The sequence below is a fragment of the Sphingobium mellinum genome (assembly GCF_037860795.1).
In the GTDB taxonomy this organism is placed as follows: domain Bacteria; phylum Pseudomonadota; class Alphaproteobacteria; order Sphingomonadales; family Sphingomonadaceae; genus Sphingobium; species Sphingobium mellinum.
Map to the genome: position 1 here is coordinate 56,079 of NZ_JBANRK010000004.1, position 55,939 is coordinate 112,017.

General features: G+C 64.2%; 54 protein-coding genes (2 of these 54 only partly in view). 34 read left to right on the forward strand and 20 right to left on the reverse strand.

Features of this window, described 5'->3' with window-relative positions:
- On the forward strand, nucleotides 1-949 hold the 3' portion of the coding sequence (locus AAC640_RS08160; protein ID WP_340265726.1) for a DHA2 family efflux MFS transporter permease subunit. Its footprint begins 539 nt before the window's first position; the window shows 949 of its 1,488 coding nt (coding positions 540-1,488); the start codon falls outside the window, past its left edge; the stop codon is at nucleotides 947-949.
- Between the two features lie 440 nt (nucleotides 950-1,389).
- On the opposite strand, the gene AAC640_RS08165 is transcribed toward AAC640_RS08160, so the two are convergent.
- From AAC640_RS08165 to AAC640_RS08180, 4 genes are all read right to left on the reverse strand, one after another.
- Nucleotides 1,390-2,580, reverse strand: a complete 1,191-nt coding sequence (locus AAC640_RS08165; RefSeq protein WP_340265623.1) for a cytochrome P450 — start codon at nucleotides 2,578-2,580, stop codon at nucleotides 1,390-1,392.
- Nucleotides 2,581-2,656: 76 nt separating this feature from the next.
- Entirely contained in the window at nucleotides 2,657-3,670 is a 1,014-nt protein-coding gene (locus AAC640_RS08170) for an SMP-30/gluconolactonase/LRE family protein (RefSeq protein ID WP_340265624.1), read from the reverse strand.
- 111 nt (nucleotides 3,671-3,781) lie between these two features.
- Nucleotides 3,782-4,651 (reverse strand): LLM class F420-dependent oxidoreductase, encoded by an 870-nt coding sequence (locus AAC640_RS08175; protein WP_340265625.1) that lies wholly within the window; start codon nucleotides 4,649-4,651, stop codon nucleotides 3,782-3,784.
- Between the two features lie 98 nt (nucleotides 4,652-4,749).
- On the reverse strand, nucleotides 4,750-7,140 hold the full coding sequence (locus AAC640_RS08180; RefSeq protein WP_340265626.1) for a TonB-dependent receptor: 2,391 nt from the start codon (nucleotides 7,138-7,140) through the stop codon (nucleotides 4,750-4,752).
- Between the two features lie 379 nt (nucleotides 7,141-7,519).
- On the opposite strand from AAC640_RS08180, the gene AAC640_RS08185 reads away from it, so the two are divergent.
- Entirely contained in the window at nucleotides 7,520-8,227 is a 708-nt protein-coding gene (locus AAC640_RS08185; protein WP_340265627.1) for a hypothetical protein, read from the forward strand.
- Between the two features lie 228 nt (nucleotides 8,228-8,455).
- The gene (locus AAC640_RS08190; protein ID WP_340265628.1) at nucleotides 8,456-9,421 is read left to right on the forward strand and encodes an acyltransferase family protein; all 966 of its coding nucleotides are present in this window, start codon (nucleotides 8,456-8,458) and stop codon (nucleotides 9,419-9,421) included.
- A gap of 4 nt (nucleotides 9,422-9,425) precedes the next feature.
- Here the strand turns inward: AAC640_RS08190 and AAC640_RS08195 are convergent, their stop codons facing one another.
- Nucleotides 9,426-9,965 (reverse strand): hypothetical protein, encoded by a 540-nt coding sequence (locus AAC640_RS08195; RefSeq protein WP_340265629.1) that lies wholly within the window; start codon nucleotides 9,963-9,965, stop codon nucleotides 9,426-9,428.
- 72 nt (nucleotides 9,966-10,037) lie between these two features.
- The gene (purD, locus tag AAC640_RS08200; RefSeq protein ID WP_340265630.1) at nucleotides 10,038-11,315 is read right to left on the reverse strand and encodes a phosphoribosylamine--glycine ligase; all 1,278 of its coding nucleotides are present in this window, start codon (nucleotides 11,313-11,315) and stop codon (nucleotides 10,038-10,040) included.
- Between the two features lie 7 nt (nucleotides 11,316-11,322).
- Here purD and xseA point away from each other — a divergent pair, with 7 nt between their 5' ends.
- The 4 genes from xseA (at nucleotide 11,323) to AAC640_RS08220 (ending at nucleotide 17,318) form a co-directional block, all read left to right on the forward strand.
- On the forward strand, nucleotides 11,323-12,828 hold the full coding sequence (xseA, locus tag AAC640_RS08205) for an exodeoxyribonuclease VII large subunit (protein ID WP_340265631.1): 1,506 nt from the start codon (nucleotides 11,323-11,325) through the stop codon (nucleotides 12,826-12,828).
- 34 nt (nucleotides 12,829-12,862) lie between these two features.
- Nucleotides 12,863-13,075: a DUF2093 domain-containing protein gene (locus AAC640_RS08210; protein ID WP_340265632.1), complete on the forward strand. Its 213-nt coding sequence runs from the start codon at nucleotides 12,863-12,865 to the stop codon at nucleotides 13,073-13,075.
- Entirely contained in the window at nucleotides 13,072-13,917 is an 846-nt protein-coding gene (locus AAC640_RS08215; RefSeq protein ID WP_340265633.1) for a M23 family metallopeptidase, read from the forward strand. The genes AAC640_RS08210 and AAC640_RS08215 overlap by 4 nt, the downstream gene beginning before the upstream one ends.
- A gap of 323 nt (nucleotides 13,918-14,240) precedes the next feature.
- Nucleotides 14,241-17,318: a TonB-dependent receptor plug domain-containing protein gene (locus AAC640_RS08220; protein ID WP_340265634.1), complete on the forward strand. Its 3,078-nt coding sequence runs from the start codon at nucleotides 14,241-14,243 to the stop codon at nucleotides 17,316-17,318.
- Nucleotides 17,319-17,407: 89 nt separating this feature from the next.
- On the opposite strand, the gene clpB is transcribed toward AAC640_RS08220, so the two are convergent.
- Nucleotides 17,408-19,987 carry an ATP-dependent chaperone ClpB gene (gene clpB / locus AAC640_RS08225; RefSeq protein ID WP_340265635.1) on the reverse strand — a complete coding sequence of 860 codons (2,580 nt, stop codon included), beginning with the start codon at nucleotides 19,985-19,987 and terminating at the stop codon, nucleotides 17,408-17,410.
- A gap of 239 nt (nucleotides 19,988-20,226) precedes the next feature.
- On the opposite strand from clpB, the gene AAC640_RS08230 reads away from it, so the two are divergent.
- From AAC640_RS08230 to AAC640_RS08260, 7 genes are all read left to right on the forward strand, one after another.
- Nucleotides 20,227-23,100, forward strand: a complete 2,874-nt coding sequence (locus tag AAC640_RS08230; protein ID WP_340265636.1) for a M16 family metallopeptidase — start codon at nucleotides 20,227-20,229, stop codon at nucleotides 23,098-23,100.
- 23 nt (nucleotides 23,101-23,123) lie between these two features.
- Nucleotides 23,124-23,426 (forward strand): hypothetical protein, encoded by a 303-nt coding sequence (locus AAC640_RS08235; protein ID WP_340265637.1) that lies wholly within the window; start codon nucleotides 23,124-23,126, stop codon nucleotides 23,424-23,426.
- Between the two features lie 61 nt (nucleotides 23,427-23,487).
- Nucleotides 23,488-23,937, forward strand: coding sequence for a MarR family winged helix-turn-helix transcriptional regulator (locus AAC640_RS08240; RefSeq protein WP_340265638.1), 450 nt, complete (start codon nucleotides 23,488-23,490; stop codon nucleotides 23,935-23,937).
- Complete coding sequence (locus AAC640_RS08245; protein ID WP_340265639.1) at nucleotides 23,934-25,985, forward strand: FUSC family protein; 2,052 nt, start codon at nucleotides 23,934-23,936, stop codon at nucleotides 25,983-25,985. Before AAC640_RS08240 ends, AAC640_RS08245 begins: the two co-directional genes overlap by 4 nt.
- The gene (locus AAC640_RS08250) at nucleotides 25,982-26,197 is read left to right on the forward strand and encodes a DUF1656 domain-containing protein (protein WP_340265640.1); all 216 of its coding nucleotides are present in this window, start codon (nucleotides 25,982-25,984) and stop codon (nucleotides 26,195-26,197) included. The genes AAC640_RS08245 and AAC640_RS08250 overlap by 4 nt, the downstream gene beginning before the upstream one ends.
- Nucleotides 26,194-27,093: an efflux RND transporter periplasmic adaptor subunit gene (locus tag AAC640_RS08255; RefSeq protein ID WP_340265641.1), complete on the forward strand. Its 900-nt coding sequence runs from the start codon at nucleotides 26,194-26,196 to the stop codon at nucleotides 27,091-27,093. The genes AAC640_RS08250 and AAC640_RS08255 overlap by 4 nt, the downstream gene beginning before the upstream one ends.
- Nucleotides 27,086-28,513: an efflux transporter outer membrane subunit gene (locus AAC640_RS08260; protein ID WP_340265642.1), complete on the forward strand. Its 1,428-nt coding sequence runs from the start codon at nucleotides 27,086-27,088 to the stop codon at nucleotides 28,511-28,513. The genes AAC640_RS08255 and AAC640_RS08260 overlap by 8 nt, the downstream gene beginning before the upstream one ends.
- Nucleotides 28,514-28,582: 69 nt before the next feature.
- Here the strand turns inward: AAC640_RS08260 and pal are convergent, their stop codons facing one another.
- The 6 genes from pal to ybgC are packed head-to-tail and all read right to left on the reverse strand — an operon-like array spanning nucleotide 28,583 to nucleotide 33,108.
- Nucleotides 28,583-29,095 (reverse strand): peptidoglycan-associated lipoprotein Pal, encoded by a 513-nt coding sequence (gene pal, locus AAC640_RS08265; protein ID WP_340265643.1) that lies wholly within the window; start codon nucleotides 29,093-29,095, stop codon nucleotides 28,583-28,585.
- A 60-nt stretch (nucleotides 29,096-29,155) separates the two neighbouring features.
- Nucleotides 29,156-30,496, reverse strand: a complete 1,341-nt coding sequence (tolB, locus tag AAC640_RS08270) for a Tol-Pal system beta propeller repeat protein TolB (RefSeq protein ID WP_422794969.1) — start codon at nucleotides 30,494-30,496, stop codon at nucleotides 29,156-29,158.
- The gene (locus AAC640_RS08275) at nucleotides 30,493-31,401 is read right to left on the reverse strand and encodes a cell envelope biogenesis protein TolA (RefSeq protein WP_340265644.1); all 909 of its coding nucleotides are present in this window, start codon (nucleotides 31,399-31,401) and stop codon (nucleotides 30,493-30,495) included. Before AAC640_RS08275 ends, tolB begins: the two co-directional genes overlap by 4 nt.
- Nucleotides 31,402-31,419: 18 nt before the next feature.
- A complete protein-coding gene (gene tolR / locus AAC640_RS08280; protein WP_340265645.1) occupies nucleotides 31,420-31,881 on the reverse strand; it encodes a protein TolR in 462 nt (153 codons plus the stop codon).
- Nucleotides 31,882-31,921: 40 nt separating this feature from the next.
- Entirely contained in the window at nucleotides 31,922-32,641 is a 720-nt protein-coding gene (gene tolQ / locus AAC640_RS08285; protein ID WP_340265646.1) for a protein TolQ, read from the reverse strand.
- Complete coding sequence (ybgC, locus tag AAC640_RS08290) at nucleotides 32,638-33,108, reverse strand: tol-pal system-associated acyl-CoA thioesterase (protein ID WP_340265647.1); 471 nt, start codon at nucleotides 33,106-33,108, stop codon at nucleotides 32,638-32,640. Before ybgC ends, tolQ begins: the two co-directional genes overlap by 4 nt.
- 214 nt (nucleotides 33,109-33,322) lie before the next feature.
- On the opposite strand from ybgC, the gene AAC640_RS08295 reads away from it, so the two are divergent.
- A complete protein-coding gene (locus AAC640_RS08295) occupies nucleotides 33,323-34,201 on the forward strand; it encodes a 3-hydroxybutyryl-CoA dehydrogenase (protein WP_340265648.1) in 879 nt (292 codons plus the stop codon).
- Between the two features lie 20 nt (nucleotides 34,202-34,221).
- On the opposite strand, the gene pspF is transcribed toward AAC640_RS08295, so the two are convergent.
- A complete protein-coding gene (pspF, locus tag AAC640_RS08300) occupies nucleotides 34,222-35,223 on the reverse strand; it encodes a phage shock protein operon transcriptional activator (RefSeq protein WP_340265649.1) in 1,002 nt (333 codons plus the stop codon).
- 385 nt (nucleotides 35,224-35,608) lie between these two features.
- On the opposite strand from pspF, the gene pspA reads away from it, so the two are divergent.
- The 6 genes from pspA to AAC640_RS08330 are packed head-to-tail and all read left to right on the forward strand — an operon-like array spanning nucleotide 35,609 to nucleotide 37,970.
- Nucleotides 35,609-36,277 (forward strand): phage shock protein PspA, encoded by a 669-nt coding sequence (gene pspA / locus AAC640_RS08305; protein WP_340265650.1) that lies wholly within the window; start codon nucleotides 35,609-35,611, stop codon nucleotides 36,275-36,277.
- A gap of 5 nt (nucleotides 36,278-36,282) precedes the next feature.
- The gene (gene pspB, locus AAC640_RS08310) at nucleotides 36,283-36,564 is read left to right on the forward strand and encodes an envelope stress response membrane protein PspB (RefSeq protein WP_340265651.1); all 282 of its coding nucleotides are present in this window, start codon (nucleotides 36,283-36,285) and stop codon (nucleotides 36,562-36,564) included.
- Nucleotide 36,565: 1 nt separating this feature from the next.
- On the forward strand, nucleotides 36,566-36,946 hold the full coding sequence (pspC, locus tag AAC640_RS08315) for an envelope stress response membrane protein PspC (protein ID WP_340265652.1): 381 nt from the start codon (nucleotides 36,566-36,568) through the stop codon (nucleotides 36,944-36,946).
- A 42-nt stretch (nucleotides 36,947-36,988) separates the two neighbouring features.
- Nucleotides 36,989-37,240: a hypothetical protein gene (locus tag AAC640_RS08320; protein WP_340265653.1), complete on the forward strand. Its 252-nt coding sequence runs from the start codon at nucleotides 36,989-36,991 to the stop codon at nucleotides 37,238-37,240.
- A gap of 32 nt (nucleotides 37,241-37,272) precedes the next feature.
- Nucleotides 37,273-37,506, forward strand: a complete 234-nt coding sequence (locus tag AAC640_RS08325) for a hypothetical protein (RefSeq protein WP_340265654.1) — start codon at nucleotides 37,273-37,275, stop codon at nucleotides 37,504-37,506.
- A gap of 41 nt (nucleotides 37,507-37,547) precedes the next feature.
- Complete coding sequence (locus AAC640_RS08330) at nucleotides 37,548-37,970, forward strand: SufE family protein (RefSeq protein ID WP_422794970.1); 423 nt, start codon at nucleotides 37,548-37,550, stop codon at nucleotides 37,968-37,970.
- 146 nt (nucleotides 37,971-38,116) lie between these two features.
- Here AAC640_RS08330 and ggt read toward each other — a convergent pair whose 3' ends face one another.
- On the reverse strand, nucleotides 38,117-39,817 hold the full coding sequence (gene ggt / locus AAC640_RS08335; protein ID WP_340265656.1) for a gamma-glutamyltransferase: 1,701 nt from the start codon (nucleotides 39,815-39,817) through the stop codon (nucleotides 38,117-38,119).
- Nucleotides 39,818-39,858: 41 nt separating this feature from the next.
- A complete protein-coding gene (locus AAC640_RS08340) occupies nucleotides 39,859-40,911 on the reverse strand; it encodes a quinone-dependent dihydroorotate dehydrogenase (protein ID WP_340265657.1) in 1,053 nt (350 codons plus the stop codon).
- 338 nt (nucleotides 40,912-41,249) lie between these two features.
- On the opposite strand from AAC640_RS08340, the gene AAC640_RS08345 reads away from it, so the two are divergent.
- The 11 genes from AAC640_RS08345 (at nucleotide 41,250) to AAC640_RS08395 (ending at nucleotide 49,450) form a co-directional block, all read left to right on the forward strand.
- Nucleotides 41,250-42,194 carry a helix-turn-helix domain-containing protein gene (locus AAC640_RS08345; RefSeq protein ID WP_340265658.1) on the forward strand — a complete coding sequence of 315 codons (945 nt, stop codon included), beginning with the start codon at nucleotides 41,250-41,252 and terminating at the stop codon, nucleotides 42,192-42,194.
- A 107-nt stretch (nucleotides 42,195-42,301) separates the two neighbouring features.
- A complete protein-coding gene (locus AAC640_RS08350) occupies nucleotides 42,302-42,787 on the forward strand; it encodes an RrF2 family transcriptional regulator (protein WP_340265659.1) in 486 nt (161 codons plus the stop codon).
- Nucleotides 42,784-44,268, forward strand: coding sequence for a Fe-S cluster assembly protein SufB (sufB, locus tag AAC640_RS08355; protein ID WP_340265660.1), 1,485 nt, complete (start codon nucleotides 42,784-42,786; stop codon nucleotides 44,266-44,268). Before AAC640_RS08350 ends, sufB begins: the two co-directional genes overlap by 4 nt.
- A 131-nt stretch (nucleotides 44,269-44,399) precedes the next feature.
- Entirely contained in the window at nucleotides 44,400-44,855 is a 456-nt protein-coding gene (locus tag AAC640_RS08360) for a hypothetical protein (RefSeq protein WP_340265661.1), read from the forward strand.
- 16 nt (nucleotides 44,856-44,871) lie between these two features.
- The gene (gene sufC / locus AAC640_RS08365; RefSeq protein ID WP_340265728.1) at nucleotides 44,872-45,618 is read left to right on the forward strand and encodes a Fe-S cluster assembly ATPase SufC; all 747 of its coding nucleotides are present in this window, start codon (nucleotides 44,872-44,874) and stop codon (nucleotides 45,616-45,618) included.
- On the forward strand, nucleotides 45,615-46,367 hold the full coding sequence (locus AAC640_RS08370; protein ID WP_340265662.1) for a SufD family Fe-S cluster assembly protein: 753 nt from the start codon (nucleotides 45,615-45,617) through the stop codon (nucleotides 46,365-46,367). Before sufC ends, AAC640_RS08370 begins: the two co-directional genes overlap by 4 nt.
- Complete coding sequence (locus AAC640_RS08375) at nucleotides 46,364-47,581, forward strand: aminotransferase class V-fold PLP-dependent enzyme (RefSeq protein WP_340265663.1); 1,218 nt, start codon at nucleotides 46,364-46,366, stop codon at nucleotides 47,579-47,581. The genes AAC640_RS08370 and AAC640_RS08375 overlap by 4 nt, the downstream gene beginning before the upstream one ends.
- Nucleotides 47,578-48,030 (forward strand): SUF system Fe-S cluster assembly protein, encoded by a 453-nt coding sequence (locus AAC640_RS08380; protein ID WP_340265664.1) that lies wholly within the window; start codon nucleotides 47,578-47,580, stop codon nucleotides 48,028-48,030. The genes AAC640_RS08375 and AAC640_RS08380 overlap by 4 nt, the downstream gene beginning before the upstream one ends.
- Entirely contained in the window at nucleotides 48,030-48,389 is a 360-nt protein-coding gene (locus tag AAC640_RS08385) for a HesB/IscA family protein (RefSeq protein WP_340265665.1), read from the forward strand. Before AAC640_RS08380 ends, AAC640_RS08385 begins: the two co-directional genes overlap by 1 nt.
- 13 nt (nucleotides 48,390-48,402) lie before the next feature.
- Entirely contained in the window at nucleotides 48,403-49,212 is an 810-nt protein-coding gene (locus AAC640_RS08390) for a Rossmann-fold NAD(P)-binding domain-containing protein (protein WP_340265666.1), read from the forward strand.
- 79 nt (nucleotides 49,213-49,291) lie between these two features.
- Complete coding sequence (locus AAC640_RS08395) at nucleotides 49,292-49,450, forward strand: hypothetical protein (RefSeq protein ID WP_340265667.1); 159 nt, start codon at nucleotides 49,292-49,294, stop codon at nucleotides 49,448-49,450.
- On the opposite strand, the gene AAC640_RS08400 is transcribed toward AAC640_RS08395, so the two are convergent.
- Nucleotides 49,447-50,352, reverse strand: a complete 906-nt coding sequence (locus AAC640_RS08400) for a DMT family transporter (protein ID WP_340265668.1) — start codon at nucleotides 50,350-50,352, stop codon at nucleotides 49,447-49,449. The two genes, AAC640_RS08395 and AAC640_RS08400, sit on opposite strands and share 4 nt — an antisense overlap.
- The gene (locus AAC640_RS08405) at nucleotides 50,349-51,362 is read right to left on the reverse strand and encodes a threonine aldolase family protein (RefSeq protein ID WP_340265669.1); all 1,014 of its coding nucleotides are present in this window, start codon (nucleotides 51,360-51,362) and stop codon (nucleotides 50,349-50,351) included. The genes AAC640_RS08400 and AAC640_RS08405 overlap by 4 nt, the downstream gene beginning before the upstream one ends.
- A gap of 154 nt (nucleotides 51,363-51,516) precedes the next feature.
- Between AAC640_RS08405 and AAC640_RS08410 the strand changes: the two genes are divergently transcribed.
- Both AAC640_RS08410 and AAC640_RS08415 read left to right on the forward strand, forming a co-directional pair.
- Nucleotides 51,517-52,608, forward strand: a complete 1,092-nt coding sequence (locus AAC640_RS08410) for a branched-chain amino acid aminotransferase (RefSeq protein ID WP_340265670.1) — start codon at nucleotides 51,517-51,519, stop codon at nucleotides 52,606-52,608.
- Between the two features lie 87 nt (nucleotides 52,609-52,695).
- Nucleotides 52,696-53,904, forward strand: coding sequence for an FAD-dependent monooxygenase (locus tag AAC640_RS08415; RefSeq protein ID WP_340265671.1), 1,209 nt, complete (start codon nucleotides 52,696-52,698; stop codon nucleotides 53,902-53,904).
- A 43-nt stretch (nucleotides 53,905-53,947) separates the two neighbouring features.
- Here AAC640_RS08415 and AAC640_RS08420 read toward each other — a convergent pair whose 3' ends face one another.
- Nucleotides 53,948-54,460, reverse strand: a complete 513-nt coding sequence (locus AAC640_RS08420) for a cytochrome b (RefSeq protein WP_340265672.1) — start codon at nucleotides 54,458-54,460, stop codon at nucleotides 53,948-53,950.
- Nucleotides 54,461-54,485: 25 nt separating this feature from the next.
- A protein-coding gene (gene acs, locus AAC640_RS08425) for an acetate--CoA ligase (protein ID WP_340265673.1) crosses the window boundary here: on the reverse strand, nucleotides 54,486-55,939 show its 3' portion. 490 nt of this gene lie beyond the right edge of the window; only the last 1,454 of its 1,944 coding nucleotides appear in the window; its start codon lies beyond the right edge, outside the window — the gene reads right to left on this strand; it ends in the stop codon at nucleotides 54,486-54,488.

Genomic DNA, 55,939 nt, shown 5'->3' on the forward strand with positions numbered 1-55,939 from the left:
CGATACGCCGACGCAGAAGAATCCCATCGACCTGGCGGGGCTGGGACTGCTGATATTCTGGATCGGCTGCCTTCAGGTAATGCTCGACATCGGTCGCGACCGCGACTGGTTCGGCGACCCGTTGATCGTCGTTCTGGCGATCCTGGCGGCGATCGGTTTTTGTATCTTCTTGATCTGGGAGCTTACGCACAAACACCCGATCGTCGATTTGCGGGTGTTCCGTCATCCCGGCTTCACCTTCGGCGTTTTTGCCTTTGCACTCACCTTCGGTGCCTATTTCGCGACCATCGTAGCGATTCCGCAGTGGCTGCAACTTTCTATGGGTTATCCGGCCACAAAGGCGGGTGTCGTAACGGCTTTCACGGCGATGACATCCATTCTCATGGCGCCGTTGGCCGCGCGGATCATGGGCAAGGTCGACGTGCGGATCCTGGTTTCCGGCGGCGTCGCGCTCTTGTGCGCGATGGCGGTCCTGCGGTCGCAATGGTCCACTTCGTCCGACTTCGTGACGCTGGCTATGCCGCAATTCATCCAGGGCTTCGGCATGTCCTTCATCATGATTCCGCTGACCGGCCTGACCCTGAGCGCGGTAGAACCGCACGAAGTGGCTTCTGCGGCGGGGCTTCAAAATTTCCTGCGAACGTTCGCGGTCGCCGTCTCCACGTCGCTGGTGCTGACCTCGTGGGGAGATTCCCAGCGCATATCGCACAATGAACTGGCGGGTGCGTTACAGCCCGGCGATGTCCAAGCGCAGCTGGATGCGCTGGGAATGTCGGCGGAGCAAAGTCGCCAGATGATCGGGAACCTCGTCGATCAGCAAGCCATGAGCGTAGCGCTCGACCATACGTTCCAGCTTTGCGCGGTCGTTCTGGCGATCGTGTTCGTCATCATCTGGCTGTCGCCCAAACCCAGGGCTAGCGGTGGAGTCAGTGGCGTGGGCGGCCACTAGAGCTTTTTCGCCGCATTATGTATCAAACGCACCAACCCAAAGCCGGGGCCGCTCCCCGGCGGGCGGTGAGCGGTGCTAGTTTGGCTGGCCGCCTTCGCGCTCTTTTCCGGTCAGTTGCCGGAAATTCCCCTCTTGGAAGTCCCCTCCTTCCGAGAGGCAAAAGCCGGTCCAATACGGGAGTTTGCCCAAAATTTTTGAGAACAATGCACAGATCGCGCCGCCTATCAGGCTTGGGATCGGTCAGGTAAATTCGTTCTATAAAGACATATGGCTGCAAACCGAGATTCGCAGCCAGCTTGTCATGTTCGAGGGCGTTATCGGCGGCATTCGCCCCTCGCTGCCCTTTATGGCCGCCTGTCGCGCATATCCGTCTCGCGCGGCTCCGGTGCACTGGTGGAGCGAACACGTCAGGGTCCTCCAGAGTCGTGCCATGATGCCATTCAGACGAGCGCGACCCGAAGATGCGTGACTTCGGTGACCGCGTTGGCGTCAAAGGTGCGGGGCTCGTCCAGCATCCGGATGTTGGGGAAGCGGTTGATTACCGCCTTGAGCGCCTCGATCATTTCGAGCCGAACCAGCGTCATGCCAAGGCAATCATAGGGACCGTTGCCGAACATCAAAGCGCGGACAGGGGGGCGTCCGAGACGATAGGAGTTGGGATCATCAAATTTGTCCTCGTCTCGTCCGGCTGACCGGACGGAGACATAAATCCAGGAATCGGCGGGGATAACGACATCTTCATACGGCACCGCTTCGGGCGCATAGCGTATGATCGTGCCAAAGCGGGGCCGCAAACGATAGGTTTCCTCGGCAGCAGGACCGGCGAGCGAAGGCTGGGCGACCAGTTGTTCCCAGCGGCTGCGATCTTCCAGCAAGGTTTGAAAGGTAAGACCAATTTGGTGGACGGTGTTGTCGATGCTCGCCTGCAAGATGGTCATGCCGTGCAGCACGAGTTCCTCTGTTGGAACCAGGCCTTCCATTTCCAACCGGATCAGCGCGGAAGTGAAGTCGTCGCCCAGATTGGCTCGCCGCGCCTCGATATGCTTCTCGTTGAAATCGTAAGCCTTCCACAGCGCATCGATCGAGTCCTGAATGCGGCTTTTGTCGCACGTCAGAATCGGCTGGACGATCGTATCGGAAAGATGAGCGATCTCTGCCGCCGACTCCATTGGCGCGGAAATTAGATGACAAAAGACCCGTGGTGGTATCTGCCAGGCAAATTGCCGCATGAAATCGACATCGGTCGGATCCTCGATACGATCGAGCGCATCATCGATAATGTCGCGCACGGCCTTTTGCAGTTTGGCCATTTGCGCCGGGCGAAACAATTTGGCCATCGGCGCGCGCAGGCGCTCGCGGTTGGCGCCCTCGCTAGTGAGCAATTGGCGTTCCCAATAATCCCGCGCGGGTCCTGAAGTAAGGCCGATCTGGTCCAGCCTTTGAAGCCAGGCAGGACCCTTCTGCAAAGCGCGATGATCGAGCAGCTCCAACCCTTGCCTGTAGCGCAGCACTTCCAGCCCGCGCGAACTTTGCGCAACCCAATCTCGGCGCCGCGCCGCGACATAATGCTCGGCCAGGGTCGTGTCCGCCGGCAATTCCTGCAAGGGGCGCTGAGATAGTGTCTGGGTCATCATTCATCCCACTTTTCGATCGCTATTGCGGGCGCTCTTCGTCGCCCAAGGCTTTCACATGGTCGCCTGCAAGCCCCTAGCGATGAGAATATAGAGGCAGCGCGTTCGCAAAGGCGCCACAACGGAAAATCATGCCGTTACTTCCGTCGACATCGCTCGCCACAATATAGAGTTCGCTGGTCCCCGGCCTGATGGCGATGCTGGTGGTATAAAGATGGCGTCCCTGGTCTCGGCCCGGCACCAGAACCTGGCCAATGGGAACGCCATCGGAATTGAATACAAGAACGCGGCCGCCTCCGAACAAAGCGGCATAAACATTGCCGTCGACATCGACGCGCATGGAATCAACGTTAGCGCCGACAAAGTGATAGGGGATTCTGGTGCCATGCACGGCTATCGCGGTGGGTGACGCCAACACAAATCTGTGTAAAAGATTTCGGCCGGTCTCGCTGATCCACAGTGTCTTGCCGTCGGGGCTGAGTGCTATCCCATTGGGCATCGACATGTTCGAAATAATGGGCGTGATTGTCTTCATATCTGGTGACACATACAACACACCGCCCACTGGATCGGCGCTGTTGCCCCTGTAATCGGTAAAATAGAATCCGCCCTCGCCGTCGAATACCAGGTCGTCGGGGACATACCCTTTGTCCGGCGCGACGATGAATTCTTCGCCCGATCCATCCGGCTGCACGGCATAGACGCAGCCGCCGCTCTGGATATCGCCAACGCCCGCTACAAATATCCGGCCATCTTTGTGGATTCCGATGCCGGCGGAACCATGGAGGTTCTTCGGTACGACGACGCTCGCATCGCGATCGGGGGAAACGCGCATCACGCGCCCTCCATACACCTCGACAAACAGAAGATTTCCATCACGGTCGAACGAGGGACCCTCCAATATTATGTTGTTGTCCAGCTGTGAAAGGCCAGGTGTCCGTCTTGATATTTGCAGCCATGGCTCTGCCACAATGGTTTGCAGGCCCTGTTCTGAAGGCGGTATCGGTACGACTGATTGAATGTCCGGGCTGTAAACCAGGCTTTCGTAGGATTGCGATCCCGCTTGGACAGCGGATCTCTCACCAATCATGACTTTTCTCCGTGCGGGACAGCTTAAAACTCTTCGAAATCCGCGTATTAAATCCTTGCACCGTGGGGGCGCGCGTGTCGTCTCCGCAAGACGAACGTACGCGCTCCCTGCCTAGTCGAGAAAATCGCGCGCAAGCCGCTCTAGCTGCTCCAGTCCTTCGCTTGGCGAAGCGCATTTCGGGCTGAGGACGATTTCCTGCAGGCCCAGGGCCTCATATTCTGAAAACTCAGACCGGTGCTCGCGCACGAGATCGACTTCGGTGCTCGCGAGCTGCATGGTCAAGGTCGAGAGATCGCGCCCCGCAGCCTTCATCATCGGGCCGAGTTGGTCAAGCATCTCCTTGAATTCGGGAAGTGTCTTGAAGTTGAATTGAAATCCGTCGCCCAATTCCACGATCCGCTTGTAGGCCGGCATCCCGTCGCCACCGACGATGATTGGTGGATAGGGCTTTTGGACGGGTTTGGGATGGATTCGACCCCCGGGAAATTTGAAATACCTGCCTTGGTAGGGAGACGGGTCCCCCGACCAGAGCTGCTTCATGATCTCGATCGTCTCGCGGGTACGGCCTGCCCGCTCGCTCATAGGAACCTCAAGCGCTTCGAATTCCTCCCCCATCCAACCGAGGCCGATCCCGTACCAGAAGCGGCCCCCGCTCATGAAGTCGAGGGTCGCAATGGCCTGGGCCTGGGGAACCGGGGGACGATAGGGTACGACTGCAACGCTGGTTCCAAGCCGTATCGTCCTGGTCGCCCCCGCTACCGCTGCAAGCAGAACGAAGGAGTCATACCATGGGGAATTGGCCAGATAGTCACCGGACCCGGCCGGATAGACTGATGCGTCGAATGTCGTCGGCATCACAATATGGTCGCCCAATGAGAACGAGCTGAACCCCAGTTCTTCCGCCCGCTGCGCCAGCGTGATGACATCGGCGCCGGTCGGATCTTCTCCCAGCATCCTGGTGCAGCCGATTGCTATCTTCATTTAGTCGTACCTTTCCACCCAGGCATGGCTTGTCAGGTCGTTGTCCGTTCGTGGACATGGTGATTTGGTAATCGCCATGTCCACGAGGAGGGACAAGATCATTGAAACTTGAACGATGCGCTTATGCCGAACGTGCGCGGCATGCCCACGTAACGGACCGTCGTTTCAGCCGACTTGATGACATTGTTCCAATACAACTTGTCGCTCAGGTTTTTGCCCCATAGCCAGACCCGCCATCTGTTGGCGCGGCCCGCGAGGCCGATCTGGGCGTCGAATAATGTGTAGGGCGCGATATCCCACCGGGCATTCGCCGCAATTTGCGCAGAGGTTCTGCTGCGATAGGCCATATTCCCGCCGACAAAGATGTTCAGGGCCTCGGTGATCGGCGCCTCGTAGCCAACGTCTATATTGACGCTGTGTTTCGGCACGAACGGCAGACTTCCGCCGGACAGATCGACCGGAACATTCTGGAATGGAGGAGGATTGCCATCGATGCTGAAGCCGGAATATTCCTTGATCTTGCTCTTTACGAATACTTCGGAGGCACTGACCGTCAGACCTTCGACCGGACGAAGGGTCACGGCAAGCTCTGCACCCTTGAGAGTGGATTTGGGAACATTGACCTGCTTGGCGACAAGGCCGAAAATATTCCCGGTATTCTCCCGCCCACGCTGCTGTTTGTTCTTATAATCATAATAGAATATCGCGCCTTCGGCGGTGATCCAGCGAGAGTCGTTCGTCTTGAACCCCAACTCATAGGCCAGTACCGATTCCTGCTTGACCGGCAGGAATGAGCCGCCGTTCTGGGAGAAGATGGTCGGGAAGTTGCCCGCCTTGAACCCCTTGCTCACACGACCGTATATCAGGGAGCGGTCCGTCGGGTGATAGTTCAGATTCACGTTCCAGGGGATATTGTTCTCCCTCAATTCAAGGCGGGAGAGCCCCGGTTGCAGCGGAACGGGAGTGGAATAGCAACCACCCGGTTGAATTTCGAATGGCGTCCCGGCTATGCGATACAGCGTATTGAACGTGGCCGCGGCTCGACCGTCCCCGGTGTCCCGCAGGCAACCATGGAATTTGCGGACTTCCTCGCTGTAGCGAATGCCGCCTGAGATCGAAAACCGCTTGTTGATTTCATACTCGACGTTAGTGAAAACGGCCCAACTGCGAACCTTTTGGGCCATATCTGCTGTCGCTTGGGTGAAGCCGCCACCCGGAAGCGCCGTGAGCGCCCGGAATTCTGCCGCAAACAGGGTTTGCCTGTCGGTAATCTTCTCATTTTGGTAGTTCAAGCCGGCGATCCAGTTGAGTGCGCCCAACCGGGCATTGGCGCGAAGTTCCTGGGTAAAGCTCGTCGTATGGGAATCGACCCGGTACGCGCTATTGTTAACGTCCTGTCCAAGAGTTGCCGGAAACAGGCTCGTGCCCATGCCGTCCTGTTCACGCAGGCTGTCGACCTTGCTCTTCATGAATGCGCTGATCGAAGTGACCGTGACGCGGTCGCTCAGATCCAGGTCCGCGCGCAAGGAGCCCTGCCAGAAAAAATCATCGCTCCTGAAATTGCGGAACTGGTCCCAATCGGCCCACCGGGGGCTGTTCGGGATTACCCTCGGGCGTGAATCGGGCACGTTCAAGGGCGGCAGAATGGCGGGCGCACCCACCACCTGTTGCAAACTTACCGGGGTGCCATTGCCATTGCCGCCCACCCACTGGACCAGCTGAGGTATTTGATTGTCGGACTTGTCGATCCAGCCATTGCCATTGAACGTAAGCTTCAGCGTATCCACAGGGTCCCACTGCAGGATGGCGCGTCCATTGAACTTCTTGACCTCGCCAATGGTATCACCGGGACGCGATACGCTCTTTTGCCACCCGTCGAGCTGCCGTTCCACCCGAGCCGCGACCCGTCCCTTCAGCGTCGGGCTCAACGGACCGCTCAGATAGCCTTCGACAGACATGTCGTTAAAGCGGCCATAGCTCCCATGGATGCCCGCCTCGAAACTGTCGGTCGGCTTTGCTGCAATATAATTAATGGCGCCGCCGGTCGCATTCTGACCATAAAGCGTGCCCTGGGGCCCTTTGAGAACTTCCACCCGCTCCAGATCGAGAGCCGCGCCACGCGTCATCACCGGAAGCGTCAGCGGGACCTCGTCCACATAAATGGCGACACTCGAACTGGAGCCGATCGACAGTTCATTCACGCCGACGCCACGTAAGCTGTAGATTGGCGTATTGAATCCCGAATTACCGACAGACAGGCCAGGAACGACGTTCGCGAGATCTTCCGCCGTGGAGATCTGCCGCGTTTCCAGCGCCTGCGCTCCGACTAGAGCGACGGACAAGCCTACGTCCGTGAGCACCTGCGCGCGCTTGTTCGCGGTGACAATGATGTCTGCGAATCCCCGTCGGTCGTCCGGCGACGCGCCGTCTGCCGCCGGGGGTGCTGCTTGGGCGAGTGCCGAAGTCGTCTGCAGAATGCCCAATGTCATGGTGACACTGCCTAGCAATATCGCCCGCCGGCGGTTCATCGCCCTCCTCATGATATTCTCCCCTCAAGAAACTTGGTCTGTTATTTCATGACTATCGGCTCAAAGCGCCTCAGCTCATCGATCGGGGCCCGCCCGGATTCTTTACCCCCAACGTCGCTCGCCAGCCTGCTAGCGGCAAGGGGCGCTTGTCGAGGCAGCGGCCTGCTTTGTTTTTGATAGATTGGCCAAAGTATCAATCCTGGCGGCAGCGGCACGCACAACGGCGCTCCAGTGCGGCAATCGCGCCGCAATCTTGCACTGCCACCATTCACCGCCTAAGCATGCAAGGCATGTGCGACGCCCTAGCACGATCGGGTCGCGTAACAGCGGGAGGGGATCGATGACATTCAACGCCCTTGTCCATGACGATATCAATGGCGGCCATGACGAGGATGCCGAACCGGCGCCCAGTCCATTCCTGATCGAACCCGATACGTTATCGTGCTCGCCTCGGGGGGAGGGCGCCCGGAAGAGATGGCGCAATGCGGTGTTCGCGGTCGCTCGCAAGATGCTCGTCGAAGACGGCTATCGTCATTTCACAGTCCGCAGATTATCTGTCCAGACTAAAAGCTCTGCCCAGAATATTTATAATAATATCGGTACGAAAGATGACATTATTATTAAATCTTTTATGAACTATAATAATGTCCTTTTGGATCGATTTGGCGATAGGTCCTGTAATCCGTATGTTAAAAGCATAATTGCTAGGCACAAAGAGGTGTCGGACTATCCCGAATATGCTCGAGCCGTTCACGATACGTTATTCAGTAATATAAATATTTATACGGCCATTCAATCTCAGACTATCAAATCCATAGCCCCTTTTGTGAGAGCTGAATTATTTCGGTACAATGCCCAATCGGTAAATTACATGCGCTTGAGCAAGCTCCTCGCCGCAATCGCGAGACAATCGGCAAGGGAGTGGCTGGACGGAAAATGCAGCGCTCAAGAGATGCTCGAAAATTCCCTGGCCGATGGTGAGCTTTGCCTTCTTGGGGCCTTGTCGGGACGAAAGGGCAGATGGGCACAGAGTATAGGTTCTGAATGACCGCGCTCGTCGCTTCGCGCGGGGGGAACGGCGGCCGATCGCAGAGCAAGAGGCGGGCAGGACCGAAAGCGTCCGGTCAAGCGGGCCACTCGGCGGTCGCCCCGTTGTCAGGGCATTCGGGCGCGCTCGGGCACCGGCCCCTGCCGTAACGATAAGATAGCAGCCTTAACCGCACTGCAAGGTTGGCACGGTATCGTACCGACCGGGCTTTATAGAATTGCGGGCGTGGTGGCGAAGAATCCCTCGATCGACCTGTTGAAGGGCGTGTTGATACTGCTCGTTATGGGCGGCCACGTGATGGAGCTGTGCGACGCCCGCGGCCTGGCCCTCTGGGTTGGGTCGGGACTGCGCATGCCGTTGATGATTGGTATTTCAGGCTATCTCCTGAATGTCACCCGGACGCGTGAGGTTGGTCCGCTCGTGCTGCTGCGGCGCTATGGCCGACGCATGCTGCTGCCTTGGGTGGTCGCCGTTCTGATCTACGCCATCCTCGGCCATGCACGGCTCAGCTGGGCGGCGCCAGTTGATCTGTTGCTGCGTCCCCCCTTCCACCTCTGGTATGTGCCGGTACTCTTCTTTTTTATACTCCTGACGCGACTATTGCCCTTTCCGCCAGTGATTCTGCTGATGCTGGGCGCGCCGGTCAGCCTTGCGGTCATGTACAGCTTTGGCCTGGGTCATGGACCGGTGGGAGACGGACTGTTCGCGCCCGACAGCCGCTTCCTGCGCTATCCAGTCTATTTCTTCTTCGGGATGCTGCTGGCCGAGCGCACGATGCCGCCGCGCATGCAGTGGCTCGCCTGGCTTATCACGGGGCTCGGCCTGTGCTGGTGGTCGGCACTCTATGCGACCGGCAGCGCCTTGGCCTACGTCCCCGCGCGGCTGCTCATGTGCCTGGGGCTCATCGCGCTGCTGCCCATAGTTTCCGCCCGCAGGCTGGAAATGGCGCCGGTCAACGCGATTGGCCGGGACAGCCTGTTCTTCTATCTCTGGCACCCGCTGGTGATCGGCGCGATGATGATGACGGGAATCGGGCCTCTCGCAACGCTCGCCCTATCGATCCTTATGCTCGCCATCGCCCGTCCGTTGCTGGCGCGCAGCGCCTTGCTTTCACTGCTGCTGGGCGTCGGCGGAGTGAAGGTTTCCCGATCGGCCCTGATATCCCCTCCGCCGCCGGTGCCGGCAAGCACCTGAGCGGTCAGAGCTTGCCGTATCGGGCTTCGAACCCGGCCGTGTCGCCGGCGGCGAGATAGCGCGCCTGGTCCACCCATTGGTCGCGCGCCGGGCGGCCCTTGAAATTACCGAGCCGGGCGTCGATCGCCGCGATGTCGGCATCCGTCCATTCGGCGATCTGGGCGTAGCGTGTCACGCCCAATTCGATGAGCAACTGGCTGAGCTTGGGACCGACGCCCTTGAGCTTGAGCAGGTCGTCGCTCGGTTCGGGCGGCGCTGTCACGGCCGGGGACACGGGGATTGGTTCGGCCGGCTGCGGCGCCGGGGTGACGACGGGCGCAGCCGGCTGGACAGCGACCGGCTCGTCGGGGGCGGTGGCGGCGACGGGCGGCTTCGCGACGGGCGGGGGGCTGGGGGAGAACTGCTGGCGCTCAGGGGCCGCCGCACCTTCATCCGCTACGCTCTCGCCCGCCTTCTTCCGGCCGCTCAGCAGGATGACGACCCCGATCACGATCAGCAATGCGACAAGGAGCCACAGGCCATAGTCCATCAAGAATTCCTGCATCCGCTCGGTCCTCCCTTTCTCTGATTATCTTGGAACCTGCCGCCTCTCGCTGCAAGACCCGCACGATCAGCATCAGCCCCGTTCGCGTTCCACTTCCCGCCAGCCGATGTCGCGGCGGCAGAAGCCGGTCGGGAAATCGATGGCGTCGACGGCGCGATAAGCGGTCGCCTGCGCTTGTGTCACGCTGTCGCCGGTCGCCGTGACGTTGAGCACGCGGCCGCCAGTGGCGACCAGTTGCCCGTCTTTTTCCCCCGTGCCGGCGTGGAACACCCGCGCGCCGCCTGCCTGCGCGGCGTCAATGCCGTGGATGGCCCCACCTTTTTCCGGCGTGGCGGGATAGCCCTTCGCCGCCAGGACGACGGTCAGCGCGGTGCGATCCGCCAGCCTGACCGGCCCGTGCTGCGCGAGCCGTCCTTCCGCTACGCTGAGCAGCAGCTGAACCAGGTCGCCGTCGAAGCGCATCATCAGCACCTGGCATTCCGGGTCGCCGAAACGGGCATTATATTCGATCAGCTTGGGCCCTTCGTCGGTCAGCATCAGCCCGGCATAAAGCACGCCGGAATAGGGCGTGCCTTCGGCCGCCAGCGTTTCCACCGTCGGGCGGATGATCCTGTCGATCACCTGCGCCTCCAGCTCGGGGGTCAGCACCCGCGCCGGGCTGTAAGCGCCCATGCCGCCGGTATTGGGACCCGTGTCGCCGTCGCCCACGCGCTTATGGTCCTGCGCGGAGCCGAAGGGCAGGATGGCGCTGCCGTCGGTGAGCGCGAAGAAGCTCGCCTCCTCGCCCAGCATGAATTCTTCCAGCACGACTTCCGCGCCAGCCGCGCCGAACGCGCCAGAGAACATCTCGTCCAGCGCCTCGAGCGCCTGTTCGCGCGTTTCGGCAATGATGACGCCCTTGCCCGCCGCCAGGCCATCCGCCTTGATCACCACCGGCAGCCCGAAATCGTTGAGCGCGGCGATCGCGCCATCCTTGCTGTGCACGCGTTCATAGGCTGCGGTGGGAATGTGCGCGCGCTTGCACAGGTCCTTGGTAAAGCCCTTGGACCCTTCCAGCTGCGCCGCCTTCTTGCCGGGACCGAACACCGGAAAGCCCTTGACCCGTAGATTGTCGGCCAGGCCGTCGACCAGCGGCGCTTCCGGGCCGATCACGACCAGGCCGATCGAATGCCGCAGGCAGAAATCGACCACCGCGCGATGATCGGTGGCGTCAAGGTCGACCAATGTCGCATGCTGGGCTATGCCCGGATTGCCCGGCGCGGCATAAAGGCTGTTCAGGCTGGGCGATTGCGCCAGCTTCCAGGCCAGAGCATGTTCGCGGCCGCCGCTGCCCAACAGAAGGATGTTCATTTCGCCCATGTCCCCGGAATATGAAGCTGGTTTCGATGCGTCGGCCCGCCTGTTAGCGGAGGAAAGGGCAGGCGACAACGCGCCCGCGCTCAGCGTGAGCGAATTGTCCGCCCTGTTGAAGCGCACGGTCGAGGACCGCTTCGGCCATGTCCGCCTGCGCGGCGAGATTTCCGGCTTCAAACGCGCCGCATCGGGCCATCTCTATCTCTGCCTGAAGGACGACAATGCCGTCATCGACGGCGTGATGTGGAAGGGCGGCGCGGCCCGCCTGCCTTTCGCCCCGCAGGACGGGGTCGAGGTGATCGCCACTGGCAAGCTCACCACCTATCCCGGCCGTTCCAAATATCAGATCGTGATCGAGAGGATGGAACTGGCGGGCGAGGGCGCACTGATGGCGTTGCTCGAAAAGCTCAAGGCGAAGCTCGCGGCCGAAGGGCTGTTCGAATCGGCACGAAAGCGCCGCCTGCCCTTCATGCCGCGCACCATCGGCGTGGTCACGTCGCCCACTGGCGCGGTAATCCGCGACATCCTCCACCGGCTGGAGGATCGCTGCCCCACCAATGTCTTGCTCTGGCCGGTGCTGGTGCAGGGGCACGGCGCCGCCGAGCAGGTGGCGCGCGCGGTGCGCGGCTTCTCCGCCATGCAGCCAGGCGGTCCGCTGCCCCCGCCGGACCTTGTCATCGTCGCGCGCGGCGGCGGCTCGATCGAGGATCTCTGGTCCTTCAATGAGGAAATCGTCGTCCGCGCGGTGGCCGAATGTTCGATCCCGGTCATCTCGGCGGTGGGGCATGAAACGGATACGACGCTGTGCGACTATGCCGCCGACATGCGCGCGCCCACGCCCACCGCCGCGGCCGAAATGGCGGTGCCGGTTCGGGCCGAGCTGATGGCGATGCTGACGGAACAGGGGTTGCGGATGAACCGCGCGGTGCGACGGGGCGCGGGCCAGGCGCGCGAGCGGCTGGAGATGCAGGCCCGCCTGATGCCCACGCCCGACACCTTGCTGGCACCCCAGCGGCAGCGGCTGGACCAGCTGTCGGAAGGTCTGGGCAGCGGGCTGCGGCATCGCGTGGCGGATGCGCGCGTGCGCCTGGGGCAGGTGGGGGGCGCCTTGCGCGTCCCCTTGCTCGACCGGCTGCTCGACCGATCGAAGGAGCGGCTCGACCGCCTGCGCCTGCGCCCCGACTATCTCAAGCGCGCGCATGACGATCGCGCCACCGCCTTCGATCGGCTGTCGCGGCTGTTCGTCTCGCTCAATCCCGACCTCCCGCTGCAGCGCGGCTTTGCCCGCGTGATGGCGGGCGACCGGCTGGTCAAGTCGGTCGCCGATGCCCGGAAGACAGTGTCTGTCGCGCTGCATTTCGCCGATGGCGCGGTCGATGCGACCGTGTCGAGCGGGGCACCGTCCACTGCCCTTGAGAAGCCCGCGCCAGGGGCTATATCATCGGGGCCCTCGAGCGCCCGCAAGGCGCGTGAAGGGCAGGAAAGCCGGCAGCAGGACCTGTTTTCCTGATGCCGCGTTCAATGAGAAAAGGCCGCTCCTTCCCATGTTGATGTCCAACCGCGATCGCCCGGCCCGGCTCCATTACATGGCCTACAGCTTCCGCGTGCTGCAGGCGGGCGATCATGTCGTCTGCGCCGTGTCGGGGCAGAAGATCGCGCTGGACGACCTGCGCTACTGGAGCATCGCCCGGCAGGAACCCTATGCCAGCGCCGAACTGTCGGCGGAGGCTGAACTCAAGGCGCGCGGACTGCGATGAAGCGGTGGGCGGCAGCGCTGCTGCTCGCGCTCGGCTCTGCGACGACGGCAGCGGTTCCGGTTCCCACCGCCGATGCGACCGGCCGCCTCGCCCTGTCAGGCGCGCCGGTGCAGGGCGGCGTACTCAGCGGCGCCGCCCCAGCCGACACGGTCGAACTGCGTCTGGACGATCAGCCTGTTCCCGTCGACCGCGACGGCCGCTTCCTGATCGGCTTTGATCGGGACGCGGGGCCACAGGCGCATCTCGTCGCCCGGCTCGCTGACGGCCGGCGCATTGACCGGCCCTTGACGGTCGCGCCGCGTGCCTGGCGGATTGAACAGGTCAATGCCCCGCCGCGTCCCGTCCGCGACAATGAAGCCTTTCTGGCGTTGCGCCGCCCCGAACTCGAACAGATCGCCGCCGCCCGCGCGCGGATCACGGACGCGGCAGGATGGCGCCAGCGCTTCATCTGGCCCCGGGTGGGTCGCATCTCGGGCCTGTTCGGTGCGCAGCGGGTCTATCAGGGAACGCCGGGCGCCTATCATGGCGGCGTCGACATTGCGGGCGCCGTCGGCGAGCCGGTCGTAGCGCCCGCCGATGGTGTCGTCGTGCTGGCCGCCGATCACCCCTTCACGCTGGAAGGCAATCTGTTGATGATCGATCATGGCCATGGCCTTGTCAGCGCCTTCCTTCATCTTTCCCGCATCGATGTGAAACTCGGCCAGCCTGTGATTCAGGGGCAGCGGATCGGGGCCATCGGCGCGACCGGGCGGGCCACCGGTCCCCATCTTCACTGGGGTGTGCGCTGGAATGAGGCGCGGATCGATCCCATGCTGCTCGTTGATGCCGCAACGGAAAAATAGTTGGAAACGCGCATGGAACGTAATTTTGTCGCAGGTGTTTGCGCGAGGCTGGACTGATAGTTTCACAGCCTTTCACAATGCTATAACAATATCGTTAAACATCTGTCTAATAGCGATGGCGTACCCATGTTGCAAAATAGCGACAGTCAAAATCAAATCGAAGAAGCTGTCCGCCTCATTGCTTTACACTCTTAAAACGTGTGAGCAGACTAGCTGACAGTACGGATGAGGAGGGCTTGCTGTCGGGCTCCTTTCCCCTCCCCATGCGTCAAAACAAGCGTGCGGGTGACACCCGTTCGCGCTCCAGAGCAAGGGACTGGATAGTGAAGACAAGCTCGAATAACGCGTGGCTGCGCGGAAGCGCGGCGCTGCAGGCGCTTGCATTGGCAGGCGCCGGTTTTACCTCTTTCTCCGCGCCTGCCTTTGCGCAGGCGGCACAGGCTCCTCAGCAAGCAACGCCAGAAGAGCCCGAAGCGACGATCGTCGTTACCGGGTCGATCCTGCGTCAGGACGTGAACAACACGCCCTCGCCTGTCTCGGTGCTGACCTCCGAATCGCTGGACCAGCGTGGCATCCAGACGACACAGGAAGCGCTTCAGCGCATATCGTCCAACAATGGCGCCGCGCTGACCAACAGCTTTTCGGCAAATGGCGCGTTCGCGGCGGGCGCGTCCGCCGTCTCGCTCCGTGGTCTTTCCACCAGTTCGACGCTGGTGCTCTTCGACGGCCAGCGCGCTGCCTATTATCCGCTGGCGGATGACGCGACCCGCAACTTCGTCGACTTGAACACCATTCCCGACGACATCGTCGATCGCGTCGAAGTGCTGCGCGATGGCGCGTCATCGACCTACGGTGCTGACGCGATCGCGGGCGTCATCAACGTCATCACGAAGAAGCAGTTCAAGGGGATTGGTGGCCGTATCGAAGGTGGAATCACGGAACGGGGCGATGGCGAAAACTACCGCATCATCCTGACCGCCGGCACCGGCGACCTTGGGCGCGACGGCTATAATATCTATGCCAGCGGTTTCTGGTATCGCCAGAATGCTCTCTATAATCGTGACAGGCCCTATCCCTATAATTCGCAGGATCAGTCGGGTATTTGCCGTGACGGCGTTTGTGGACCCCAGGTCGGCCCCAATGGCGGTTCGATCAATCCGTCCAGCACTGGCTATGTCGGCTGGGCGGACGCCACGGGAACCAGCGACCGCCGCTCCTTTGCGACGACCTTTTTCGTCGCGCCCACCAATTCGCTCAGCGCACTCGATGATCCACTGGGTCGTTATCAGATCCTCAATCCGGCGGCGGGCTGTATCGCTGGAGAGACACCCTATACGCTCACCGCAGCGGAACTGGCTGATACGGATCAGAATGCGTTCGCACCCAACACCGTCTGCCAGGGCGACTTGGTACGCCAATATGGCGTGATCTCGCCCCGGATCGAACGCTTCGGCGGGGCGCTGAAGGCCACCGTGGCGGTCACCGATGACATCGAGGCATCCTTCACCGCCAACTATCTGCAGAGCAAGGTAAGCTACAGCGGTGAACCGGCGACCATCCGTGCCAATGGTCCTGCCGGCATCGCTTTCCCCCGCTTCAGCACCTATAATAACGGCCTGCCCAACGCGCCGGGTTCGTTCGCTCTCGCTCTTCCGGTCTATGTCTGCCCGCTGGTCAACGGCTTGCCGCAGGCGAACTGCGACGCGACGAATGGCACGCTCAATCCCAACAATCCGTTCGCGTCGCAGGGCCTGCAAGCGCGCATCATGGGTCGTATCCCGAACCTTACCGAGTTCAATCAGACACTCAGCCGCACCTATCGCGGTGCCTTCTCCATCGCGGGTCCGATCACCGACAGCTGGAATTTCGCGGCGGATATCGTCGGCATGCGTACCGACCTCACCCGGACGCAGACGGGCTATGTCTACATCCAGCACCTGCTGAATGTGGTGGCGGATGGCAGCTATAATTTCGTTAACCCGCTGTCCAACAGCCAATCAACGCTGGACTATCTGTCGCCCGACAACATAACCAAGTCCAAGTCGGAACTTTATGCGGCCCAGTTGAGCTTCAACGGCACGCTGTTCGAACTGCCCGCTGGCCCCGTCCAGCTGGGCTTTGGTGGCCAGATCCGTCTGGAATCCATTGATGCGCCGAGCGCCAACGCCGACTTCGCCGGTCCGACCGAACGCTATTTCGTCATCAACGCCTTCGGCACCAAGGGCGAACGAGTCGTCCGTTCAGGCTTCTTCGAATTGAACGTCCCCGCGTTCGAAGGGTTCGACGTCAACGCTTCGGGCCGCTACGATAGTTATAACAGCGGTCAGAGCGCCTTCTCGCCTAAGGTTGGCTTCCGTTACAAGCCGTTCGATTCGCTCACGCTGCGCGGCACCTGGTCGCGGGGCTTCCGTATTCCCAGCTTCGCCGAAGCCAACGCGCTGCCGACAACGGGCTTCGTGAACAATACGTCGGGCACCTTCCCGGACTCCTACCTCGCCCAGTTTGGATGCAGCAAAGCGACCTTTGCCAGTTGTCCGACCTATCTCAATGCCAGCAGCTATGGCCAGACCCAGCTGGCCAGCCCCAATCTGGATCCCGAAAAGTCGACCAGCTGGACGGCGGGCGTGATCTTCGAACCGACCCGGAACATTCGGCTCAGCGTCGATTATTACAACATCAAGAAGAAGGGCGCGATCATTCCGGCACCCTACGGTCCGGCGCTGGCTGCCTATTATTCCGGTCAGGCGATCCCGGCGGGCTACAACATCATCCAGGATTCGCCCGATCCGCAGCATCCCGGTGCCCTGCCCCGCGTCGCCTATGTCCAGGCGCCGCTCATCAACGCCAACACCTTGCGCTCCGAAGGCCTGGACTTCGCGGCGACCGGCCGGTTCGATTTCGGCGACGTGCGCCTCACCAGCTCGCTGGAGGCGACCTACATCATCAACCTCGACACCGTCTTCGCAGATGGCACGGTGGAAAGCTACGAAGGGACGCTCGGCAACAACAGCCTGACCGCCGGTTCGGGCACGCCCGAATGGCATGGGAGCTGGACCAACACGCTGGAATGGAAGCGCTGGACCCTGTCGGCCACCGCAGAATATTTCGGCGGCTATAATCTGTCGGCGGAGGATATCGAGGGGCCGGGCACGTCCGGCGATTGCGGCCTGCTCTCGCCGCAGTTCGTCAAGTGCAACGTCAAACCCTATATCACCGTCGACCTCACCACCAGCTACAAGCTCAACGACAATTTCACGCTCTATCTGAACGTGCTGAACGCCTTCGACGATCTGCCGCCGATTGACCCGATCACCTACGGGGCGAACAATTACAACCCTGTACAGGGCGGCACCGGCATCTATGGCCGCGCCTATCGCGTTGGTGTGAAAGCGAACTTCTGATCGCAGCGATCAAGGCTGAAAAGCGGAAGGGGCGCCGGTCATTCCGGCGCCCCTTTTCGCTATCAACCCCGAGGGGGAGGGCAATATGCTTATCCCACACTCAACTGAAGAGCCCCATCGCCCTCGTCAACCCGCACCTTCGACCCGTCCGGCACTTCGCCGCGCAGGATGAGGTCCGCCAGCGGATCCTGCAAGTAACGCTGTACCGCCCGCTTCAGCGGCCTTGCGCCATAGACCGGATCATAGCCGACCCGCCCCAGCCACACGCGCGCGCCATCGGTCAGGTCGAGCGTCACCTTGCGGTCCTTCAGCAGCTTGCCGATCCGCGCGACCTGGATGTCCACGATCGGCGCCATATGGGCAGCGCCCAGGCGATGGAACAGGATCACCTCGTCCAGCCGGTTCAGGAATTCCGGCCGGAAATGGGCGCGGACGATGTCCATCACCTGATCCTCGACCTTCTCAACCGGCTCGTCGTCGGCGAGGCTGGCGATGAACTGGCTACCCAGGTTCGACGTCAGCACGATGATCGTGTTGGTGAAATCCACCGTCCGACCCTGCCCATCGGTCAACCGGCCATCGTCCAGCACCTGCAGCAGCACGTTGAACACGTCGCCGTGCGCCTTTTCCACCTCGTCGAACAGGACGACCTGATAAGGCCGCCGCCGCACCGCTTCGGTCAGCACGCCGCCTTCCTCATAGCCGACATAGCCCGGAGGCGCACCGATGAGGCGAGCGACCGAGTGTTTCTCCATGAACTCGCTCATGTCGATCCGCACCATCGCGCTGTCATCGTCGAACAGGAACCCGGCGAGCGCCTTGGTCAGCTCCGTCTTGCCCACACCCGTGGGGCCAAGGAACAGGAAGCTGCCCAATGGCCGATTCGGGTCCTGCAAGCCGGCACGCGAACGGCGGACGGCGGTGGAGACGGCCTTCACCGCATCGGCCTGTCCGATGACGCGCTTGCCCAGCTCCTCTTCCATTGCGAGCAGCTTTTCACGCTCGCCTTCCATCATCTTGTCGACAGGAATGCCGGTCCAGCGCGACACGACGCCGGCGATGTCCTCGCTCGTCACTTCCTCGCGCAGCATCGCGCCCGCGCTCGCGCCCTCGGCTTCGGAGATCTTGCGCTCCAGTTCGGGGATGCGGCCATAGGCCAGCTCGCCAGCCTTGGCGAGATCACCCGCCCGCTGCGCCTGCTCCAGCTCGACGCGCGCGGCGTCGAGCTGCTCCTTGAGCTTGCTCTCTCCCGCGATCTTGTCCTTTTCCGCCTGCCAGCGCTGGGTCAGCGCCGCCGACTGTTCCTCCAGATTGGCAAGCTCCTCTTCCAGCGCGTCGAGCCGATCCTTGGACGCCTTGTCCGTCTCCTTTTTCAGCGCCTCGCGTTCGATCTTCAGCTGGATGATCCGCCGGTCGAGCGTTTCTATCTCCTCGGGCTTGGACTCCACCTCCATACGCAGCCGGCTCGCGGCCTCGTCCATCAGGTCGATGGCCTTGTCCGGCAGGAAGCGGTCGGTGATGTAGCGATTGGACAGGGTCGCCGCCGACACGATCGCGCCGTCGGTGATCCGCACGCCATGGTGCAGCTCATATTTTTCCTTGAGGCCCCGCAGGATGGATATGGTGTCCTCTACCGTCGGCTCGCCCACAAAGATGGGCTGGAATCGCCGCTGCAGCGCCGGGTCCTTCTCCACATATTTCCGATATTCATCGAGCGTGGTCGCGCCGATGCAGTGCAGCTCGCCGCGCGCGAGAGCAGGCTTCAGCAGGTTGCCGGCGTCCATTGCGCCTTCGGATTTGCCAGCGCCGATCAGCGTGTGCATCTCGTCGATGAAGAGGACGATCTGGCCCTCGCCAGCCTTCACCTCGTCCAGGACGCCCTTCAGGCGCTCCTCGAATTCGCCGCGATATTTCGCGCCCGCGATCAGCGATCCCATGTCCAGCGCCATCAGCGTGCGATCCTTGAGCGTATCGGGCACGTCGCCATTGGCGATGCGCAGCGCCAGCCCTTCCGCGATCGCGGTTTTGCCGACGCCCGGGTCGCCGATCAGCACAGGGTTGTTCTTGGTCCGCCGGGCGAGAATCTGGATGGTCCGGCGGATTTCCTCGTCGCGGCCGATCACCGGGTCGAGCTTGCCTTCGCGCGCCGCTTCGGTCAGGTCCCGCGCGAATTTCTTGAGCGCATCATAGCGGTCCTCCGCGCCGGTCGTGTCCGCCGTGCGCCCGCCGCGCAGAGTGTTGATCGCGGCGTTCAGTCCTTCGGCCTTGACGCCCGCAACGGCAAGAGCCTTGCCCGCAGCCGTAGTGGTGGCAAGGGTGAGGGCCAGCAGCAGCCGTTCGACCGTGACGAAGCTGTCTCCCGCCTTGGCCGCGACCTGTTCGGCGCTGTCGAGCACCCGTACCGCGTCGTTATCCAGGCCCGGCGTCTGCTGCGCGCCGCTGCCGGACACGGCCGGCACCTTGGCCAGCGCCGCGTCCGTCTCGCGCACCGCAGCGGCAGGGTCGCCGCCCGCCGCCTGGATGAGGCCCGAGGCCATGCCTTGGTTGTCCTCCAGCAAGGCTTTGAGCAGATGTTCCGGGCTGATCCGCTGATGATTCATCCGGATCGCGACGGTCTGCGCCGACTGGAGGAAACCCTTGGCGCGGTCTGTGAATTTTTCGAGGTTCATGACATCCCCTTCGTGAAACTGGTCAGGATGTAGTGTTGCCGAAAAGCCACACAAGGGGCACTCCGTAATTATCCGTAACCGAAGCGTCTGCGTGAGGTTCCCTTGGGTTGTCTTCGCCGCCGCATCCGTCGGCCGCACGCGCAATGCGCATTGCGCGGCGGGAAGGCCTTGCTATGGTGCGCTGCCTGCGGCCTTCCCCGCTAACGCCGTGGTCTTTTATGGATTTTCATGAGGCGCCGATGACTTTTTCGCTTCTGTCGCGCCGGCTGGCCCTGACGCTCAGCCTGTCCTCGCTTGCGCTGGTGCCGATGACGCAGCCAGTGGCGGCCGCGCCCGCGACAGCCTCCTCGGTGGCGCCCGCCCCGCTCTCCAGCCTCGTCGCGGCGGTCGACATTCCCTATCAGCAGTTCACCCTGAGCAATGGTCTGCGCGTCATCGTCCATACCGACCGCAAGGCGCCGGTGGTGGCCGTGTCGGTCTGGTATCATGTCGGTTCCCGCTTCGAACCGCAGGGCAAGACCGGCTTTGCGCATCTGTTCGAACATCTCATGTTCTACGGCTCGGAAAATGCCGACGGGCCCTTTTTCGGCCGGCTAGAGGATATCGGCGCGACCGACTGGAACGGCACGACCTGGTTCGACCGCACCAATTATTTCGAAACGGTGCCGACCGGCGCGCTCGACCGGGCGCTGTTCCTTGAATCCGACCGGATGGGGCATCTGCTGGGCGCGGTCACCCAGACCAAGCTCGATGCCCAGCGCAGCGTCGTGCAGAATGAAAAGCGGATGGGCGAGAATGAGCCCTACGGCCTGGTCGAATATGCCCAGCTCGCCGCCATGCTGCCGGAAGGGCATCCCTATCGCCACTCCACGATTGGATCGATGGCGGATCTGAACGCCGCCAGCCTTGCGGATGTGCAGAACTGGTTCAGGACGCATTATGGCCCGAACAATGCGGTGCTGGTGCTGGCCGGCGACATCGATCTGCCGACTGCCAGGGCCAAGGTCGAAAAATGGTTCGGCAACATTCCCGCCGGTCCCGCGCCGAAGGATGTCGACGCCACCGTGCCGACGCTCGGTCATGACGTCGAAAAGCTGATGCACGACAATGTCGCGGCCACCCGGCTCTACCGCAACTGGATCGTGCCCGGCGTCAACTCGGACGATCTGCCCCAGCTTGACCTCGCCATGGCGGTCTTCGGCGGACTGGGTTCCTCGCGGCTCGACAATATCCTGGTGCGGGGCGAAAAGGTCGCGGTCGGGGTGAAGGCCAGCATCCAGCCGTTCGAGAAGCTTTCAATCGCCGAGATCACCGTCGACGTGAAGCCGGGGCAGGATGCGGTGGCGGTCGGCAAGCGGCTGGATCAGCTGCTCGCTGACTATCTCGCCAAGGGCCCGACCGCGGACGAGGTGCAGCGCGCCGCGACCCAGCAGCTCTCGGGCACGATCGGTGGCCTGGAAAAGGTCGGTGGTTTCGCCGGCAAGGCGGTGACCCTGGCCGAAGGCGCGGTCTATTCGGGCGATCCGGCGCAGTATAAGAAGGATCTTGCCGCCTACGCAGGCGCGACACCGCAGTCGGTCGGAAACGCGGCGCGCAAATGGCTGGGGCGGCCGGTGTTCCGGCTCACCGTGGCGCCCGGCCAGCGTTCGGCTGAAGATAATGCGCTTGCAGGCAATGCGACCCATCATCCCGCCTATTTCCGCGATCCCAAGAAGCCCGCGCCCGTCGCTTCAACCCCGCCGCCGCCGACCAAGGTTGCGGAGCCGGCGATCGAGCCGGTCAAGGACCTGGACTTTCCTGCGGTCGAACATGCGAGTCTGAAAAACGGCATCCCGGTCGTCTTCGCGCGCCGGGCGACTGTGCCCGTGGTGCGCGTGTCGGTCTCGTTCGACGCCGGCAACGCCGCCGACGACAAGGCGAAGCTCGGCACGGCGGGGCTGACGACGGCGCTGCTTGACGAAGGCACGAAGACACGCAGTTCGATCCAGATCGCCGAGCAGCAGGAGCGGCTGGGCGCTTCGATCAGCGCGGGCAATGGCATGGATACGACCAATGTCGGCCTCTATGCGCTGAAGCCCAATCTTGACGCCTCGCTGGCGCTGCTGGCCGATGTGATCCGCAATCCGGCCTTCGCCCCCGATGAGGTGGAACGGTTGCGCGGACAGATGGTGACCAGGATCGCGGCGGAAAAGACCGAACCGATGCCGATCGCGCAGCGCCTGCTGCCGCCGCTCCTCTATGGGCCGGCGCATCCCTATGGCATTCCCTTCACCGGCTCCGGTACGGAAAGCGGCGTCAAGGCGGTGACCCGGGACGACCTCGTCGCTTTTCACCAGACCTGGCTGCGGCCGGACAATGCGACGATCTTCGTGACCGGCGACACGACGCTCGCTGACGTCATGCCGTTGCTCGAAAAGCGCTTCGGCGATTGGAAGGCGCCTAAGGCGCCGAAGGGCAGCAAGATCTTCCGCATGGATCGTATGATGCGCCCCGCGCGCATCATCCTGGTGGACAAGCCGCAAAGCCCGCAGTCGATGATCTTGGCGGGCCTGTTGACGGCCAAGCGCGGCACCGACAATCCGATCACGCTGATCACCGCCAATGAAGTGCTGGGCGGCAGTTCGACCTCCCGCCTCATCATGGACCTGCGCGAAACGAAGGGCTGGGCCTATTATGCGGGCACGGGCCTGCCGGGCGTCAAGGAAACCATACCGCTGCTCGTCTATGCCCCGGTGCAGACCGACAAGACAGGCGAGTCCATCATCGCCGCGCGTAAGGACATTCGCGACTTTCTGACGGCGAAGGGCACGACCGAAACGGAGCGCAACCAGACGATCAACAGCCAGATCCTCTCGCTGCCGGGCAGTTTCGAAACCTCGTCGGACCTGCTCGCCGCGATGATGCGCAATCGGATGCTCGGCCGGCCGGACGATTATTATGAACAGCTTCCCGCCATATACCGCAGAATGACGGTGGCGGACCTCGACAAGGCCGCACGCGAGGCGATCGAGCCCGACCGGTTGATCTGGGTCGTTGTCGGCGATGCGAAGCTGGTGCGGCCGCAGCTTGACGCTGTCGGCCTGCCGGTCGAGATGGGCACGCTCGCCGACTGAGGCGACGATAAGGAGAAAGAACAATGGCAGATGTCGATGGAGCCTATGATTGCGTGGCCAAGACGCCGCTCGGGGAACAGAAGGGGGTGCTGACCGTCATCAGCGCCGGCGACGGCTTTCACGGGACTTTCGCAGGCCTGCTCGGGTCTCTCGATGTGGCCGATGGTAAGGTCGACGGCAATCGGCTGAGCTGGAAAATGAACATGACCATGCCCATGCCGGTGACGATGGACTGTGAGGCCGAGGTGAACGGCGACAGCATCAGCGGGACGATGCAGCTGGGCGCGTTCGGGGCGGCTGGATTCACCGGCACGCGTCGCGGCTGAATAGGTAACTGGCGACCGTCAGGTCCCTTGACGTGAGGTGTTAGTTAGCTATCTAAGTGTTATGTCCCGGTCGGAGCTCAAGCGCGCGCTCGCGCAAAAGGTGCCTCAGGTGGCGCGCAACTGGCGCCACCTTGCTGACGATGTGCTTGCGGAGCTGCGGATCTCCAACAGCGCCGGCTGGTGCCTGGTCCACCTCGACCGGATGGATCCGGACGTTCGGCAGGCAGATCTTGCCGAAGAATTGGGCATCACCCAGCCTTCTCTGGTGCGCACCTTGCACCAGCTGGAAGGGATGGGTCTGGTCGAGCGCGTCCAAAATCCGGAGGACAAGCGGTCCAACCGGGTCGCGCTGACCGCGGCCGGTCAGGCCCTTGCGCAGCGGATCGAGCAGCGCTTGAGCGAATTGCGTCGGGAACTGCTCGAGGGCGTGCCCGATGCCGCGATCGAGATTGTCGTCAATCTGATGGAGCTGCTCGGCCGCCGCATCGCCGAGCGCCGCCAGCAGCCATGAGCGAGCGCTTCGGCTGGCCCGCCGCGCTCTTTTCCCTCAAATGTTTGGCCGCTGGCATGCTGGCGCTTTTTATTGCGTTCAGCATCGGCCTGGAACGGCCCTATTGGGCGTTCCTGACATCCTACATCGTCGCTCAGCCTATGGCCGGCGCGGTCATTTCCAAGGGCGTGTTCCGCGTCGTGGGGTCGATCGTGGGCGGTGCATTCTCCGTCGCGATCGTACCGCCGCTGTCGAACGCGCCCGAACTCCTGTCGCTTGCGATGGCGTCATGGCTGGGCCTGTGCGTTTTCGTGTCCCTGCTCGATCGTACGCCGCGCGCCTACATGTTCGTGCTCGCCGGCTATACCGCCTGCCTGATCGTCTTTCCCAGCGTCGATGCGCCGGAAACGATCTTCACCGTCGCGACATTGCGCGTGCAGGAGATATTGATCGGCATCCTCAGCGCCAGCCTCGTGCATGGCGTGATATTTCCCGGGTCGGTGAGCGCGGTCCTGCTCGCCCGCGTGCAAGCGATCCTGCGCGATGCCGAACGCTGGTCTCATGACGCCATCGCCACCGCCCCTGTCGAAGGGCTGGAGGCCGAGCGCCGCCGGCTCGCACAGGACATCGCCGAATTGCACCAGCTGTCGATCCACCTGCCTTTCGACGTGTCGCGTCTGGCGCCGCGGATCAGGACCGTGCGCGCGATGCAGGATCAGCTCTCGCTCCTTCTGCCGCTGGGGGCGGCGGTGGAGGACCGCCTGGCTGAACTGAAAGCGGCAAGCAGGGGCATCGTGCCCGCCCCGACCGAGGCTCTGATCGCGGACGCTCGCGCCTGGCTGGCGGGGATGGGGGACGACAGCGCGGCGCGCGCGGCTGGCCCCCAAGCGTTGATCGATCGCTGCGCCGCGCTGGAGCCGCCAGCCAGCGCCGCCATGGACTGGGCGGCGATGATGCGGATGAGCCTGTATGCGCGCTTGGCGACGCTGATCGTCGCGCACCGCGACTGCCGCGACCTGTATGACCAGATGGCTATCCACAGCCGCCAGCCAGTCAACCCCCGCGTCGGGGAACTGCTGGAAGGGCGCCGCAATCGCGAACTGCACCGCGATTATGCCGGGGCGGCGCGCGGGGCGTTCGGGGCGTTCATCACCATCCTGATCGGTTGCGCGCTGTGGATAGGCAGCGGCTGGCAGGACGGCAGCACGGCCGTGATGTTGGGCGGGGTGTTCCTCGCGCTCTTCGCTGGGTTCGACAATCCGGCCGCCCCGATCAAGGGCTTCATGGTGGGAACGCTGATCGCGTCGGCGCTCGGTGCTCTCTATGGCTATGCGATCATGCCTCGGCTGGATGGCTTTGCGATGCTGGCCGCCGCGCTCGCGCCGCCGCTGCTGGTGCTGGGGGCGATGCTCGCCTCGCCGCAATGGAGCGGGATCGCGACGCCAACCCTGCTCGGCCTGGGCAGTCCCGCCCTGTTGTCCGACCGCTATGTCAACGAATTCGCCGCTTTCGTGAACGGCAATCTCGCGCAGCTGGTCGGCATCTGGTTCGCCATCATCATGGCGGGCCTGCTCCAGTCCGCCGGCGTCGAAGGTGCGATCCGCCGCACCATCCGGGCGACCTGGAACGACCTCGCCACCCGCAGCTCGATGATGACCACGCCCGACGTGCGCGGTTGGGTCAACCGGATGCTTGACCGCATCGCGCTGCTGGCACCGCGCCTCTCGATCGCGCGGCAGGAGGGAAGCGACCTGCTCTTCCACGCCCTGCGGGATTTGCGTACCGGGGTGGCGATAGGCGAATTGCGGCGGTTGCGGCTGACGCTGCCGGCCGAAGAGGATGCGCCGCTCGCCCGTGTGCTGGAGGATGTGGCGCGCCATTATCGCGGGCTGGACCCTGACAGCCCGGCGCCTGCGGAACCTGCCCTGCTTGCAGACATCGACCAGGCGATCGGGGCGCTGTCGCGCAACGAAAGCTCCGTCGTCCGGCGAGACGGCATGCTGGCGTTGGTCAGTTTGCGGCGAAACCTCTTCCCGGCAGGTCCAGCCTATCGGAATATGCCGGCATGACGGGAGAGATCGCGTTGGGCGGGGTGTTCGTGCCCACGCTGCTGCTGGTGGCGGTGTTCGCGCTGCTGCTCAGCTGGCTGGCGACGCGGCTGCTCGGCGCGCTCGGCCTCTATCATTATCTTGCCTATCGCGCGCTCGTCGATCTCAGCCTCTTCATCCTGATCCTGGGCGCTCTCGCCTTCTTCCTGCCCCCTCTCGGAATCCGTCCATGAACCGTCTTGCCAGCACGCTGGGCCGCAGCGCCGCCACCATCCTCATCGTCCTGGCTGCCATCTTCGTGGCGCTGTGGATGTGGAACCATTATGAGCGCAGTCCCTGGACACGCGACGGGCGCGTGCGCGCTGACGTGGTGCGGGTCACGCCCGATATCGGCGGCCTGGTGACCGCGGTCGCGGTGCATGACAACCAGCAGGTGAAGGCCGGCGACCTGCTCTTCGTGATTGACCGGCCGCGCTACGAACTGGCGCTGGAGCAAGCCGATGCTGCGGTGGCGAGCGCGCGGGCGACGCTGGGACAGGCGCGGCGCGAAGCCACGCGCGACCTTGCGCTGGGTGATCTCGTCGCGGCTGAGGCGCATGAACAGAATGTAGCGCGCGTGGCGACCGCGCAGGCCACCCTTGCCCAGGCGATCAGCCAGCGCGATGCCGCCGCGCTCAATCTGCGCCGCACGCGCGTGGCGGCCTCCGTCAACGGCGTGGTCACCAATCTCGACCTTCATGTCGGTGACTATGTGGCGGCGGGCAAGCAGGCGATGGCGCTGGTCGATCGTGACAGCCTGCGCGTCGAAGGCTATTTCGAGGAAACCAAGCTGCCGCTCGTGTGCGTCGGCGCGCCGGTCAAGGTGCGCCTGATGGGCGAGGCTACCGACCTCGATGGACGGGTCGAAAGCATCGCCTACGGCATCAATGACACGACCCGCAGCGATTCAGGCAATCTGCTGCCGACAGTGCAGCCCACCTTCTCCTGGGTGCGGCTGGCGCAGCGCATCCCGGTTCGGGTCAAGCTGGACAAGGTGCCGGCGGGCATGCGCCTGATCGCGGGGCGAACGGCCACGGTGACCGTGGAGCCGGTGAACAAGGGGCAGGCGGGGAACTGCCGGCATGCCTGATATCCTGATGGAACGATGCCGCCGCATGGGCAGGCGCCTGCCGCTGCTGGCCCTTGCCCTTGCCGCCTGCACCACCGCAGGGCCAGACTACCGGCCGCCCGATCATTCGGTCGCAGCGGCCCCCGGCGCGCAGGGCTCTTTTCACTCGGCGCAGGGTGCAGGCATCAGCCAGGCCGACCTGCCTGACCATTGGTGGCACCTCTATGACGACCCGAAGCTCGACACGCTGGTCGAGCAAGCGCTGGCCGCGAACAGCGACCTTCGCGTGGCGCAGGCCAATATCGCCGCAGCGCAGGCCGTGCTGCGTGAGGCCGAGGCGGGGCGTACGGTCAGCACCGCCGTCAGCGGTGGCGTGACGCTCGACCGGCCCTCTGGCACCGGGCTCAGCCTGCCGGGCACCGTCAATTATGATCTGGGGCTGGGCGCCTCCTATCCGCTCGACCTCAACGGCCGGATCAGGCGCGCGGTCGAGGCGAGCGGCGCTGAGCTGGAAGCCGTGGTGGCGGCGCGCGACTATGTGCGTGTGAGCGTCGCGGCGGCTACCGCACGGGCCTATGCCCAGGTTTGCGCGGCCAATTACTCGCTGGCCGTCAACCGCCGCGTCGTCGCCTTGCAAGAGCAGACGCTGGACGCCACTCGCCGCCTGTTCCGAGGCGGGCGCGGCACGGCCTTTGATGTCAGCCGCGCGCAGGCAGCGGTGGACGCCAGCGCGGCGACCCTCCCGGCGTTCGAGGCGCAACGGCAGACGGGACTCTATCTGCTGGCCACACTGACCGGGCGGCCACCCGCCGACTATCCCCGCGAGGTCGAAGGGTGCGCGGCGCTGCCGGGCCTCGTCCGCCCCTTGCCCGTGGGCGACGGCGCCGCGCTGATCCGGCGGCGGCCTGACATCCGGCAGGCGGAACGGACCATCGCTGCCGATACCGCGCGCCTCGGCGTGGCGATGGCCGACCTCTACCCGCAGGTCAGCATCGGCGGGTCAATCGGATTGGCCGGCCCGCTCAGGGATCTGGGCTCGGGGGCCTCCCTGGGCTTCAGCCTGGGACCGCTGCTCAGCTGGACCTTCCCCAATCGCCCGGTGGTCAAGGCGCGCATCGCCGGCGCCGATGCGCGGGTGCAGGGGGATTTCGCCGCCTTCGACGGCGCTGTGCTGGACGCGCTGCGCCAGACGGAAACGGCGCTCGAAAATTATCGCCGCGATGCAGAGCGGGCGACGGCGCTGGAGCGCGCCCGCCGGAGCGCGGCGGTGTCGGCCGGGCAGGCGGGCAAGCTGTTCCGCTTCGGTCGCGGCGATTTCCTCTCGCTGCTGGACGCGCAGCGCAGTCTTGCCAGCGCGGAAGCTGCGGCGGCGACGGCCCGCGTGCAACTGGTGCAGGACCAGATCGCCGTCTTCCTGGCGCTCGGCGGAGGCTGGACCTGATCGGGCGAGAAAAAAGCCCGCCGATCTGTTGACCGGCGGGCAACTGAAGCATGGTGCGACCCGAAGGCTTCAGTATTGAACGGTAACGGTCACCGCACGGCGGTTCTGCGCCCAGGCGGCCTCATCCGATCCCAGCGCGGCAGGCCGTTCCTTGCCGTAGCTGACGGTATTCATGCGGCTGGGGTCGATGCCCAGCGAGGCGAGATAATTTTTCGCGGCATTGGCGCGGCGTTCGCCCAACGCGATATTATAGTCGCGGGTGCCGCGTTCGTCGGCATGGCCCTCGATCGTGACGCGGACATTGGGGTTCTGCTGCAGCCAGGCGGCCTGGCTCTGCAGTGTCTGCTGGTCCTGCGCGTCGACATCATATTGATCGGTGTCAAAGAAGATGCGGTCGGACGAGACGGAGGCGACGAAATCCTCCTGGCTGCCCTTGGCCGGCCCTGCGGGCGTGGTGGTGCCAGTGCCGGTCTGCGTGCTGGTGTCGGCGGGCGGCGGCGGCAGTTCCTTGGGCGCCTTCTTGCCACACGCCGCGAGTGCCAGCACCGAAGCGGCGATCAGAAGGGGGCGGTTGAGTTTCATCGAAGTCTCCTCAAAAAATCCGTGAAGTCGTTACGACTTCGCGACGAAGTTGTTCCCTTGTCAGGGCAAGAGCGGTCCCCAGGCAGGGTCGGAGCCGCTGAGCGGCGTCGGGATGCGGCGTTCGTTCACGCCCGTCAGGTCCACCTGCCAAACCTGGCTTACGCCATCGCGGCCGGGGGTCGTGCGGAAGAATTGCAGCACCCGCCCATTGGGCGACCAGCTGGGCTGCTCATCCTGCCAGCCATTGGTGAGGATGCGCTCGTTATCGCCATTGGGCGTCATGACCGCGATCTTGAAGTCGCCCGAAATCTTGGTGAAGGCGATGAGGTCGCCGCGCGGGCTCCATTCCGGCGTCGCATAGCGCCCGCCGCCGTGGCTGATCCGGCGCTGCGCCGAACCGTCGGCATTCATGACATAGATTTGCTGGCTGCCCGAACGGTCGCTCTCGAACACGACCTTCGTTCCGTCGGGCGAATAGCTGCCGCCGACATCGATGCCGGGCGCGGTGGTGAGCCGCATCGGCGTGCCGCCACCCGCAGCCACGCGATAGATGTCGGTATTGCCCGCGACCGCCATGGAAAACAGGATGTTGCGGCCATCGGGCGACCAGCGCGGGGCGAAGGTGGCATTGTTGCTCTCGGTCACCAGCCGCTGCTTGCCCGTGCCGATGTCATAGACATAGATGCGCACCCGGCTGCCCAGATAGCTGACATAGACGATCGATTTGTAGTCGGGCGAAAAGCGCGGCGTCAGCGCGATCGACTGGCCGTTGGTGATGAAGCGGTGGTTCGCGCCGTCCGAATCCATGATGGCGAGCCGTTTGGTGCGGTTTCCTTTCGGCCCGCTTTCCGCGATATAGGCGATGCGGCTGTCGAAGAAGGGGCTTTCTCCCGACAGGCGGGCATAGATGGCGTCGGCGCATTTATGCGCGGCGCGGCGCCAGTCGCGCGGCGCGACGACATAGCCCTGGCGCGTCAGCTCCTGCTTGAGTGCCACGTCGTAGAGATAGCAGCCGACGGTGATGTCCGCCTCGCCTCCGGTGGTGCGCACGAACCCCTGGACCAGCGCCTGATAGGCGCTCCACTTGTCATAGGCGGGGCTGGTGACCTCGGCGAAGCCGATGGTGGGGATGCCAGCCGGCCCGGATGGTTCGAACAGGCCAGATCCCTTGAGGTCGGACGCGATCACTTCCGCGATCTTGCGGCCGAGTTCGGTCGACGACCCCGCCGGCGTCGACACTTCCGCCTGCGCGGGCAGGGCGGGCACGACGATCTTGAGGTTGGACGCGGACTCGTCGGTGACGTCGACGCTGAGCTGGGCCCGGGTCATGGGGGCGAAGGCTATCAGCAGCAGTGCGCCCAGCGCGGCCACGGCCTTCCCGGTCCTTGTGGGTGCGATCATTGCGAGAGCCTCTTGTCGAAGGAAATGCGGAGGGATTTCCAGCCGTCATAAAGATCGGCCGGAAGCTTGAATGGAGCGGCGAGCTTGATCGCGCGGATGGCCAGTTCCTGGTGCAGCTTCACCTGCGCGCGGTTGCTGTCGGTGATGCCGGTGGTGTTGAATATCTGCGGACTGCCGATGATCGCGCCATCCTTTGAAAGCTGCACGTCGACAAAGGTGCGCAACTGCTCGACGTCAGCGCCGGTCGGTGACTTCCAGTAGGGCTTCACCTGCCGCCGGATCTCCGCGTCCAGGGCAGCCTTCTGCGCCGGGCCCATGGCGACGGCGGGCGGCGGCGCGGCCTTGCGCGGCGCGTCAGATTCCGTGTCGATCCCTTTGAGGAAATCCTTGCCCAGCAGCGATCCCTTGGGCTTGTCCGCTTTCCCCTGGCCGGATGCGCGCGCGGGGGTGTCCGCCTTTGCCTTGGGTGCCGGCTTCTGGGCGGACTTGGCCGGGGCGGCGGCAGGCTGGGGCTTTTGCTGGCTCGGCTTGGCGGTCGGCCTTTCCGGTGCTGGCTTGGGTTTCGCCGCCGCCTTCGGCACGTCCTTCCTGGGCGGAGAGGGCGCTGGCTTGGGTGGTGCGGGCGTCGGCTCAGGTTGCGGTTGCGGTTGCGGTTCAGGCTGCGGCGCGGGCGCGGCATCTTCCGTGGGGCCTTTTTCCGGTGCGACGCTGGGCGGGGGCGGCTCAGTCGACACTTGCGGCGCGGTCGATTTCAGCGCCACCTCGTCCACCAGGCTGACATCCATGGGCGGCGAGTTCAGCTTCAGGGGGTTGGGGGTGGCAAGGAAGCCGACCGACAGCAGGCCGAACAGCAGGACATGTCCCGCCGTCGCCACGCCCAGGCCGATCTTCTCCGCACGCTCCATCGCCACGTCCTGCGGCCCCTATTCTGAATGACCGCTGACCGAACCCGCTTCGGTTCCGGTGCTGACCAGCGCAACCTTGTTGAGGCCCGCGCGGTTCAGTTCGCCCATCACCCGCATCACCCGGCCATAATCGAGCGCGGTATCGGCGCGGAGGAAGATTTGCGGTGGCGTCTTGCCCGCGCTGGCGGACATGAGCTCGGCCAGGCGATCGGGCAGGTCGGCGTCGCTCACCTGATCCTCGTCGATATAGAGGCCGCCGTCGCGGTCGATCGACACCACCGTGGGCTTTTGATCCTGGTCCAGACCCTTGGCGCGGGTTTCGGGCAGGTTCACCGGCACACCCGTCACCAGCAGCGGTGCCGTCACCATGAAGATGATGAGCAGCACCAGCATGACATCGACCAGCGGCGTGACATTGATGTCCGCGATCGGCGCGCGGCTGCGACCCCGGCGGCCGGAAGGAGGGCCGGACATGGCCATCAGTGCGGCCCTCCCATCTCCATGTCGGTGCGGATGACTGTCACCGCTGGGCCTCCAGTTCCCGGCTCAGCGTCGAATAGAAACCGTCCGCAAAGCGTGTCAGCTTCGATTCCATCCGGTTGATGCCATGGCTGAAGCGGTTGTAGGCGATCACCGCCGGGATGGCGGCGAACAGGCCGATGGCGGTCGCGAACAGCGCCTCGGCAATGCCCGGCGCCACGACGGCAAGCGAGCTGTTCTGTTCCTTGGCGATGGCCGTGAAGGCGCGCATGATGCCCCAGACGGTGCCGAACAGCCCGACGAACGGCGCCACCGACCCGATCGTCGCCAGGATGTTGAGCCGATCGGACAGCCGATCCACCTCCGCCCCGATCATGCTAGACATCGCGGTCGACAGGCGATCGCGTGTGCCGTCGCGGTCGATCACCTTCTGCGCTGTCGACCGGCGCCATTCGGTGACGCCCGCGGCCATCACCTTGGCGGCGGGAAAGTCCGCCTTGCCGCGGCCCTCGTAGAAGCGGTCGATGTCCTCCGCCTTCCAGAAATCCTCTTCAAAGGCGCTGCTCTGACGGCTGGCGCGGCGCAGCGTGACGCTGAAGCCGATGATCATCGCCCAGGTCCAGATGCTGGCGAGCACAAGCCCCAGCATCACCACCTTCACGACAATGTCCGCCTGCAGGAACAGGGCGAGCGGCGAAATGGTCGCAGCGTCGGTGGCGGCGCCGACCGCGGCGCCGAAGTCGGGCATCGAAAGGCTCATGGGCGGATGTCTTCCCCTATCATCAAACGGCTGAAAATATCGATCCAGGGCTTTGGTTGCCGCGTCGGGCGACCCTGATTTGTCAGGAAGGCGACGGAAACTTCGCCGTCGGTCAGTATTTCCTCGCCCCGCCTGACTCTTTGATGAATGGAGCAGGCCACCGGCCGGATCGCGGTGACGCGGCTCTCCACCAGCAGGTCATCGTCCAGCCGCGCCGGGCGACGATAGGCGATCTTGATGTCGGTGACGGCATAAACCCCGGTGCCGTCCTCCTGCGCTGCCCGCTGGTCGATGCCCGCGACGCGCAGCATGTCCGACCGGGCTCGCTCCATGTAGCGCAGATAATTGGCGTGATAGACCAGGCCCGACAGGTCGGTATCCTCAAAATAGACGCGCACAGGAAAGTGATGCACGGCGGCGATGAACCTTCCGGTCGCCGGCTCGGGCATGGGCACAGAAACGGACATGCGCGGCCTTTTAACCATCCTGCACGCGCGGCGCAAAGCGGGAATTGGCAGGCATCCCGCCATCCTGCCGGTCGGGCAGGGCCGTCCGTCCCGCATCGGGCTCGCCTCGTCGCAGGCGGGCGCCCTCAAGCGCCTTGGCCGGGGGCTGCAAAGCGCTGGCGGCAGCGCGTTTGCTTCGCTAGGGCGGCGTAGTTTAGTGAGATGGAGGCAAGGCATGACGGATATCTCGACCATCGGCGTGATCGGCGCGGGTCAGATGGGCGCGGGGATCGCGCAGGTATCGGCGCAGGCCGGCTATGACGTGATCCTGTGCGATGTCGATCTGGACCGCGCGGAAAAAGGGCGCGCGGGTATCGCGAGGCAACTGGCCAGGTCCGTGGAAAAGGGCAAGCTGGCGCAGGCCGATGCCGATGCGGCAATGGCGCGCATCCGCGCGAGCGGTGATATTGCCCCGCTCGAGCAGGCGCAGCTGGTCATCGAGGCCGCGACCGAACGCGAGGAGGTCAAGCGCGCCATCTTCGGCAATGTCGGCAAGCTGCTGGCGCCCGGCGCTATCCTTGCCACCAATACCTCGTCCATCCCGATCACCCGGCTGGCGCAGGCGGCGCCGGATGCCGCCCGCTTCGTTGGCGTGCATTTCTTCAACCCGGTGCCGGCGATGGCACTGGTGGAACTGATCCGGGGTCTTGCGACCTCAACCGAGACGGTGGACGCCGTTGAGGCCTATGCGGCAAAGCTCGGCAAGCAGGTCGTGCATGCGTTCGACGCTCCGGGCTTCGTGGTGAACCGCATCCTGATGCCGATGCTGAACGAGGCGGTGTTCGCGCTTGGTGAGGGCGTGGGCACCGTCGCGGACATCGACGCTGGCGCGCGACTGGGGCTCAACCATCCGATGGGTCCATTGACGCTGGCCGACTTCATCGGCCTCGATACCTGCCTGGAAATCTGCAAGGTGCTGCAGGGGACGACCGGCGATCCCAAATATCGCCCCGCTCCGTTGCTGGTGAAATATGTCGAGGCAGGCTGGCTCGGGCGCAAGACCGGCAAGGGCTTTTACGACTATTCCGGCGCGGAGCCGGTGCCGACGCGCTGAGCCGGTTCGCCGGGGCCGGCTTAGCCCGCATTCAATCCATGCTTCCTCATGCAGTGACGCAGCTGGTCATAAGTGAGGCCCAGCCCCTTGGCGGTGGCACGCTGGTTATAGCGATGCCGCGCCAGCGCCGCCCGCACGATCGCCGCCTCATGCGCGTCGACCGCGCGCCGCAGGTCGGTGATCGTGTCCAGCGCGCCGGCTGACGGCGGCTCGGCTGGCGTGGTGACGGCAGGCGGCGCCACCGGCTTCCAGGGGGAAGCGAAGGGATCGAACAGAATATGTGCGACCGGACGCCCTGGCTCGTTCCAGCGATAGACGGCTCGCTCCACAACGTTCCGCAGTTCGCGGACATTGCCGGGCCAGGGGTGGGCGTCCAGTTCCGCAAGGCATTGGCCGGTGAAGCCGGGCCATTGCGGCCAGCCCAGTTCGGCGGCCATGCGGCGGCCAAAATGGTCGGCGAGCACCGCGACATCGCCCTCGCGCCCGCGCAGCGGGGGCAGGGTGATCACCTCGAAGCTCAGCCGGTCGAGCAGGTCGGCGCGGAAACGACCTGCGTCGGCGGCGGCGGGCAGGTCCACATTGGTGGCAGCGACGATCCGCACGTCGACGGTCATCGGGCGTGACGCCCCGATCCGGGTCACCTCGCCATATTCGATGACGCGCAGCAGCCGTTCCTGCGCCGCCATCGACAGCGTGCCCAACTCGTCCAGGAACAGCGTGCCGCCATCGGCCTCCTCGAACCGGCCCGCCCGCGCCCGCGCCGCGCCGGTAAAGGCGCCCTGCTCATGACCGAACAGTTCCGCCTCGATCAGCGTTTCCGGCAGGGCGGCGCAGTTCATAGAGATCAGCGGCTCGCCCCAGCGCGGCGAGAGCCGATGCAGCCGTTCGGCGATCAGTTCCTTGCCGGTGCCGCGCTCGCCGATCACCAGCACGGGCCGGTTAAGCTCGGCCGCGCGCCCGGCCTGCTCCACCGCGTCAAGGAAGGCAAGCGACTGGCCGACAAACTGGCTATTCTTTTCCATTCCCAACTTATGGTGAAATTTGCCACATATCGGCAAGTGTTTTTCCCATGGCTACGGAAGCAATGCCCGAATTCCGCTGCTTCGATTGATTTGGCACGGCTTCTGCAAGGTGGAAAGAAAGCCGCCGGCTCAATCGGCGGATCGCAGTCGAAGGTCAGTCAGGGAGCATGGTCATGCAACAAGGGAGCAGTCAGGCAGCGGGATCGGCCGGTGGTTCACCGTCGCGATCGCGTCCCTTCTGTCGGCATCGTCGATCGTCCTGTCCGCGGTCGGCCCGGCAAGGGCAGGCCAACTGCCGCCCATTCCCTGCCATCCCGATTCCGTCGCCCTGCGCGATCTTGCCTGAAGGTCGGCCGGCCAATTCTCTTCCAGGAGTGAAGTTTTGATGGGTATTTTCTCCCGCACGCGCGACATCATCGCCGCCAATGTCACCGATCTGCTCGACCGGGCGGAGGACCCGGCGAAAATGATCCGCATGATCATCCTCGAAATGGAGGAGACGCTGGTCGAAGTGCGCGCATCCGCCGCCCGCACCATCGCCGACCAGAAGGAAATGCGCCGCCACATCGCGAAGCTGCAGGCGCTGCAGGACGGCTGGACCGAAAAGGCGCAGCTGGCGCTCAGCAAGGACCGCGAGGATCTTGCCAAGGCAGCGCTGGTCGAACGGCAGAAGGCCGCCGACATGGCCGAGCAGATGGACCAGGAGATTGCTGTGCTCGACGAAGCGCTGAAGAGCGCCGAGGAGGACATCGCCAAGCTGCAGGCCAAGCTGCGCGAGGCGCGCACCCGCCAGAACAGCCTGGTCGCGCGCATGGAAAGCGCCCACAATCGCTTGCGCCTGCGCGAAGCCTATGCGGGCGAGAAGGTGAATGAGGCCTTCGCCCGCTTCGACATGCTCGAACGGCGCGTCGACATGGCCGAAGGACGCGCGGATTCCATGGGCCTGGGCGCGGCGCCCAAGTCGTTGGAGGAAGAGATTGCCGAACTGAAGGCGGCCGACAAGGTCGACGCTGACCTCGCCGCTCTCAAGGCCAGTATGAACAGGGAAGGCTGATGCCCATGGAGGACGTGTTTCTGCCCATCGTCATCGTCGGCATGCTGTTTATCGGCATGCCCTGGCTGATCCTGCACTATGTCACAAAATGGCGGCAGGCGCCCAAGATCACCGATGAGGATGAGAAGCTTCTGGACGAAATGCATCTGCTGGCCCGGCGGCTGGAGGAACGGTTGCAGACGATCGAGCGGATTGTCGCGGCCGATCATCCCGACTTCCGTCCCGCGCGCCCGCTGACCGACGACGCCTATGATTTTGACCGCCCCAATCTCGATCGGAGGACCTGACATGGCTGCCCGCCGCACCAAATTCTATCTCGACAAGCAGAATGGCAAATGGCTGGGCGTGTGCGCTGGCATCGCCGACTATACCGGCATAGATGTGGTCTGGATCAGGGTCGGCGCGGTCGTCGTCACCTTGATGGGCGCCTTCCCCTGGTCGCTGATCGCCTATTTCCTTGCCGCCTATTTCGCCGAGAACAAGCCGCTGGGCCTGTATGTCGACCGGGATGATGAGAAATTCTGGCAAGGGGTGCGGTCGAATCCGGCGCGCTCGACCCGCGACGTGCGGTCCAAGTTTCGCGACATCGACCGGCGTCTGGCCGACATCGAAACTTTCTACACCAGCCGCAACACGCGTCTCGCGCAGGAGATCGACAGCCTGCGCTGACCCGCGCGGCCGATCGATCAGGCACATCAAGGGAGGCTATCCATGAATCCGTACGAAATGGTGGTCGCGATTGTCGCCATCGCCGCCATCGCCCGCATCGCCCGCGCCAAATATGGCATCGTCCGCCGGCACCGCGGGGAGGAGTTGATCGCTCGCGGTCCCGACCCCGAAGCGGAGCGGCTGCGCGCCGAACTGAAGGCCCTCAAGGACCGCGTCGCCGTGCTGGAGCGGCTTGCCACCGACAGCAGCGTCGCCCTGGAACGCGAATTTGACAAGCTGCGCGAGCGCGACTGACGCTGCTCCCGCTCTGTCCAAGGGAGGCAATGATGCAGGACCCCCTTTTCTATCTCAGCATGGCGGCAACTGGCCTTGCCGCCCTCCTCATCCTCGCGGCCGCGTCCTTGCGCGGCTGGAAGGGCTGGCTGGATCTCAAGCGCGCCGAACTGGCGCGGGTAGGAGCGGAGCCCTCGACCCCCTCCGCCAACGCGCGCATTGAACTGGCGGACCTCAAGGAACGCGTCCGCAAGCTGGAGGCCATCGCTGCCGGCGTAGATCTCTGACTCCCCGGAAAGCGGCTTTCGCATGCCGCTTTTCGCCCTATATGGCGGATATGACCAAACAGCCTGTCCTTGCCGATCTCCAGGAGGAATATGAGTTTCTCGATGCGGACGATCGCTATCGCCTGCTGATCGACCTCGGCCGGGCGCTGGAGCCGATGCCCGACGCGCTCAAGACCGATGCCACCCTTGTGCGCGGCTGCTCGGCGGCGGTGTGGGTCTATCCCACCGTGCGCGAGGATGGCCGGCTGCACTTTTTGGCCGACAGCAACGCCGCGATCACCAAGGGCATCATCGCGCTGGTGCTGCTGACCGTACAGGATCAATTGCCTGGCGCGATCGCCAAGGCCGATATCGAAGGCGCTCTGGCGCCTTTCGACCTCAGAAATCAGCTCAGCTCCAACCGGACACAGGGTATTCCCAACATGATCGCGCTGATCCGGGATACGGCTGCCCGCTACGGCTGAAGAGCGGAAACCCCGGCGACGCCCGAATATTCTCCTTTCGTGACGTGAACGGAACAGCGGAAGGAGAAGGGCGAGGCGCGGTATGATGGCACTCGCGACGATCGGGCTGCTGGCGGCCTGCTCGTCCCGCCAAAGGCCGAACGCGGCTATTCCTGCAAGGACACGCCGGGGCTGCGCGGATCGGCCGCGCCCACCCAGTGGCCGTCGGCTTTTCGCTCCGCCGCGTTCGCCTTGAGGCCCATCGGCGCGATCGTGACTTTTTGGCCCCAGGCTTCCAGCGGGGCCTTCATCGTCTCCAGCGCCGTCCCCTTTTCCAGCACCAGGCCGTTGGCGTCGAAGAATTCCAGCCCCATCGCAATCGAATCCTGCGCCGATAGTCCCCAGTCGAAATGCGCGATCAGCGTCTTGGCGACCTGCATGATGATGGTGCGCCCCCCGGCCGCGCCGACCGTGAAGATCGGCGTTCCTTTGCCATCATAGACGATCGTCGGCGACATGGACGACAAAGGTCGCTTGCCCGGTTCGATCCGATTGGCGACCGGCGCGCCATTTTTCTCCGGGACGAAGCTGAAGTCCGTCAACTCATTGTTCAGTATCACCCCATCGGCAATCAGCTGGCTGCCGAAGAAGCTTTCGATCGTGGATGTCCAGGCGGCAATATCGCCCTTGCGGTCGACCGCGACGAAATGGCTGGTGCCGCTTTCCGCCTGGCCCAGCGCGGCGGTGCGGGCGGTCGCGCCCGGCGGGGAGCCGGGCTGGTAGCTGCCGATCGTCCGGCCCATGGCGATCAGCGCGGACCGCTGCTTCAGATAGGCGGGGTCGATGAGGCCAGCGATCGGCACGGAGACGAATTCCGGATCGCCTAGATAGGTGTCGCGGTCGGCATAGGCCAGGCGCATGGCCTCGCCAATCACATGCCAGGATCGCGGGTCGTCCTTGCCCCATTTGGCGAGCGGAAAGCGCTCGACCATGCCCAATATCTGCAGCACGGTGATGCCGCCCGCCGATGCTGGCCCCATGCCGCAGATGGTGACGGCGCGATAGTGCCCGCAGACGGGCTTGCGCGCCTTGATCTGATAGCCCGCAAGGTCCGCCTCGGTCATTGGCACCGGGTTTTTGGGCGCGTTGCTGACCGTCTGGGCGATCGCGTTCGCCGTGCTGCCCTTGTAGAAAGCGTCCGGCCCCTCGGCGGCGACGCGCCGGAACAGCGCGGCCAGCGCCGGGTTCTTTAGAATGGTGCCGATCGGCGCGGGCGCGCCGTTCACCCAGAAATATTTCTGGATCTCGGGAAAATCGGCCCAGATCGGCGCGACCGCCTTCAATGCGGTGTCCAGCCGCTGGCGCAGTTCGAACCCCTGTTCGGCGAGCCGGATGGCGGGATCGAACAGGGTCGCCCAAGGCAGCTTGCCCCATTTGCGATGCGCTTCCCAAGCGAGGCGCAGATTGCCGGGCACACCGACCGAATAGCCGCCCGGCCAGGCGGAGCGGAAGGGCAGGGGCTGTCCGTCCGGCCCGATGAAGCGATCCGGTCGGGCGGCGGCGGGTGCGGTTTCCCGGCCGTCGATCGATTCCAGAACGCCCGTTTCGCCGTCATGATGCATCAGGAAGCCGCCGCCGCCGATGCCGCTATTGTGCGGTTCCACGACATTGAGCGCGAGCATCATCGCGATCGCCGCGTCCGTGGCGCTGCCGCCTTGGCGGAGTATCTCTTGCCCGGCCCCGGCCGCGCGCGGATCGGCGGCGGACACTGTGGCGTTGAGCGCGACCGGCTCCCGCGCGGCAAGCGGAGCGGGGGACAGGGCGACAAGGGAGAGGGCGGCGAGCAGGCCGGCATCGCGGATGGTCATGACCGCACCCTATCGTCGCGACGCACCGCCGCAAGCCTGCATCAGGCGTCGACGCCCACTATCTCGCTGATGTGCCTGACGCCGTCGCGCCCCATCAGCTCTTTGAGCCCCGCATTGATGCGCTTGGCCAGATAGGGGCCTTCATAGACCAGCGCGCTGTAGATCTGGACCAGGCTCGCGCCAGCCCGGATTCGCGCATAGGCCTGATCGGCGTTGGCGATGCCGCCGACGCCGATCAGCGGCACGCGCGCGCCCAGAACACGGCGGAAGTCACGCAGCCGCGCCAGGGCAAGATCGGTTAGCGGCGCGCCCGACAGTCCACCGCCTTCCTGCGCCGCGCGCGACCGCAGCGGCGGGCGGGAAATGGTGGTGTTGGACACGATCAGGGCATCGACCCCATGGTCCAGGCAGGCGGCGGAGATATCCTCGACATCGGCGGGCTGAAGATCGGGCGCGACCTTCAGGAAGATCGGCGTGGGATGACCCTGGCGCGCCGCCATCACCGCGGCCAGCAACTCGTCGAGCGCGGCCCGATCCTGCAAGGCCCGCAGTCCAGGCGTGTTGGGCGATGAGATATTGACCGTCAGATAGTCGGCCAGCGGCGCCATGCAGGTGACGCCGGTCGCATAGTCGGCGATCCGGTCCGCCGCGTCCTTGTTCGCGCCGATATTGATACCGATCACGGGGCCGCTCGCCCCCATGCTTGGGGGCTGCCGACGCTTGGCGATTCGCTCCGCCGCTGCCGCCTGCCCGCCATTGTTGAAGCCCATGCGGTTTATGACGGCGCGATCTTCCACCAGCCGGAACAGCCGGGGCTGCGGATTGCCGGGCTGGGACAGCGGGGTCAGCGTCCCCAGTTCGGCAAAGCCAAAGCCCAGGCCATGCATCTTGTGTGCGACCAGCCCATCCTTGTCATAGCCGGCCGCAAGGCCCACCGGATTGGGGAAGCTGATCCCGGACACCCTCTGGGCAAGCATCGGGTCTGGATCGGCGGCGCGCGGCGTCGGCATCATCCGCAACAGGGCGATCGACAGATGATGGGCGCGCTCGGCATCCAGGGAAAAGAACAGCGGACGGATCAGACGGTAGGACATGGCCGGCGCTATGCCAGCCTGAACCGGCAACGTCGAGTCGCTGTTGCCGTGCTGCAACAGTTGATACGGAACGATATTTTGATCCGGGATTCGTTCTGAATCGTCTCAAATTGGTTCGGCGAATGTCCGATTCATCCAATCATGCCTGTCCGATTCGGACGTATGAAAGCCATGCGACCCGAAGGCTCTAGGCCATTTGGCTGACGAGACCTTTCACTGGCCCGGCGGATAGAAACGCCGGGCCATTTTTTTGGCTCACCGGAAATTAAGGTGAACGGGGCTAAGTAACACCCTTGCGCGCTACCCCGGAAGGATCGTAGTGAGTCGGTGGGGTGAAGATGGGGCAAAACATTGAAAATGCGCCGGGGGGCGCACAGGACGGCTCGAAAAAAGACGGATTTCCGTCGCTTGCCTATACGGTCGAGGCGGCCCATGGTCCGGTCAGGCTCCGCTATTTCGCTCCCCCCCAACAACTTCGCGCCTATTTCGGCTCGCTGTATATCTTCACCGAAAGCGCCGACCATTACTCTGACGTAACCCGCGCCGATGTGCCGCAACTGCGACTGATGGTAAGCGGTGAGGGCAATTACCACTTTCATGATGGCTCGATCGAGGCCACGCCTGCTGTCTGCCTCCTCGGTCCTACCCTGGGCGCCACCCGGTTCGAACTGAACGGCCCTTCCCATGTCGTGGGCGTCTCTCTCCTGCCCGCCGGCTGGGTCAGCCTGCGTGGCGGCGACGCCAGCCTGCTGGCCGACCGGATTCGGGACCTGGGCGAGGAACGGGACGGCGCGTTCCTTCAACTCCTCTCCCGCCTGCGCGCGCTGGATTCTCCCGAAGCGCTCGCCGAACATTGCTGGTCTGTGTTGGCGCAGTGGGTCGAACCACTGCCCGAAGCCACCTGGCGCCTGCTCGAAGCGGTGGATGATTGGCTGATGACCGAAGGGTCGCCGCGAATCGAGGTTCTGGCGGCCCGGACGGGACTGTCGCCGCGCCAGCTCGCCCGGCTGACCAACCGCTATTATGGTTGTCCGCCCAAGCTGCTGGCCCGCAAATACCGCGCGCTCCGTTGCAGCGCTCGGATCGCGCTCGACCATGAAAGCTGGCAGGCCCTGTGCGAGGATGGGCGCTTCTACGACCAGTCCCATTTCATCCGCGAGATCAAGCATTTCATCGGCCTCACGCCGCACCAGTTGCAGACCGAACCGACCGCGGTGGCCCAGCTGACCCTGCTGCGCCGATCGCTGGGCGGCGACGTGGCGGTGCTCAACCGCTTCAGCTGAGCGTTGGACGCCTTCGCAGAAAAACCTTGATTCCCAGGATGCGCGGGACCACATGCGCAATCGGATTGATTCGATCCGATTTGAGAATGGTTCGCAAGATTTAGGTCATGAGGCTTTCCAGTTTCGCAGACTATGCCGTGGTCCTGATGTCGGCCGCTGCCCGCCATTGCGGCGCGGCGAAGATGAACGCGACCACCTTGTCCGCCGAAACCGGCATCCCTCTCCCCACGGCGCAGAAGCTGGTGAGCCGCTTGTCGGCGGCAGGCCTGCTCGAATCGAGTCGCGGAACCGGGGGGGGCGTACGCCTCAGCCGCCCGCCCGCCGCGATCACCCTCGCTGACGTCGTGGAGGCAGTGGAAGGCCCGATCGCCATGACCGCCTGCGCCGATCATGGCGCGCATGACTGCTCGCTGGAGCAGGAGTGCCGCGTTCGCCCTCACATGAATGTGGCGAACAACGCGATCCGTTCGGCCTTGGCCGGCGTGACGATCGCCAGCCTGGCCCGGGATTTACCCCCACCACCTTTCGTTTCGAGCGAAGTCGAGAAACGAGGCGCAGCCGAGTTCAGCGGAGCTAAACAGAACGCGCTATGACCGAAGAGACCACCACCATCCGCAATCTGGAAGCGCATGAGGCCGCGGAGCGCGCCTCGACCTACGAACATGGCTGGTCTTCTGCGATCGAGCAGGACTTCGCGCCCAAGGGCCTCAACGAAGACACGGTCCGCTTCATCTCGGCGAAGAAGGGCGAGCCGCAATGGCTGCTCGACTGGCGGTTGAAGGCCTTCGCCATGTGGCAGCAGATGGAATCGCCTGACTGGGCGAAGCTCAACATCCCGCCGATCGACTATCAGGACGCCTATTATTACGCCGAGCCGAAAAAGAAGGCGGAGCTGAACAGCCTTGACGAGGTCGACCCGGAAATTCTGGCGACCTATCAGAAGCTGGGTATCCCGATCGCCGAGCAGGAAGTGCTCGCGGGCGTGAAGAGCAGCCGCAAGGTCGCGGTGGACGCGGTGTTCGACAGCGTCTCGGTCGCCACCACCTTCCGCAAGGAACTGGAGGAAGCAGGCGTCATCTTCCGCTCGATCAGCGAGGCGGTAAAGGAATATCCCGACCTCATCCGCAAATGGCTGGGCAAGGTCGTGCCGATGCACGACAACTACTTCGCCACCTTGAACTGCGCGGTCTTTTCCGACGGCACCTTCGTCTACATTCCCAAAGGCGTGCGCTGCCCGATGGAACTGTCCACCTATTTCCGCATCAACGCGGAAAATACCGGACAGTTCGAACGCACGCTGATCGTCGCGGACGAGGGCAGCTATGTCTCCTATCTCGAAGGCTGCACCGCGCCGATGCGCGACGAGAACCAGCTGCACGCCGCCGTCGTGGAACTGGTCGCGCTCGACGATGCGGAGATCAAGTACAGCACCGTCCAGAACTGGTATCCGGGCGACGAGAATGGCAAGGGCGGCATCTATAATTTCGTGACCAAGCGCGCGCTTTGCCAGGGGCGCAACAGCAAGGTCAGCTGGACCCAGGTGGAAACCGGCTCGGCCATCACCTGGAAATACCCGTCCTGCGTGTTGAATGGCGAGAACAGCGTCGGCGAATTCTACTCGGTGGCGCTCACCAACAATATGCAGCAGGCCGACACCGGCACCAAGATGATCCACAATGGCAAGGGGTCGCGTTCGACAATCGTGTCCAAGGGGATCAGCGCCGGCCGCTCCAACAACACCTATCGCGGCCTCGTCCGCGTCGCGCCGGGCGCGGAGGGCGTGCGCAACTTCACCCAGTGCGACAGCCTGCTGCTGGGCAGCGAATGCGGCGCGCATACCGTGCCCTATATCGAGGTGAGGAACCCGAGCGCGCAGATCGAGCATGAGGCGACGACCAGCAAGATCAGCGACGACCAGCTTTTCTACGCGATGCAGCGCGGGCTGGATACGGAAAGCGCCGTTTCGCTGATCGTCAACGGCTTCGCCAAGGAAGTGCTGCAACAGCTGCCGATGGAATTCGCGGTCGAGGCGCAGAAGCTGCTGGGCATTTCGCTGGAGGGGTCGGTCGGTTGATTTCCCTTCGTTCCTCACGTCATGCCGGACTTGATCCGGCATCCCGCTTCTTGGGGGCGACGCTTTGAGGACGGCGGACCCCGGATCAAGTCCGGGGTGACGAAGAATAGACAAGTTTGAAGGACTGAAAGTTGAGCGACGAAGACGATATTCAGGATGCCCTTGCCGATTTCGCGGAGGACGTCGGCAACGGCCAGTCATGGACGGCCGCGATCCGTATCCTGACGGAAGATTATGAGCTGGAAGAGGGCGAACTGGAAGCGCGCGCGCGCAAGGATTTCGGTGATCTCGACGGCTATCAGGCCGAATGTCGCGCGGCGCTGGAAAAGGGCGATGCGGCCTTCACCGATAAGCTCAAGAGCGACAAGGCCTTCCACAAGGCCAAGGCGCCCAATCTCGCGCGCATGGGGCCGGTGACCGAGTTCGTGACCGCCCTGCTGGAAAAGGGCGCGCCGGAAGCCGGAGCCGACTGGTGGCCCTACATGCCGATCAAGCGTCATATCGACACGCTGTTCCCCGCGCCGGGCGACGTGCGCGACATGGCCTTCTGGACCGCGCGGACGCTCCAGCGCGCGCATGGCAAGTGATTTTCGGGGACAAGTGATGCTGACGATCGACAATCTCACGAACGAAATCGACGGCAAGCCGATCCTCAAGGGCCTGTCGCTGTCCATCAGGGCGGGCGAGATCCACGCGATCATGGGGCCGAACGGCGCCGGCAAGTCGACGCTCGCCTACACGCTGGGCGGCCGGCCGGGCTATGAGGTGACAGGCGGCATTGCCTCGTTTGACGGTGTGAACTTGTTCAGCATGGACCCGCATGAACGCGCCGCCGCCGGCCTGTTCCTGGGTTTCCAGTATCCGGTCGAGATCCCGGGCGTGTCCAACCTGCAATTCCTGCGCGAGAGTCTCAATAGCCAGCGCAAGGCGCGCGGGCAGGAACCGCTGTCGGGCGGCGAGTTCATCAAGCTCGCCAAGGAAAAGGCCGCGCTGCTCGGACTCGACATGGAGATGCTGAAACGGCCGGTGAATGTCGGCTTTTCCGGCGGCGAGAAGAAGCGCGCCGAAATGGTGCAGATGGGCATACTCGACCCCAAGCTCGCGATCCTGGATGAAACCGACTCCGGCTTGGACATCGACGCGCTGAAGACGGTGGGCGCGGGCATCAATGCCATCATGCGCAAGCCCGACAAGGCGGTCCTGCTCATCACCCATTATCAGCGGCTGCTCGATTATGTGAAGCCGGATTTCGTGCATGTCCTGGCGGCGGGCCGGATCGTCAAATCGGGCGGCCCCGAACTGGCGCTGGAACTGGAGCGCGAAGGCTATGCCGAGGTGGTCGCGGCGTGACGGCGCTTACGCTTCCCACCCGCAAGGCCGAGGAATGGCGCTACAGCGACCTCGATGCGCTGGCGGCTATCTGGCCGACGCCCGCGCCGACGCGGATCGATGTCGCCGCCGGCCAAACCGCGCGCCATCATCTGCTGCAAGATGCGGGCGAGGGCGCAGCGGCGGTGCATGATTATGTCATCGCCATCGCGGACGGGGCCCGGTGCGACTTCCATGTCCTCAATATCGGCGGCAAGTTCGGGCGCGTGACCTTCGACGTGACGCTGGGCAAAGGCAGCCATTTCGAACTCAACGGCGCCATCATCGGCGGCGGGGACCAGGTGCTGGAGATCGTCACCCGGGTGATCCATGCCCAGCCCGACGCGACCAGCGGCCAGACGATCCGGTCTGTTCTGGGGCAGCGGGCGACCGGCAGCTATCTCGGTTCCATCAACGTCGCCCGTGACGCACAGCGCACCGACGCCTTCCAGTCGGTGAAGGCGATGCTGCTCGACCGCACCGCGACCGCCAATGCCAAGCCGGAACTGGAAATCTACGCGGACGACGTGAAATGCGCCCATGGCGCCACCGTGGGCGAGCTGGACAAGCAGGCGCTGTTTTACATGGCGTCACGCGGCATGGACCCCGCGACGGCCAAGACGCTGCTGCTGAAGGCATTTGTCGCCGGCGTGTTCGACGATGTCGCCGATGAGGCGGTGAAGGCCGCGCTGGAGGATGCGGCGATCGCCAAGCTGGAGGCGCTGGTATGACGGCTTCCTCCCCACGGCCGAACGAGGCTTTGAAATTGAGGGACGACTTCCCCGGCGTCGGCAACTGGCATTATCTCGACAGCGCGGCGACGGCGCAGAAGCCGCAGCTGGTGATCGATGCCATCGCCCGCGCCTATGGCCCCGATTATGCGACGGTGCATCGCGGCGTCTATGAACGGTCGGCAAACATGACGCTCGCCTATGAAGCGGCGCGACGAAAGGTGGCACAGTTCATCGGTGCAACCTCCGACAGCGAGATCGTCTATGTCCGGGGTGCGACGGAAGGCATCAACCTTGTCGCGCACAGTTGGGCGGGAACGCAGCTCAAGGCGGGCGACCGCATCCTGCTGTCCCTGCTGGAACATCACAGCAACATCGTGCCGTGGCAGCTCGTGGCGGAGCGGGTCGGCGCGGCGATTGACGTCGTGCCGCTGACACAGGACGGGCAGATCGATCTCGACGCCATGGCCGCGATGATCACCCCGGCGCACAAGATGGTTGCGCTGGCCCATGTGTCGAACGTGCTCGGCAGCGTGCTTGATTGCCGCCGCGCCGCCGACATCGCGCATTCGGTCGGCGCGAAACTGTTGATCGACGGCTGCCAGGCCGTGCCGCGCCTCGCGGTGGATGTGGCTGAACTGGACTGCGATTTCTACGTCTTTTCGGCGCACAAGCTTTACGGCCCGACCGGGATCGGCGTGCTGTGGGGTCGCAAGGCGCTGCTCGATGCCATGCCGCCCTACCAAGGCGGTGGGTCGATGATCGACAAGGTGACGTTCGAACGGACGACCTACGCCCCCGCGCCGACCCGCTTCGAAGCGGGGACGCCGCACATCACAGGCGTTGTCGGCCTGTCAGCGGCGATCGACTATGTCCAGGGCATCGGCCTCGATCGCGTCCACGCGCATGAATGTGCGCTGGTCGACAAGGCGCGCGCAGCGCTTGAGGGCCACAACAGCGTGCGGCTGTTCGGGCCGAAGGATTCGGCGGGAATCCTCTCCTTTGCGGTCGAGGGGGTGCATCCCCATGATGTCGGCACCATATTGGACGAAACCGGCGTCGCGATCCGGGCGGGGCATCATTGCGCGCAGCCGCTTATGCGCCATCTGGGCGTCGAGGCGACGGCGCGGGCGAGCTTCGGCATCTACAGCGATGAAAGCGACGTGGACGCGTTGGTCGCGGGACTGGAACGGGTAAGGAAGATCTTCGGATGAGCGAAGAAAGAAAAATTCTGGTGGAAGAAGTCGAGGCGGTGGCCAGCCCGGCCAAGGCTCGGGTCGAGGACGGCCCGCGCCAGCGCGACTATCTGGATGGATTTCTGGCGCAGAAGCCGGCCGAAACGCCGGCGGGCGAGCCGGGCGGGAGTGTCTATGACGGCATCATCGACGCGCTCAAGGAAATCTTTGATCCGGAAATTCCGGTTAATATCTATGACCTGGGCCTCATCTACGGCGTCGACGTCACTGAAGACGGCCATGCCGTCGTGACCATGACGCTGACCACGCCGCACTGCCCGGTCGCCGAATCCATGCCGGGCGAGGTGGAATTGCGGGTTGGCGCCGTGCCGGGGGTGGGCGACGTCGAAGTGAACCTCGTCTGGGATCCGCCGTGGGACCCGCAGAAGATGTCGGATGAAGCCAAGCTCGAACTGGGAATGCTCTGATGACCACCGAAACCAAAAACCGCGCCCGTCCCGCCGCCGTGATCCTGACCCCGGCCGCGGAAGCGCGCATCGCGGACCTGATGGCAAAGGCGCCCGAAGGCACGATCGGCGTGAAGCTGTCGACGCCGCGCCGGGGCTGTTCCGGCCTTGCCTATTCGGTCGATTATGTGAGCCAGGAGGCTGGCTTCGACGAGAAGATCGAAACCCCCGGCGGCACCTTATACATCGACGGTGCCTCGGTCCTTTATCTGGTCGGATCGACCATGGACTGGGTGGAAGACGACTTCACCGCCGGCTTCGTCTTCAACAATCCCAATGCCAAGGGCAGCTGTGGCTGCGGCGAGAGCTTCACGGTCTGAAGGATAGCAGCCCATGCCCCATATGCTGATCCTGGGGCTGGGCTATACCGCGTCCCGCCTGGCCGTCAGGTTGCGGCGCGAGGGCTGGGAGGTCACCGGCGTCCGCCGCGCCGCTGACGCCGACACGCTGTCCTTCGACGATGAAGGCGCTGTTGGCAGGGCGATCGCCCAGGCCACGCATATCCTCTCTTCGGTTCCCCCGCAGGATGAAGCCGATCCCGTGCTAGCCCGCTACGGTGCTGCCATCGCCGGCGCTCCGGCGCTCTGGACAGCGTATCTCTCCTCGACGGGCGTCTATGGCGACGCGCAGGGGGCGTGGGTGGATGAAGCAAGCCGCACAGGGTCGGGTCGCCGCGCCGCCCGCGCGCAGGCTGACAGCGACTGGGGCGCGCTTCGCTCCGACATGCGGCGCTTTCGCCTGCCGGGCATCTATGGGCCAGGCCGATCGGTGATCGACAGGGTGCGCGAAGGGCGAGCGCACCGGGTTGCGCTGCGCGACCAGGTGTTCAGCCGGGTGCATGTCGACGATATCGTCGGCGGAATCATGGCGTCACTTCATGGCGGGCCGCCCGGCATCTATAATCTGGCCGACGACCTGCCATGTGCCCAGAACCGGCTGGTCGAGGCGGCCTGCGACCTGCTCGGAATGGCGCACCCGCCCCTTGTGACGCTGGAGGCGTTGCAGCTGTCGCCCATGGCGCGGGGCTTCTACTCCGAAAATCGCCGGGTGGCCAACGGCCGGGCCAAGCGGCTGCTTGGCTGGTCGCTGCGGTATCCGACCTATCGCGAGGGACTCGCCGCCTGCCTCGCCGCGTCGGCGTGAAACGTCTCGCCGTATCGCTTACGCGGCGTTAACCAAATACCGCGATGGGTGGTCCACCAGCTTTTTTGGGGGACTCGCCATGGACCGTATCGACCATGTTTTCGCGGCGCTCAGCCAGCGCATGAAGGGCCTGACTGTCCCTGAACGCGCCGTGTCCCAGCCGCAGTCCCTCGCCAGCCTGATCGACAAGGTGAACAGCGCAAAGCGGCTCTACGAAGGCGGCCATATGCGGCGCTAGGCGAACCTGGCCCGCAGCGCGATCGCCATGCCGGTCACGGCGAGCAGCGCGCCACCCAAGGCGAGCGGCGTCCAGCGATAGCCTTCCAGCAGCGTCGATATGAGCATCGCGATCACCGGGATCAGCACGCTGGTATAGGCAGCGCGCCCCGCGCCGATCCGCTGGATCAGCCGGAAATAGAGGGGGAAGGTGACCACAGACCCGGCGATGCCGAGCCAGCCGATACCCAGCAGATAGCCGGCGCGCCATTCCATCAACGGCGGCCCCACTGTCGCCCACGCAAAGGCCGCGTCCATGGCGCTGCCGATCAGCATGGCCCAGCTCAGCACCGCGATCATCGGCAGCCGCCGCGCGATCTCCATGCCCTGCATCACATTGGCGGCCGAGGCGCTGAGCAGCCCGGCGGCGCTGAGCGCGATGCCGAGCAGCACCGCATCGGGAGACACTGGCGCGGCGCGATATTCCCTGATGAGCAGCATCGCGATTCCGCCGATCGCGACCAGCGACCCAATGACGAAGGCCCGGCCAATCGGCTGGCGCAGGATGATCCAGGACAGGATGCTGTTGGGGATCAGCAGCAGGGCATAGACGGTCGCCACCACGCCGGAGGTGAGATAATGTTCGGCCCGGTAGACCAAGTTGAAGTTGAGGACGAACTGCGCCAGCCCCACCAGCGCCGCAAAGGCGATGCCTGCCGGTGGGAGGCTCAGCGGCACTTTGCGGAACCGGGCGAAAAGGACCATGCCGATACCCGCGAGCAGGAAGCGGTAGCAGACCGACCAACTGGGCGGCACGGCGGTGAGCTGGTCCCGAATGACTATCCAGGTTGAACTCCAGATCAGTGTCACCAGCAGGAACGGCAGCGCGATGCCGCTGCCCCGCTCGCCCACGTCCCGGCTCATCCAAGGGCCCTTAGCGCGCGCGCCAGTGGCGCGACGTCATGGCCGTCCTGCGACCAGTTGGTGACGATGCGCGCCGCGCCTTCGCCCCAGTCGTGAAAGCCGAAACCCTGCGCGCGAAGGCTTGCCGCTTCGTCGGCAGACAGGCGCAGGAACAGCTCGTTGGCTTCTACCGCGTGCAGCAGCCGGCCAGGAGCGGCCTGCGCCAGCGTGGCCGTCGCTGCATTGGCGGCGCGGGCATTGGCCAGCCACAGATCATCCTCCAGCAGCGCCAGCATCTGCGCGGCAAGATAGCGGCCCTTGGACAGGAGATGCCCGCCGCGCTTGCGCCAGCGCGCCGCCTCCCCCGCGCGCGCATCGGCCTGATCGCCGAAGAAGACCAGCGCCTCACCGATCATGCCGCCGTTCTTGACGCAGCCGAATGTCAATATGTCGACGCCCACCCGCCAGGTCATATCGCCCGGATGGCAGCCCAGATGCGCGACCGCATTGGCGAATCGGGCGCCGTCCATGTGAAAGCCCAGCCGATGCTGCCGCGCGATCTCGCCCAGGGCGGCCACTTCGTCGGGGTGATAGGCAAGGCCATATTCGGTGGCCTGGGTGATGCTGATCGCTCTGGCCGGCACCTGATGCACGTCGGGACGAATGGCCTTCAGCCGGTCAAGCACGGTGTCCGGCGCCAGCTTCGCGCCTTCGCCTGGCAGCGGCATCAGGCTGGCGCCGTGGGTGTAGAAGCCGGGCGCGCCGCATTCGTCCACGACGATATGGGATTCTTGGTGAGTCAGGATGCCGCCATAGGGTGGACAGAGGCAGGCGAGGGCGATGCTGTTCGCCGCCGTGCCGGTGGCGACCCACAGCGCCCTGACCCGCGTATCGAACAGCGCGGAGAAGGCGTCGTCGAGCCGTGCGGTCCAGGCGTCCCCCTCATAGCCATGGTCCGCGCGGTCGGCGGCCGCGATGGCGGCCATCACCTGCGGCGACACAGGCGTCGCATTGTCGGAAAAAAAGTCCATGACCGGGGACTACGCGCCTTCGAAGTCACGGCCAAGATGCCACCTGACCCGCATCGGCCCTTTCGGCCGGGCGAGTAATTGGTCAGTAATAATGACCCATTGTTTCGCAGGGCTGTTTGTGACATAGGCGACCGTCCCAAAGGAGCACATGATCATGGACGTCCAGCAGAAGTCGCGCTTCACCGTCACTCGCAGCAGCAAGGCTGTCGCGGCGGACCAGCGCGCGCTATTGCTGACGGACCCCGGCTTTGGCCGCCTCTTCACCGATCACATGGTGACGATCCGCTATACCGAGGGGCAGGGATGGCACAGCCACAGCGTGGGTCCGCGCGAACCTTTCCAGCTCGATCCGGCCTGCGCCGTGCTGCATTATGCCCAGGAAATCTTCGAAGGCATGAAGGCCTATCGGCTGGAAGATGGCAGCATCGCCATGTTCCGGCCGGAGGAAAATGCCCGCCGCTTCGCCGAATCGGCCGAACGGATGGCGATGCCGGTGCTCCCCGATGATATTTTCCTCGAAGCGGTCGAAGCGCTGGTGAAGATCGACGCCGACTGGATTCCGGGCGGTGAGGGGAGCCTGTATCTGCGGCCCTTCATGTTCGCGAGCGAGACGTTCCTGGGGGTGCGCCCGGCGAACGAATATATCTTCTGCGTCATCGCTTCGCCCGCCGGCGCGTATTTCAAGGGCGGGAAGAAGGCGGTCACCCTATGGGTTTCCAAACATTATACCCGCGCGGCCCAGGGCGGCACGGGCGCGGCCAAGTGCGGCGGCAACTATGCCGCCAGCCTGATCGCACAGTCCGAAGCGATCGCCCAGGGTTGCGACCAGGTCGTCTTCCTCGATGCCGCCGAGCATGAGTGGGTCGAGGAACTGGGCGGCATGAACGTCTTCTTCGTGATGGATGATGGGTCGATCGTGACCCCGCCGCTCAGCGGTACCATCCTGCCCGGCATCACCCGCAACAGCATCATCGCGCTCGCCCGCGCCAGGGGGCATGATGTGCGCGAGGAAGCCTACAGCTTCGCCCAATGGCGCGCCGACGCGGCGAGCGGCAAACTGCGGGAGGCGTTCGCCTGCGGCACCGCTGCGGTCGTGACGGCGATTGGTACGGTCAAGAGCAAGGATGGCGGCTTCACCATCGGCAATGGCGAAGGCGGCATCGTCACCGAACAGCTGCGCGCTGAACTCACCGGTATCCAGCGCGGCACCGTGACGGACCCGGCGGGCTGGCTACGCAGGATCTGACGAGACATCGTCCCTGATGTCCGGTCAGGCGGAACTGGGTCCAAGCCCGCGCTTCCCAATCCGGCCGCGACCGCCTAGAAGAGCCATATGCAACGCTTTGACGTCGTCATCTTGGGCGGGGGCCTGGTCGGGCTGACCCTGGCCATCGCCCTTTCGGGGCATGGAGTGCGCTGCGCCGTGATCGACCCGGCTGATCCGGTCGAAACCACGGCCAGCGGCTTTGACGGTCGCGTATCGGCTATCAGTTCCACGAGCTACGCGATGCTCTCGGCAATCGGCGTCACGCCTTGGCTGGATGGCAAGGGGTGCCCGATCGATCGCATCTGGGTCAGCGACGGGCTGGAGCCGGGTGCGCTCGACTTCATGCCGGACGAGGACGATGGCGTGATGGGAACGATGTTTCCCAATCGCGACCTGCGCGTGGCGCTGGCGCAAGCGGCCGGGCAAGCGACCCATCTGACCCGCTTTCAACCCGATCATGCCATAGAGGTCGAGCGCAATGCCGATGGCGTCACGCTGACGCTCGCAAGCGGGGAGGTGCTGCACGGCGCGCTGCTGGTCGCGGCAGAAGGCCGCAACAGCCCTACTCGCGAGGCGGCAGGCATCCGCACGACCCGCTGGCAATATAAGCATGTCGCCATGGTGTCTGCGATCGACCATGAGGTCCCTCACGCCAACACGGCCTATGAAATCTTCTACCCCGGCGGTCCCTTTGCGCTGCTGCCGATGCTGCCGGGTACGCGATCGGCGGTTGTCTGGACCGTCCCTGCCGACCAGGCGCCGGCCATGCTGAAATTGTCAGAACGCGGCTGGCTGGCCGAAGCGCAGAAGCGGATCGGCGGCTTTCTGGGCGAAATCAGGCTTGCCGGCCCACGCTCCTCCTATCCGCTGGGCTTTCACCATGCCGCGCGGATTACCGACACGCGTCTCGCGCTGGTAGGAGACAGCGCGCATGCCATCCATCCCATCGCGGGGCAGGGGCTGAACCTTGGCTTCCGCGACGTCGCCGCGCTGGTGGAGGTGATAGTCGAGGGGATGCGCCTTGGTCTGGATCCGGGCGATGCGCAGCTTCTGACGCGTTACCAGAGATGGCGCGGCCTTGATGCGATGATGACCAGTGTGGCGATGGACGGGCTCGTCCGTCTGTTCGACGTGCCTGGTCGTCTCCCCTCATGGGTGCGGCGCGCGGGATTGGCTGCGGTGCAGCGCACCCCGGTTCTCAAGAACCGCTTCATGGCCGAGGCGCGGGGCGAGTCGGGGGCGCTGCCCAGGCTGTTGATCGGCGAGCTGGTATAGCTCGCCGGGCGTGGGGCTGTTGTGGCGGCCCCTGCCGCGTCTATCAGAGCATCCGCCGCAACACGCCATCCTTCAGGATGAAATGATGCCGGAGCGCCGCGGCGACATGCAGGATCAGAAGGGCGATCCATAGATAGCCCAATATCTCATGCGTTTCGCCCGAAATGCCGACGATGGCGTCGCCCTTCGATACGGCGAACTTGGGGACATCGAACAGGAAGAACCAGCTTAACGGTCGGCTTCCGGCGGAGGTCATGATCCAACCGGACAGGGGCACCAGGAGCATGAAAGCATAGAAAGCATAATGGGTCGCCTTGGCAGCTCCCCTTTCCCAGGCGGGCAGCGCGTCGGGCAGGGGCGTTGGCCGATGCGTCAGCCGCCAGATCAGTCGCGCCGCCGCGAGGGCCAGCACCGTCAGGCCCACTGATTTGTGGACGGGCATGACCTGCCAGTTCTTGGGCAGGGAATCGTGGGCGATACCCAGCCACAGGTTGAAGAGGATCAGGATCGCCATGATCCAGTGCAGTGTGCGGGCGACTAGACTATATCTTTCCATGGGCTTCTCCTGAGCCTGCAACCACCTACCCCTGACGATTGGCGATCAGATTGTCCACCACGGATGGGTCTGCAAGCGTGCTTGTGTCGCCCAGAGCCTGGGGCGTTACGTCGCCTTCGGCGATCTTGCGCAGGATGCGGCGCATGATCTTGCCACTCCGCGTCTTGGGCAGGCCGGGGGTGAACTGGATGACATCGGGAGTCGCGATCGGTCCGATTTCGCTGCGGACCCAGTTGATCAGGGTCTTGCGCAGGTCATCGCTCGGTTCCTCATGGGAATTGAGCGTCACATAGGCATAGATGCCCTGGCCCTTGATGTCGTGGGGAAAGCCGACCACCGCCGCCTCCGCCACCGCTTCGTGCAGGACGAGCGCGCTTTCCACCTCGGCCGTGCCCATGCGATGGCCCGACACATTGATGACGTCGTCGACCCGGCCGGTAATCCAGTAATAGCCGTCCGCATCGCGCCGGGCGCCATCGCCGGTCGTGTATTTGCCGGGAAAGGTGGTGAAATAGGTCTGGAAGAAGCGATCATGATCGCCCCAGACGGTGCGCATCTGCCCGGGCCAGCTCCGCGCGATCACTAGATTCCCCTCGGCCGCGCCGTCCAGCACATGGCCTTCGCCATCGACAATCTGCGGAACAACGCCGGGCATAGGCAGCGTCGCGGAGCCTGGCTTCAGGTCGGTGGCGCCGGGCATCGGCGCGATCATGGCCGCGCCCGTTTCGGTTTGCCACCAGGTGTCGATGATGGGGCAGCGATCCTCGCCCACGACATGATGATACCAGCGCCACGCTTCGGGATTGATCGGCTCGCCCACGGTGCCCAGCAGGCGCAGCGACTTGCGGCTCGTCCGGGTGACGAACGTGTCGCCCTCCTTCATCAGTGCGCGCAACGCCGTCGGCGCGGTGAAGATGGTCTGTACCTGGTGCCGGTCGACGACTTCCCAGATGCGACTGGGCGTGGGGTAATTGGGGACGCCTTCGTACATCAGCGTCGTCGCCCCATTCGCCAGCGGCCCGTAGACGATATAGCTATGGCCGGTGACCCAGCCGATGTCGGCGGCGCACCAGTAGATGTCGCCTGGCCGATAATCGAAGCACAGTTCATGCGTCAGGCTGGCCCACAGCAGATAGCCGCCGGTCGTGTGCAGCACACCCTTGGGCTTGCCGGTGGACCCGGAGGTATAGAGGATGAACAGTGGGTCCTCGGCATTCATGGGTTCAGGCGGGCAGTCCGCCGGCACCCTGGCCGCTTCCTCGTGCAGCCAGAGGTCGCGACCCTGGGTCATGGGGATGGCGCCGCCCGTCGCCTGGACGACCACGACCTTCTCGACGCCCGGACATTCCTTCAGCGCCGCGTCGACATTGGCCTTCAGGGGGACTTTCTTGCCCGCGCGTCGGCCTTCGTCCGCGGTGACGACCAGCGTCGAATCGCAGTCGATGATGCGCCCGGCCAGCGCCTCGGGCGAAAAGCCGC

Coding starts and splice junctions, on each gene's coding strand:
- AAC640_RS08210 (WP_340265632.1), top strand. CDS start 12,863: ATGTTGATGTCCAACCGCGATCGCCCGGCCCGGCTCCATTACATGGCC.
- AAC640_RS08375 (WP_340265663.1), top strand. CDS start 46,364: ATGACGGCTTCCTCCCCACGGCCGAACGAGGCTTTGAAATTGAGGGAC.
- AAC640_RS08400 (WP_340265668.1), bottom strand. CDS start 50,352: ATGAGCCGGGACGTGGGCGAGCGGGGCAGCGGCATCGCGCTGCCGTTC.
- sufC (WP_340265728.1), top strand. CDS start 44,872: ATGCTGACGATCGACAATCTCACGAACGAAATCGACGGCAAGCCGATC.
- AAC640_RS08390 (WP_340265666.1), top strand. CDS start 48,403: ATGCCCCATATGCTGATCCTGGGGCTGGGCTATACCGCGTCCCGCCTG.
- ggt (WP_340265656.1), bottom strand. CDS start 39,817: ATGACCATCCGCGATGCCGGCCTGCTCGCCGCCCTCTCCCTTGTCGCC.
- AAC640_RS08295 (WP_340265648.1), top strand. CDS start 33,323: ATGACGGATATCTCGACCATCGGCGTGATCGGCGCGGGTCAGATGGGC.
- purD (WP_340265630.1), bottom strand. CDS start 11,315: ATGAACATCCTTCTGTTGGGCAGCGGCGGCCGCGAACATGCTCTGGCC.
- AAC640_RS08185 (WP_340265627.1), top strand. CDS start 7,520: ATGACATTCAACGCCCTTGTCCATGACGATATCAATGGCGGCCATGAC.
- pal (WP_340265643.1), bottom strand. CDS start 29,095: ATGAAACTCAACCGCCCCCTTCTGATCGCCGCTTCGGTGCTGGCACTC.
- AAC640_RS08180 (WP_340265626.1), bottom strand. CDS start 7,140: ATGACATTGGGCATTCTGCAGACGACTTCGGCACTCGCCCAAGCAGCA.
- pspB (WP_340265651.1), top strand. CDS start 36,283: ATGGAGGACGTGTTTCTGCCCATCGTCATCGTCGGCATGCTGTTTATC.
- AAC640_RS08240 (WP_340265638.1), top strand. CDS start 23,488: ATGTCCCGGTCGGAGCTCAAGCGCGCGCTCGCGCAAAAGGTGCCTCAG.
- pspC (WP_340265652.1), top strand. CDS start 36,566: ATGGCTGCCCGCCGCACCAAATTCTATCTCGACAAGCAGAATGGCAAA.
- tolR (WP_340265645.1), bottom strand. CDS start 31,881: ATGGCCATGTCCGGCCCTCCTTCCGGCCGCCGGGGTCGCAGCCGCGCG.
- AAC640_RS08380 (WP_340265664.1), top strand. CDS start 47,578: ATGAGCGAAGAAAGAAAAATTCTGGTGGAAGAAGTCGAGGCGGTGGCC.
- sufB (WP_340265660.1), top strand. CDS start 42,784: ATGACCGAAGAGACCACCACCATCCGCAATCTGGAAGCGCATGAGGCC.
- AAC640_RS08340 (WP_340265657.1), bottom strand. CDS start 40,911: ATGTCCTACCGTCTGATCCGTCCGCTGTTCTTTTCCCTGGATGCCGAG.
- AAC640_RS08385 (WP_340265665.1), top strand. CDS start 48,030: ATGACCACCGAAACCAAAAACCGCGCCCGTCCCGCCGCCGTGATCCTG.
- AAC640_RS08275 (WP_340265644.1), bottom strand. CDS start 31,401: ATGGAGCGTGCGGAGAAGATCGGCCTGGGCGTGGCGACGGCGGGACAT.
- AAC640_RS08235 (WP_340265637.1), top strand. CDS start 23,124: ATGGCAGATGTCGATGGAGCCTATGATTGCGTGGCCAAGACGCCGCTC.
- tolQ (WP_340265646.1), bottom strand. CDS start 32,641: ATGAGCCTTTCGATGCCCGACTTCGGCGCCGCGGTCGGCGCCGCCACC.
- pspA (WP_340265650.1), top strand. CDS start 35,609: ATGGGTATTTTCTCCCGCACGCGCGACATCATCGCCGCCAATGTCACC.
- AAC640_RS08230 (WP_340265636.1), top strand. CDS start 20,227: ATGACTTTTTCGCTTCTGTCGCGCCGGCTGGCCCTGACGCTCAGCCTG.
- AAC640_RS08415 (WP_340265671.1), top strand. CDS start 52,696: ATGCAACGCTTTGACGTCGTCATCTTGGGCGGGGGCCTGGTCGGGCTG.
- AAC640_RS08330 (WP_422794970.1), top strand. CDS start 37,548: ATGGCGGATATGACCAAACAGCCTGTCCTTGCCGATCTCCAGGAGGAA.
- pspF (WP_340265649.1), bottom strand. CDS start 35,223: ATGGAAAAGAATAGCCAGTTTGTCGGCCAGTCGCTTGCCTTCCTTGAC.
- xseA (WP_340265631.1), top strand. CDS start 11,323: ATGTCCCCGGAATATGAAGCTGGTTTCGATGCGTCGGCCCGCCTGTTA.
- clpB (WP_340265635.1), bottom strand. CDS start 19,987: ATGAACCTCGAAAAATTCACAGACCGCGCCAAGGGTTTCCTCCAGTCG.
- AAC640_RS08260 (WP_340265642.1), top strand. CDS start 27,086: ATGCCTGATATCCTGATGGAACGATGCCGCCGCATGGGCAGGCGCCTG.
- AAC640_RS08195 (WP_340265629.1), bottom strand. CDS start 9,965: ATGCAGGAATTCTTGATGGACTATGGCCTGTGGCTCCTTGTCGCATTG.
- ybgC (WP_340265647.1), bottom strand. CDS start 33,108: ATGTCCGTTTCTGTGCCCATGCCCGAGCCGGCGACCGGAAGGTTCATC.
- AAC640_RS08320 (WP_340265653.1), top strand. CDS start 36,989: ATGAATCCGTACGAAATGGTGGTCGCGATTGTCGCCATCGCCGCCATC.
- AAC640_RS08410 (WP_340265670.1), top strand. CDS start 51,517: ATGGACGTCCAGCAGAAGTCGCGCTTCACCGTCACTCGCAGCAGCAAG.
- AAC640_RS08250 (WP_340265640.1), top strand. CDS start 25,982: ATGACGGGAGAGATCGCGTTGGGCGGGGTGTTCGTGCCCACGCTGCTG.
- AAC640_RS08405 (WP_340265669.1), bottom strand. CDS start 51,362: ATGGACTTTTTTTCCGACAATGCGACGCCTGTGTCGCCGCAGGTGATG.
- AAC640_RS08245 (WP_340265639.1), top strand. CDS start 23,934: ATGAGCGAGCGCTTCGGCTGGCCCGCCGCGCTCTTTTCCCTCAAATGT.
- AAC640_RS08345 (WP_340265658.1), top strand. CDS start 41,250: ATGGGGCAAAACATTGAAAATGCGCCGGGGGGCGCACAGGACGGCTCG.
- AAC640_RS08395 (WP_340265667.1), top strand. CDS start 49,292: ATGGACCGTATCGACCATGTTTTCGCGGCGCTCAGCCAGCGCATGAAG.
- AAC640_RS08255 (WP_340265641.1), top strand. CDS start 26,194: ATGAACCGTCTTGCCAGCACGCTGGGCCGCAGCGCCGCCACCATCCTC.
- AAC640_RS08420 (WP_340265672.1), bottom strand. CDS start 54,460: ATGGAAAGATATAGTCTAGTCGCCCGCACACTGCACTGGATCATGGCG.
- AAC640_RS08215 (WP_340265633.1), top strand. CDS start 13,072: ATGAAGCGGTGGGCGGCAGCGCTGCTGCTCGCGCTCGGCTCTGCGACG.
- AAC640_RS08350 (WP_340265659.1), top strand. CDS start 42,302: ATGAGGCTTTCCAGTTTCGCAGACTATGCCGTGGTCCTGATGTCGGCC.
- AAC640_RS08175 (WP_340265625.1), bottom strand. CDS start 4,651: ATGAAGATAGCAATCGGCTGCACCAGGATGCTGGGAGAAGATCCGACC.
- AAC640_RS08165 (WP_340265623.1), bottom strand. CDS start 2,580: ATGACCCAGACACTATCTCAGCGCCCCTTGCAGGAATTGCCGGCGGAC.
- tolB (WP_422794969.1), bottom strand. CDS start 30,496: ATGATCGCACCCACAAGGACCGGGAAGGCCGTGGCCGCGCTGGGCGCA.
- AAC640_RS08170 (WP_340265624.1), bottom strand. CDS start 3,670: ATGATTGGTGAGAGATCCGCTGTCCAAGCGGGATCGCAATCCTACGAA.
- AAC640_RS08325 (WP_340265654.1), top strand. CDS start 37,273: ATGCAGGACCCCCTTTTCTATCTCAGCATGGCGGCAACTGGCCTTGCC.